The sequence below is a fragment of the Caulobacter sp. FV2ye17ST genome (assembly GCF_058680955.1).
In genome coordinates this window covers 2,967,092-3,022,414 of record NZ_CM178727.1, presented here as the reverse complement: position 1 = coordinate 3,022,414, position 55,323 = coordinate 2,967,092, and the positions used below count along the sequence as shown (strand labels likewise).

Below are 55,323 nucleotides of genomic sequence, written 5' to 3'. Positions count from 1 at the left end.
CTGCGCGGAGCATCTGGGCGCGATCCATCTTGCGCGCGGACCGTCGGGGTCTAGCTACCGGGGATGGAGGGCCATTGCCAACCCTATGCGCGAGATAGGGATATTTTCTGTGGTAGCGGTCACATTCGCATACCCAAATGCGAGCCCTGACAAGTAATAAATCTATTATATAGTGCCCGACTTGCGGGCGCCCGTCGCCGCGTTCGACAGCGCCTGGCGCGGTCATGAGCCTGTGCCGCGCGTGGCTCTGGACAGTGCGCGCGGGCGGGCCGAGCATTGGCGCGATGAGTTTGGAAGGGCAGGGCATGAGCGGACTGACGACGCATATCCTTGATCAGGCGGTCGGGCGGCCGGCGGCCGGGGTCCTGGTGCGTGTGTCGCGGCGCGAGGGCGCTGACTTGGTTCTGCAGACTGAAATCCGCACGGATGATGACGGCCGTGCGCGGTTGGTCGCCGGCGAAGACATCGCCATCGGCGGCTATCGCCTGGAGTTTTCCATCGGCGAGCATTTCAAGGCGACCGGCGCCGCGGTGACCGACCCTCCGTTTCTGGACGTCGTGGTCATCGACTTCGCTGTCTCGAACATCGAGCAGCACTGGCATGTGCCGCTGCTGGTCTCGCCGTACGGCTATTCCACCTATCGGGGCAGCTGATGCCCCCAGCGTTAAAACAACAAGCAACGATCCGCTTCCTCCTGGATGGTCGGGTGCAGGCGGTGCGCGATGTCGATCCGACCCGCACCCTGCTGGAGCACCTGCGCGGCGATCTGCGCCGCACCGGCACGAAGGAGGGTTGCGCCGAGGGCGACTGCGGATCCTGCACCGTGCTGGTGGGCGAGGCTGAGGGGGATGGTGTGACCTGGAGGGCGGTGAACAGCTGCATCCAGTTCCTGCCCATGCTGCACGGCAAGGCGCTGATGACGGTGGAAAGCCTGGCCCCAAGGCGAGACGGGGGCGATGGCGCGCTGCATCCCGTTCAGCAGGCCATGGTCGACCGACACGGGTCGCAATGCGGCTTCTGCACGCCGGGCATCGTGATGTCGCTCTACGCCAAGGCCGTGGCGGCCAAGGGAACCGATGCGCCGCCGGCCGAGGTCCTGGCGGGCAACCTGTGCCGCTGCACCGGCTATGGCCCGATCATCGAGGTGGCCAGGGCGGTCGAGGCCGAAGCCGCGCCCGACGTGGCGGCGGATTTGGCGGCGCTGACCGATGGCGCGATGCTCGACCTGTCGCACGAGGATCCCGTGCAGGGCGTGACCCGGCGCTGGCTGTCGCCGCGTTCGCTGGACCAGTTGGCCCAGGCCTTCGTCGAGCATCCTGACGCGGTGATCGTGGCCGGCGCAACGGATGTGGGTCTGTGGGTCACCAAGCTTCGCAGACCACTGGAGACCCTGATCGACATCGGCCAGGTCGCCGAACTGAAACGGATCGAGCTGCGCGAGAGTGGCGTCTTGATCGGCGCTGGCGTTCGCTATGTCGACGCCATGCAGACGCTGGGCGGGCTCTATCCGGAGCTTGGCGCGATGATGCGACGGCTGGGTTCGACCCAGGTTCGCAACAGCGGCACCATCGGCGGCAACATCGCCAACGGTTCGCCGATTGGCGACATGCCGCCGGCCCTGATCGCGGCCGGCGCGACCCTGGTGTTGAACCAGGGCGGTGAGCGGCGCCAAATGCCGCTGGAAGCCTTCTTCCTCGACTATGGCAAGCAGGACCGCCGGCCGGGCGAGTTCGTCGAGGCGGTGATCGTACCGGCGCCCAGGCCCGAGCTGGTTTTCAAGGTTTTCAAACTTTCGAAGCGGTTCGATCAGGACATCTCTGCGGTCTGCGGCGCCTTCGCCCTGATGATTGACGGTGGCGTCGTGACCTCGGCGCGGATCGCCTTTGGCGGCATGGCAGGCACCCCTAGGCGGGCGAGCGCTTGCGAGGCGGCCCTGATCGGCCAGCCTTGGATTGAAGCCACGATCGAAGCGGCCATGGCCGCCATTGATGCCGACTATGCTCCGCTCAGCGATATGCGGGCTTCGGCGGCCTATCGGTCGCTGACCGCCAGGAACATGCTGCGCAAGGTGTTCATCGAGACCACCTCGCCGGACCTCGTCACCCGGGTCGAACCGGAGAGCGCTCATGGCTGACTCCTCAGCGACCGCGCCCGTCGCGATCGACGCGTTCCAGGGTGTTCACGCCTCGCTGCCGCATGACAGCGCCGCCCGCCATGTCGCCGGGTCGGCTGTCTATATCGACGACATGCCTGAGCCTGCGGGGATGCTGCACGTCCATTTCGGGCTGAGCACGAAAGCCCACGCCCGCATCACCGCGATGGACCTGTCGGCCGTCCGCGCCGCGCCCGGCGTGGTGCTGGTGCTGACCGCCGAAGACATCCCCGGCGAGAACGACGTCAGCCCGGTGATCCATGACGACAAGCTGTTCGCCACCGACACCGTGACCTATGTCGGCCAGAGCCTGTTCGCGGTGGCCGCCACCTCCATCGCTGCCGCTCGCGCCGCCGCGACGAAGGCCGTTATCGCCTACGCCGAGCTGCCGGCCGCCATCGACATCGGCGCCGCTCGCGAGGCCGACCTGAAGATTGAGACCAGCCAGCGCATGGCGCGCGGCGACGCGGCCGCAGCGCTGGCGGCTTCGCCCCGACGGCTGCAGGGCCAGTTCGCCATCGGCGGCCAGGACCACTTCTATCTCGAGGGGCAGGTGGCCCTGGCGATCCCGGGCGAGGGCGGTGACGTCCATGTCTGGTCGTCCACCCAGCATCCCAGCGAGGTGCAGCATCTGGTGGCCCGCGTGCTGGATCGTCCGCACACCTCGGTGACCATCGAGGTGCGCCGGATGGGCGGCGGGTTCGGCGGCAAGGAGACGCAGGCCTCGTTGTTCGCCGCCGGCGCCGCCCTGGTGGCGGTCAAGACTGGCCGCGCCGCCAAGTGCCGGCCCGATCGCGACGAGGACATGGTCATGACCGGCAAGCGGCATGACTTCGAGGTCGGCTATGAGGTCGGCTTCGACGACGACGGGCGCCTGACCGGTATCGCCCTGGAACTGGCCTCGCGCTGCGGGGCCACCACCGATCTGTCGATGGCCATCAACGACCGGGCCATGTTCCACGCCGACAACTGCTATTTCCTGCCGGCGGTCGAGATCCTGTCGCATCGCTTCCGCACCCATACGGTGTCCAACACCGCCTTCCGCGGCTTTGGCGGTCCGCAGGGGATGATCGCCATCGAGCGGGTGATAGACGCCGTGGCCCAGGCCACGGGCCTCGACCCCCTGGAGGTGCGCCGGCGCAATCTCTACGGCGAGCCCGGCCGCGACCTGACGCCCTATCACCAGACCGTCGAGGACAATGTCGCGCCGCAGCTGCTGGCCGAGCTCGCCGCCTCCTGCGACTACGAGGCCCGGCAGCGCGAGATCGACGCGTTCAACGCGGCCAGCCCGATCCTGAAAAAGGGCCTGGCACTGACGCCGGTAAAGTTCGGCATCTCGTTCACGACCACGCACCTGAACCAGGCCGGCGCCCTGATCCACCTCTATGCCGACGGCTCGATCCTGCTGAACCATGGCGGCACCGAGATGGGGCAGGGGCTGTTCACCAAGGTCGCCCAGATCGTCGCCGAGGCCTTCCAGGTCGACGTCTCGCGGGTCAAGGCCACCGCGACCGTCACCGACAAGGTGCCCAACACCTCGGCCACGGCCGCCTCGTCGGGCACTGATCTGAACGGCATGGCGGCGCTGAATGCGGCCAACACCATCAAGGCCCGGCTGGTCGCGTTCGCCGCGAACAAGTGGGGTTGCGCCGAGGCCGACGTCGCCTTCACGCCGCAGGGTCTGAAGGCGGGCGAGACGCTGATCTCCTTCAACGACCTCTGCCGCCAGGCGCATCTGGGCCGGGTGTCGCTGTCCTCGACCGGCTTCTACGCCACGCCCAAGATCCACTATGATCGCGCCACCCACAGCGGCCGGCCGTTCTTCTACTTCGCCTATGGCGCGGCCTGCAGCGAGGTGATCATCGACACCCTGAGCGGCGAGATGAAGGTCACCCGCGCCGACATTCTGCACGATGTGGGCCGGTCGCTGAACCCGGCCATCGACCTGGGTCAGATCGAGGGTGGCTTCATCCAGGGCATGGGCTGGCTGACCACCGAGGAGCTGGTGTTCGACGACCAGGGCCGCCTGCGCACTCACGCCCCCTCGACCTACAAGATCCCGACCATCGGCGATCGTCCGGCCCATCTGGACGTGAAGCTGTGGGAGGCCGGCCGCAATGTCGAAGCCACCGTTCACCGCTCCAAGGCCGTAGGCGAGCCGCCGCTGATGCTGGCGATCTCGGTGTTCAGCGCCATCACCCGGGCCGTGGCCAGCGTGGCCGATCACAAGGTGATGCCGCGCCTGGACGCACCGGCGACGCCGGAGCGGATCCTGATGGCGGTTGAGGATGTGAAGGCGAGGACCCGTGATGTCTGAGCCCGCGTTTTCGACAACCCTCTCCCAGAGGGAGAGGGAGGGGCCCAATGCGAAGCGTTGGGAGGGTGAGGGGTTACGCCGTCTGCCGACGCGCCGCTCTGCCTTGTCCGGACGCGCTGTAACCCCTCACCCTCCCACGTCCTGCGGACGCGGGCCCCTCCCTCTCCCTCTGGGAGAGGGTTTATGAACTGGGCCCGTTCCGCCCTGGCCCGTATCGGCGAGAACCAGCCCGCCGCGCTGGTCACCGTCCTGGCCACCGAAGGCTCGGCCCCGCGCGAGGCCGGGACCAAGATGGTGGTCTGGGAGGGCGGCCAGTCGGGCACCATCGGCGGCGGCAATCTGGAGCATCAGGCGACCAACCAGGCGCGCAGGATGCTGAGCGGATCGCAGGCCAGCTTCGCCATCCAGGACTATCCCCTGGGTCCGCTGCTGGCCCAGTGCTGCGGCGGCCGAGTGCGGCTGCTGATCGAGCGGGTCGAGGCCGCCAGCCGCGACTGGCTGACCGACGCCGCGCGCCGGATGGACGCGGCCCAGCCGTTCGAGGTCCGCACCCGCTTCAACCCCGGCCTGCTGACCAAGACCGTCGCCCCGATCGCCGCCAGTTCGGAAGCCCCGCCGGTCACCCTGGCCGGAATCCAGGCCGCGGCGCGCGGCGCCCGACCGGCGCTGGGCGACGAGCTGGTCGAGCGCAACGACGCCCCGCGTCCGCCGCTTCTGGTCTTCGGCGCCGGCCATGTCGGACAGGCCGTCGCCCGCGCTTTCGCACCGCTGCCGTTCAAGCTGTCCTGGTTCGACAGCCGACCCGAGACCGCCGACATTCCCGACGTCACCGTGGCCGAGCCGGCCGAGATGGCCGCCGCGGCCATGGGGGCGGGCGGCGACGCCTATGGCCTGATCTTCACCCACGACCATGGCCTCGACTACGCCCTGGCCTCGGCCGGACTGGCCGGCGGCGGGTTCGCCTATCTCGGCCTGATCGGCTCGAAGACCAAGCGCGCCCGGTTCCTGAGCCGGATGCGCGACGACGGCTTCTCGGAAGCGGCGCTCACCCGCCTGACCTGTCCGATCGGTCTGCCGCATCTCAAGAGCAAGGCCCCCGAGGTGATCGCCGTCTCGGTGGCCGCCGACCTGTTGATGCGGCTGGAAGCGGCCCGAATTTCCAACGACGAGGATCTGGCCGTTGCAAGCCTATAGGGCGTCGATCCTCCACCTGCTGGAGGATCCGACGAAACACGCGGAGGCTGTCGCCTTCCACGAGGATGGCCTGCTGCTGGTCGAGGACGGTCATGTCGCGGCCTGCGGCGACTATGCCGACCTGCATGGGCTGCTGGGCGACACGCCGGTCGAGGACCTGACCGGCAAGCTGATCACCCCCGGTTTCATCGACACCCACATCCACTTCCCGCAGGTCGACATCATCGCCGCCCATGGCGCGCAGCTGCTCGACTGGCTGGAACAGCACACCTTCCCGGCCGAGGCGGCGTTCGCCGATCCGGACCATGCGGCTGAAGCGGCCGAGTTCTTTGTGAAGGAACTGCTGCGCAACGGCACCACGACGGCCCTGGTGTTCGGCTCGGTGCACAAGGGTTCGGTCGAGGCGCTGTTCCAGGCAGCCCTGGAGCGCGACATGCGGCTGATCGCCGGCAAGGCGCTGATGGACCGCAACGCGCCGCAGGGCCTGACCGACACGGTGGAGTCCAGCCGCGCCGACATGCAAAGCCTGATCGCTGACTGGCACGGCAAGGGACGCCTGGGCTACGCCGTCACACCGCGCTTCGCCATCAGCTGCAGCGACGAACAGCTGGCCATGGCGGGCGAGGTTCTGGCGGAACATCCCGGGATCTGGATGCAGACGCACCTCTCCGAAAACCAGCGCGAGATCGACGAGACGGCGGCGCTGTTCCCCGAAGCGACGGACTATCTGGACGTCTATGACCGCTTTGGCCTGCTGGGTCAGCGCTCGGTCTTCGCCCACTGCGTCCACCTGCAGGGCGAGGCGTTCGCGCGGCTGGCGGCCAAGGGCGGGGCGGTGGCGTTTTGCCCGACCTCGAACCTGTTCCTGGGCTCGGGCCTGTTCCCGCTGGAGACCGCCTGCGCCCATGGGGTCAAGGTCGGCATCGGCACCGACGTGGGGGCGGGGACGACCTTCTCGATCCTTCACACCCTGGGCGAGGCCTACAAGGTCGGCCAGCTGCGCGGGACGGCGCTGGATCCGTTCCATGCCCTGTATCTGGCGACCCTGGGCGGGGCGCGGGCCCTGGACCTGGGCGACCGGATCGGCAATCTGGCGCCCGGCAAGGAGGCCGACTTCCTGGTGCTGGACCTGGCCGCCACGCCGCTGCTGGCGCGGCGCCTGGGCGGTGACCGCAGCCTGGAGAACCGGCTGTTCGCCCTGACCGTGCTGGGCGATGACCGGGTGGTCGAGCGAACCTATCTGGCCGGCGTCGAGCAGCATCGGCGGTAGAGGGAAGGGCAGCCGACACGGCGCCGCACCCTCGCGCGGAAACCGCCGAGTTGCTGGAAAGGGTCGCGGAGCGCCCGGACGACGTCCGGATGAGTGAGTAGCAAATACCGTTTCGACGAAGACGAACGCTCCGCGTCATCGTTATCCATCAGCGTCCCGTCAGGTGGCCCTGTTCAGGCCTTACCGGGAGCCGGTTCTCCACGTTTCCGCGAGGAACCGGCGGTCGAGGCGGGCGAGCCAATCTAATGACTAATGTACACACCCGTCTGCCCTCATCCACGCCAACGGCGGGCGGGTCCCGCAACGCCGGGATCCCCGGACCGGTCGAGTATCCCCCTCGACCCCTGTCCCGCTCGATCACCCCCCGCCGCCGCATCGGTCGCTGGCCTTGCGCCCTCTCCTCGCGACGAGGTGAGAGCATTATGCGGCAGGTTTCGGCGCGTCGGATAAGTTTGCTGAACGCCCGTGCTGGTCCCCGTTCCTTCGACCCTCTCCCAGAGGGAGAGGAGGGACCCGCGCCGCAGGCGTGGGAGGTGAGGGGTTACACCGGTGGCCGTTGTCGCACTTGGGGTCGTGCCCTGTCCGGAAGGGCTTCGCAAACCCCTCATCCTCCCACGCCTGCGGCGCGGGCCCCTCCTTCTCCCTCTGGGAGAAGGTTTCAAATCCCCGCGCCTATCCGGGGATAGCGCGCAGTTTATCCCCGCAGCAGCCTGCAGGGGCCAGTGCTAAGCCCTCATCGTCTCCGCATACAGCTTCAACAACCCCGCCTCATCCACCGCCACGGTCACCGCCTGGATGGGCTGGTCGTCCCAGGCCGAGGGACCGAAGAGTTCGCCCTCGGCCTTCAGGCAGGTCTGGCCCAGGGCGATGCCCTCGGTCAGCACGCGCACCGAGCCGCGACGCACCGTGAACAGCGACGGATCGATCACGAACGCCACCGCCGCCGCGTCATGGACGCAGCAACCGCTGATGCCGTCGCGGCTTCCGTAGAAGGCGGCGTAGGGCTTGGAGATTTCGTTGAGGAACTGGCCGGCCGCGCCGGCCGAGGCCTCGAGCGCGTCCATATAGGCCGGCGACATCACCACCTGGGTGGTGACGTCCAGGCTGACGGCGGTCAGGGCCCAGGGGGCGGTGAAGACCTGGTCGGCGGCTTCCGGATCGTTCCAGATATTGGCCTCGGCCACCGGGGTCACATTGCCCGGTTTGCCGGCGAGGCCGAACGCGCCGCCCATGATCACCACGGCCTTGAGCAGGGTCGCGACCTCCGGGTCGGCCTGCAGGGCCAGGGCCAGATTGGTCAGCGGACCGACCGCGACCAGGGTCACCTCGCCCGGATGCTGGCGGGCGAGATCGATGATCGCCTGATGGGCGGGTTTGGCCTCGGGCTGGGCCGGAACCAGCCCGGTCAGTTCGACGTCGCCCAGGCCGTTCTCGCCATGCACGAAGGTGGGCGAGGGGTTGCGCGGCCGGGTGAGGGGCTTGTCGGTTCCCTTGAACACCGGCGCGGCCAGACCGAAGCGCTGCTTCAGATAGAGCGCGTTGCGGGTGGTGGTCTCGATGTCGGAATTGCCGAAGATCGTGGTGATGGCCAGCAGGTCCAGGGCCGGGCTGGCCGCGATGAACAGCAGGGCCATGGCGTCGTCGATGCCGGGGTCGGTGTCGAAAATGATCTTGTGCGTCATGGGCGGGCTCTAACGGATTTCTGCTGGTGAGGCGAGGCGCTGGTCGGCGCCGGCCTGCAGGATCGACACGTGGGCGGAGGCGACCTTCCAGCCGTCCGCCGTGCGAATCCAGGTCTGGCTCTGGCGGCCGGTCCTGTCGGACCCTTCGCGCCGGAACTCGACATGGGCGATGGCGAAGTCGTCGCCGAAGGTGGTGATCTCGGTGCGCAGGCGGGTGCGGGGCGGCGAGCCGCCGGCCCGACCGACGCGGAAGGCGGCGATCTGCTCAAAGCCATAAAGGTTCTCGGCCACGCCCAGCCGCACCGTATGCGGCGAGTCCCAGAACGCGCCGTCCAGGGCCTCGACATCATTGGCCATCAGGGCCGTCTCATAGGCGTCGACGGCCTCGGCGACCTGGGCCAGCACCACGGGGTTGTTGAGGATCACAACGGACCTCCCGGCGGGTGGGCGGCCACGACGCCCAGCCGTTGCAGCTTCAGGCCGGCGGCCAGGGCCAGATCCTCGCGCCAGGGTGGGGCGATGACCTGGACGCCGATGGGCAGTTGGCCCGGGCGGTTCACCGGCGCGGCCAGCACGGGCAGTCCGATATAGCTGATCGGCTGGGTGAAGGCGCCCAGGTTCTTGCGGACGGAAACCTGCTGGCCGCCCATCTCCATCGTCGCCTGGCCGATGCCGGGGGCGGGGCAGACCGACGACGGGGCCAGCAGGATATCGAAGCGTTCGAAGGCGCGGGCCACCTCGTCGCGGAAGAGCGTGCGGTAGCGCTGGGCGGCCTGGGCCACGCCTTCCGGGAGCAGGGCTCCGGCCAGCAGGCGGTCGCGGACGGCGGGATCGTAGTCCATGGCCGAGGTCTTCAGGTCGGCCAGGTGCAGATGGGCCGCCTCCACCGGCGTCAGGCAGAAGGCGGCGGCGCGGGCGGCCTGGGCGCCGGGCAGGATCACGCGGTCGCGGGCGCCGAGAGCCTGGGCCACGATGTCCAGCGCCGCCAGCACCTCGGGAAACGCGCCCTGCGCGAACCAGCCGCCCAGCACGCCCACGCGCAAGGGGCCGTCGGCCAGGGCGGCGATCCTGTCGGACACCGGCTCGGCGGCGCGAACGCAGATCGCGTCGCCCTCGACATCCGGCCCCTGCATCACGTCATAGGCCATGGCCAGGTCTTCGATCGAGCGGGCGAAGGCGCCGGCGTGGTCCAGGCTCTCGACGAAGGGAAACACGCCCTGGCGCGACAGCCGACCATAGGTGGGCTTCAGCCCAAACACCCCGCACAGGCTGGCCGGAATGCGGATCGAGCCATTGGTGTCCGAGCCCAGGGTCAGGGGCGCCAGGCCCGCCGCCACCGCCGCCGCCGAACCGCCCGACGAGCCGCCGGCGATGCGGGTCAGGTCGTGGGGATTGTGGGTCGGGCCGTCGTGGGCGTTCTCGGTGACGAAGCCATAGGCGAACTCGTCCATGTTCAGCGCGCCGACCAGGATGGCGCCGGCGGCCTCCAGGCGCTGGACCAGGGTCGCGTCGCGGGTGGGCGGCGTCGCGTCGCGCCGGATTTTCGAGCCGGCCAGGGTGGGCAGGCCCTCGATGTCGAACAGGTTCTTGACCGCGAAGGGCACGCCGGCCAGCGGGCCTACCGGTTGACCGGCGGCCAGCGCGGCGTCGACCCGGTCAGCCCGGGCGAGGGCGCGCTCGGTCAGCACGGCGGTGAAGGCGTTGATCGCGCCATTGCGGCGGCCGATGCGTGACAGGGTGGCCTGGGTGACGGCGCGGGCGGTCACGCGACCGGCCCGGACCTCGCCGGCGATCTCGACGACGCTGGGAAAGGTCATGGCTGGAAGTTCTGGGCCGGCTCTTCGGCGCGGCCGTCCAGGGCGGCGACGAACAGGGCGGTCTGGGTGCGCAGCAGGGCCAGGTTCTCGCGCACGGCGGCCAAGGTCGGCTCCGGCAGGGTCAGGCCGATCTCGGCCGCCCGCGCATCGGCATACTCGGCGACGTCGCCGTCCGTGAGGTCGAGAAAGGCCTTGAGCGCCGCATCGATCGCCATCGTGGGGCGGTCTCCATAAGTAAGAAAATTCTTCATATACCGGCGTCGTGGGGCCGCGCTAGTGCGGCCGCGCCTGGGCGGCCCGGCGCGCGGGGGCGCACGCCTGGGAGACAGTCTGCGCGCCAAACGCCCGCTGCAAGGGCGCCCTGAGGCAATCGACCCGGCCGAGGTCGCGTGGGCCTTGGGTCTTGCGCCGGATCGGCGTCGAGATGGCCGCTTGTAAGAGAAGGCTTACTTGATGCGCCACCACCTCGCCTCGACCCCCGAGACCATCCGCTTTGGCATGTTCGACGCGGCCTTCGATCCGGTGCTGACCATCGCGTCGGGCGACAGCGTCACCTTCGACTGCGTCTCGGGCGGGGTCGAGGTGATGCCGGGCCCGGACAGCGGCCTGACGATCCCGCCGGCCCTGCAGGTGATCCACGACAGCAAGCCCGAGCGGATCGGCCCCCATATCCTGACCGGCCCGGTGGCCATCGCCGGGGCCGAGCCCGGCGACACGCTGGAGGTGCGGATCGAGGCGGTCGAGCCCAACAACGACTGGGGCTATTGCGCCGTTCGCCCCCTGGCCGGGACCCTGCCGGAGGACTTTCCCGAGCGCTATGTCAGCCACATCGCCGTCGACCGCGCGGCGGGGACCTGCAAGCCCGACTGGGGGCCGACCCTGCCGCTGAGGCCCTTCTTCGGCACCATGGGCGTCGCGCCGCCGGCGAAATACGGCCGGCTCTCCAGCCGCGAACCGCGCGAGCATGGCGGCAACATGGACAACAAGGAGCTGGGCGCGGGCGCGACCCTGTTCCTGCCGGTGTGGGTTCCGGGCGCTAATTTCTCGGTCGGCGACGGCCATGGACGGCAGGGCGACGGCGAGGTCTGCGTCAATGCGCTGGAGATGGGCCTGACCGGGACCTTCACCTTCATCCTGCACAAGGCCGCCGATCTGGGCGCAGCGACCTGGCCCCGCGCCGAGACGCCGACCCACTACATCGTCATGGGCTTCAACGAGGATCTCGACCTGGCCATGAAGCAGGCCCTGCGCGGCATGATCGACTTCATCACCGCCCGCAGCGCCCTGACGCGGGTGCAGGCCTATCAGTTCTGCTCGCTGGCCGTGGACTTCCGGGTGACCCAGACGGTCAATGGCGAAAAGGGCGTGCACGGAATGCTGGAGAAAGGTGTTCTATTCTGAAACAGTTCTGTGGAATACTTTGGTATGTTAATTGAGTTGACCGATATTTACCCTTAATATTCCCTTTCCAAGTGAAACCGATTCTGATGGTGTCCAGCTCTGACTAAACCTTCCCGCGTGCCCGTTTTGGGCGAGTGGGGATGGGCAGATGTTGTTGAACGGTAGCGAAAAGGCCGACACCCTGACGGGCGGCGCCGATGCGGATACGCTCTACGGCTTTGGCGGCGCCGACAAGCTGACCGGCGGCGCGGGCGATGACGTCCTGGCCGGCATGGCGGGCAATGACACGCTGCTGGGCGGCGACGGCGAGGACTACATCCTCGGCGGTGCGGGCGCCGACACCATCGACGGCGGCGCGGGCGCCGACTGGGCCGCCTATGAGGACGCGGCCTCGGGCGTGAAGGTCGACCTGACCCTGACGGCTTCGCAGAACACTCTGGGCGGCGGCAGCGACAAGCTGATCTCCATCGAGAACATCTATGGCTCGGCTTTCAACGACACCCTGATCGGCGACGCCGGCGTCAACTATCTGGCCGGCGGCGACGGCAATGACAGCCTGTCGGGCGGCAAGGGCGAGGACAACCTGTTCGGCGGCGCGGGCGCCGATACGCTGCTGGGCGGCCAGAACGACGACTACATGCAGGGCGGCGCGGGCGCCGACCTGATCGACGGCGGCGCGGGCATGGACTGGTCGGCCTATGACGACGCGACGGCCGGCGTGACGGTCAATCTCACCCTGATCGGGGCGCAGAACACGGGCGGCGGCGGCGTCGATACGCTGGTCGGCGTCGAACATGTCTACGGGTCGGCGTTTGCTGACGTGCTGACGGGGGACGCCAACAACAACACGCTGATCGGCGATCTCGGCGACGACAGCCTGAGCGGCGGCATGGGTGACGACTTCCTGGTCGGCGGGGCCGGCAACGACGTCATCGATGGCGGCGAAGGTTTCGACACCATCGCGCTGGTGGGAGACCGCGACGGCTGGATCGATCTGTCCGTCACCATTCAGGGCACCAGCAACTACGGCCTCGACACGCTGATCTCCATCGAAGGCGTCATCGGCTCGGACGGCAAGGACATGTTGGCCGGCAACGCCGCCGAGAACTATCTGGCCGGCGGCGCCGGCAATGACTTCCTGGTCGCGGTCGGCGGCGGGGACGTGCTGAACGGCGGCGACGGTAACGACACGCTGCAGGCCAGCAAGGTCGGCTCGGGCGACTACATGTCGGGCGGCGCGGGCGCGGATATCTTCTTCACCCAGTTCGGAGCGGCGACCCTGGACGGCGGCGCGGGCGATGATCTGTTCTATGTCCTCCGGGCGCCTGGAATGGTCGATGTCATGCTGGTCGATGGCGGCGAGGGCGCGGACACCCTGAGCCTGAACGGCGGCTACATGCCCATCGGCGGCGCGACCGTGGATCTGTCGAATACGGGTCCTCAAGACATCGGCGCGGGCCAATGGCTGACGCTGATCGGCGTCGAGAACGTGACTGGGGGACCCGGCGCGGATCGTCTGGTCGGTGACCCCCAGGGCAATTCGCTCTCGGGCGGTCAGGAGATGGACACGCTGGTTGGCGGACGCGGTCGGGATGTGCTCACCGGCGACGCCGACAAGGACACCTTCGTCTTCGCGGTTGGCGATTCCACCGCCAGTGACGCGACCGGCGCGGGCGTCGACGTCATCACCGACTTTACGGCCTATGACGAGCTAAGGTTCTCTGACGCTCCGGCTGGCTTCAGCTATGTCGAGGGCAGCGCGGGCAGCTTCGCCTCCGCCCTGGCGACGGTGAATTCCATGCTGACCTATCCCAGCACCTTCCACGAATACATCGCCTTCCAGGTCGGCGCGGACGTCTATGTGTTCAGCGGCCACCCCGACGCGGGTGGGGCGGGGCTCGAGAACGTCATCCTGCTGGCGGGCGTCAATCTCGACACCGTCAGCTACGACAGCTTCCTGTAGTGAGGCCTTGCGCCGGACCGTCCCGGACGGTCCGGCGCAACTTAATTTTCGGGGCGATGTCCGCCGGCGGCGGTTTCGAACGTTCTTGGCTTATCGATCGATGAAAAAAGCGCGATCCTCGCAACGCGCCGCTAAGGGAAACGCCATGAAGAAGATCCTCGTCGCCACGGTCTTTATGGGCCTCGCCGCCTGTTCGCCCAAGCCTGCCGCCGAGAAGGCCGCGGCGCCGGCCCCGGCCGCCGCCAAGCCCGCGCCGGTCAATGTGCCGGCCGGCGCCTACACGCTCGACAAGAGCCACTCGACGGTGGTGTTCAAGGTCAGCCATCTGGGCTTTTCCAACTACACCGCCGCCTTCGCCGAGTTCGACGCCAAGCTGAACTTCGATCCGGCCAAGCCTGAGCTGACCACGCTGGAGGCGACGATCGATCCGCGCTCCCTGACGCTGCCGGCCCCGCCGGCCGGGTTCAGGGACGAGCTGGTCGGGCCGCAATGGCTGAACGCGGCGCAATATCCGGCCATCACCTTCAAGTCGACCAAGGTGGATGTGACCGGCGCCAACACGGCCAAGGTCACCGGTGACTTCACCCTGCATGGCGTCACCAAGCCGGTGGTGCTGGATGTGGTCTTCAACGGCGGCTATGCCGGCCATCCGATGGACCCGCAGGCCCGGGCCGGCTTCTCGGCCACCGGGACCTTCAAGCGTTCGGACTTCGGGATCGCCTATGGCGTGCCCGCGCCCGGCACGACCATGGGCGTCGGCGACGAGGTGGCGGTGGAGATCGAAACGGAGTTCAGCGGCCCGCCGCTGGTCCAGAAGCCCGCCTAGACCCCGCCGTCAGATAGCCTTCGAGCAGGGCCAGGGCGTGGGTCAGCCGCGCCTTGCGCCACTCGGCGGTGGTCATGTCGGTGTCCAGGGTGGCTGACAGCGAATAGCCGTTGGCCAGGTGGAACCGGCTCATCGCCGCGATGGTGACATAGATCTGCACCGGATCGAGATCGGGGCCGAACAGGCCCTGCGTCTGGCCGCTGTCGATCAGGCGCTCGATGGTTCGGCGCAGCGGGAAGGCGGTCTCGGTCACGACCCGCGACTGGGCGGCGAACTTGCCGTGCATCAGGTTCTCGTTGCGCAGCAGGCCCTCGAACTTCGGGTGCTTTTCGAAGTAGTCGAAGGTGAAGCGCTGCAGCTCCAGAAAGCCGTCCAGCGGCTTGTCGAAGTCGATCTTCAGCTCGGCCTCGCGCGCGCGAAGGTCCACATAGGCGGCCTCCAGAACGGCCAGGTACAGGCCCTTCTTGTCGCCGAAATAGTGGTAGAGCATGCGGATATTGCACTTGGCCGCCTTGACGATCCGCTCGATGCGGGCTCCGGCGAAGCCAGCCTGAGAGAACTCCTTCAGGGCCGCGGCCATGATCGCCTTGCGGGTGCGTTCGGCGTCGCGCTTGCGCGGCGGCGGGCCGCCGTCCGCGTCGGGGACCGGGGCTTCCAGAACGGTGGCGTCGGTCACGGGATCTTGGCCCCCTGCTTGATCCAGGCGCCCAGCTGGGCGCGTTCGTCGTCGGTCATGCCGGTCTCGTTGCCCAGCGGCATGCTGCTGGCGGCTACCGCACGTTCGTGAATTTTCGACGCATATTTCTGGATGTGTTCGGGCGTGTCGAAGGTCGCGCCCAGGGGCGGGGCGGGGAAGCCCTTGTGGGTTGGCGCGGCGGCGTGACAGGTCGTGCAGTGCTTCTGGACAATGGCCTCGGCGGTCGCGAACGGCACAGGCGACATCGCTTCGGCGTCGGCCTTGGGCTTGCCGCTGGCGATCACGCTGACGGCGAAGATCAGCATGGCCCCGTAGAACAGGAACTCGTGCCGGATCTGGCCCGAATGCTTGAGGATGAAGAAGTAGCGGATCGACACCCCGCCGGCGCTGATCAGGGCCAGCAGCAGCCAGGCCAGCGGATGGCCCGTCACGACTGGATAGTGGTTGCTGATCATGATGAAGATGACCGGCAGGGTCATGTGGGTGTTGTGCACCGAGCGCTGCTTGCCCATCGCCCCCAGGCGCGGATCGACCGGGCGGCCGGCCAGCATGTCGGCGACGATCCTGCGCTGGTTGGGGATGATGATCAGGAACACGTTGCCGACCATGCAGGTGCCGATGATTGCGCCCACGTGGATGAAGGCGCCCCGGTCGGTAAAGATCTGGGTCAGGACGTAGGTCGCCGCTGTCAGGCTCAGAAACCACACGATCCCGAACAGGCGTGGGCGGGCGCCCAGCGGCGAGCGGCACAGGGCCTCATAGACCAGCAGGCCGCCGAAGATGAAGGCCAGGCCCGTGGCGATGGCGCCGCCCTGGGTGAAGGCGTGCTTGGCGGTGTCGATCAGATAGATCGGCGCGCCCACGTAATAGAGCACGATCAGCAGGGCGAAGCCCGACAGCCAGGTGGTGTAGGCCTCCCATTTGAACCAGTGCAGGTGCTCGGGCATATGCGGCGGGGCCGTCATGTACTTCTGCGAGTGATAGAACCCGCCGCCGTGCACGGCCCACAGCTCGCCCTTGACGCCGTCCTTGGGCGGGACGGGATCGCGCAGATTGTTGTCCAGCCACACGAAATAGAACGACGCGCCGATCCAGGCGATGCCGGTGATCACATGCAGCCAGCGCAGGACCAGGCTGCCCCAGGTGGCGAAATCATAGTCCATCAGGCGCTCACCGCGTCGGTCAGGCGGAGCCGGGAGATGTGGCCGATTTGGCTGATCGCCTCGGCGATCTCCCGGGTCTCATCGTTGGAAAGCCGGGCCTGCATGGCCGCCAGGATCGAGGTCTTGTCGTTCAGGCGCACGGCGATGATGAACGGGAAACCGAAGCGCTCGGCATAGGCGGCGTTGAGCTGGTGGAAGCGCTCGAACTCTTCCGGCGTCAGCCTGTCGAGCCCGGCGCTGGCCTGCTCGGCGTTGCTCTCAGCGGTCAGGGCCTTGGCGATGGCGGCCTTGCCGGCCAGCTCGGGGTGGGCGCGGATCAGGGCCAACTTGTCGGCGGTGGTCGAGGCGTCGAGCACCCGCATCATCGCGCCGTGCAGGCCCTCGACAGTGTCGAACGGCCGCTCGTCCCAGGCGCGCTGCACTACCCAGGGCGACAGCTCGAAGGCGAAGCCCAGGGCGGTGGTGAAGCCGGTCTGGTTCATGCTGTTGAGCAGTTTCAGGGAGAGGGGAGGGGCCGAGCTCATGTCATAGCTCCTGCGGAACCGACAATAATCACCGTCATCCCGGGGCTTGTCCCCGGGACCCATCCGTCCGCCGCAAGGGCGGGGATCATTTTGCAATCATAGATCAGCTGAACCATGGGTCCCGGGGACAAGCCCCGGGATGACGGGGAAATATGGGAGGCGCTCATGTCACGCTCCCCCATACGGATGCGTCTCGATCCAGTGCCGGGCGATGTCGATGCGGCGGGCCACCCAGACCTTGTCGTGAGCCATCACGTGCTCAAGGAATCGCTTGAGACCCAGGATGCGGCCGGGCTTGCCCACCACGCGGCAGTGCAGGCCGACGCTCATCATCTTCGGCGCGGTCTCGCCCTCGGCGTAGAGGGCGTCGAAGGCGTCGCGCAGGTAGGTGAAGAAGTGCTCGCCGGTGTTGAAGCCCTGCGCCGCCGTGAAGCGCATGTCGTTGGCTTCCAGCGTGTAGGGCACGATCAGCTGCGGGCGGCCATGCTGGGCGTCGTAATAGGGCAGGTCGTCGGCATAGCTGTCGGCGTCGTAGAGAAAGCCGCCTTCCTGGGCGATCAGCCGCGCGGTGTTGGGGCTGGTGCGGCCCTGGTACCAGCCCAGCGGCCGCTCGCCCGTCAGGCGCGCCTGGATCTCGATGGCCTTCTGGATGTGCTCCAGTTCCTGCTCGGGCGTGAAGTGCTGGTAGTCGATCCAGCGATAGCCGTGGCTGGCGATCTCCCAGCCGGAGTCCATCATCGCCTCGACGGCGTCGGGATGGCGCTCCATCGCCTGGGCGACGCCGAACACGGTCAGGGGCAGGCCCAGCTCGTCGAACAGCCGGCGGATGCGCCAGAACCCGGCCCGCGAGCCGTATTCGTAGAGGCTCTCCATCGACATGTTGCGCATGCCCTCGATGGGCTGGGCGCCGACCATTTCCGACAGGAAGAACTCGGAGACGGGGTCGCCATGCAGGATCGAGCGCTCGGCGCCTTCCTCGTAGTTGAGGACGAACTGCACGGCGATCCGGGCGCCGTTGGGCCACTGGGCGTGGGGCGGGGTGGCGCCGTAGCCGATGAGGTCGCGGGGGTAGGTCATGACGTCCCAAGCTTTGAGCGCAGGTCTTCGATCAGCTCTCTCAAGCGTGAATTCACCTCCGGGCTGTCGGCAGAAACCCTGGAGGCGCCACCAAAGGTTGAGATGATCAAGTCATTCAATGATCCGGCGCCTCCGGTCACTTCGGCCATCAGCGATCGCAAAGCGGAGCGGTCACCAGATACAAGTCGCTCGAGATCTTTGCTCAGCCGGCTTGTGATGACCTCCTCTCCAACGCTCGTGAGTAGTTCGATGATGACGGCCACAAGGGCTTCAACTGCGGCGTCGGCGCTCATTCGAAAACCTTCGCCGCCGCATCGACCCCAGCGCCCGGCGTGGCTGTGAAGCCTTCCCACCGCAGCACCGCCTCCAGCGCCGCCAGCGTGGTCAGCACCGCGTGCTTGCGCGCATTGACCCCCATCGCCCCGATCCGCCAGATCTTGCCGGTCAGCGGCCCGAAGGCCGTGCCGATCTCGATCTCGAACTCGGTGCGCATGCGGGCCCGCACGCGGTCGCCGTCGACGCCGGCCGGGATCCATATGCCGGTGACGTTGGTCATCTTGTGGGCCTTGTCGCCATAGACCCGCAGGCCCATCGCCTCGACCCCGGCGACCACGGCGGCGCCGGCGGCCGTGTGGCGGGCGAAGCGGGCTTCCAGGCCTTCCTCCAGCGCCACGCGGGCGCATTCGCGGGCCGCATAGAGCATCGACGCCGCCTCGGTGTGGTGGTTCAGGCGCTTGTCGGACCAGTAGTCCATGATCATCGCCAGGTCGAAATAGTTGGAGGCGATGCGGCGGCCGGCGCCCGCGACGGCGCCCGCCGTGGCGATGCCGCGCTCGACATGCTTGCGGCCGGCGATGTGCTCGGCGGCGCGGTCGCTGATCGTGATCGGGGCCGAGCCCGAGGGACCGCCCAGGCACTTCTGCAGGCCGGCGGTGACGATGTCGGCCTGCCACTGATCGACCGGGCAGGGCATGCCCGAGAGGGTGGCGGTGGCGTCGACATAGAGCAGGGTGTCATGGCGGCGGCAGATCTCGCCGATGGCCTCGATCGGCTGGGCCATGGTGGTCGAGGTGTCGCCGTGCACGCAGGCCACCAGGCGCGGCTTGACGCGCTTGACGGCGTCCTCGACCGCCTGCGGGTCGATGACCTTGCCCCACTCGCCCTCGACCAGGGTGACCTTGGCGTCGCAGCGCTCGGCGATCTCGGACAGCAGCAGGCCAAACCGGCCGGCATTGACCACCACCACGTCGTCGCCCGGCGCCAGCACCGAGACGAGGGCCGCTTCGATCCCGGCCCGCGAGGTGCCGTCGATCAGGAAGGTCCAGCGGTTCTGGGTCTGGAAGACCTGGCGGTAGAGCGCCATGGTCTCGTTCATGTAGCCGGTGAATTCCGGGTCGAACTGGCCCAGCAGCTGCACCGACATGGCGCGCAGCACGCGGGGATGCACGTTGATCGGGCCGGGGCCCATCAGCAGGCGGGGCGGGTGGTCGAGTTCGCCGAAGGTCTGGCCAGGGGGCTGGATTGGGGTCTGGGTCATGCGCGTTCGCGTCGTTCTAGCTTGTCGATGAAATGGAGCATGGCCTGGCCCGCCAGGGCGCAATCGGCCTCTGTCACGGACTCGGCCGGGTTGTGGCTGATCCCGCCCTCGCAGCGGATGAACAGCATCGCGGTGGGGCACAGCGCGGCCATCACCATGGCGTCGTGGCCCGCGCCCGAGGGCAGGCGGCGGGTCGGCAGGCCTAGGTCGCCGACAGCCTCTTCCAGCAAGGCGGTGAGGCCGGGATCACAGGGGCTCTCGTCCAGCGCTTGCATCAGGTTGACGGTGGCCGTCAGGCCGCGCCGGGCGGCGATGGCGTGGATCTCGGCCGTGACAGCCTCGACCGCCGCGTCGCGCGTCGCTGAGGTCTCGGCGCGGATATCCATCGAATATTCGATGGCGCCGGGGATGACGTTGAAGGCGCCGGGCAGGGCGGTCATGCGGCCGACCGTGCCGACCAGATTGTCGGTACCGGCCCGGCAGATCTTTTCCAGGGCCAGGATGCACTCGGCGGCGGCGGGGCCGGGGTCCTTGCGCAGATGCATGGGCGTGGTGCCGGCGTGGCCGGCCATGCCGGTGATCCGCACCATCAGCCGCTTCTGGGCGGCGATGGCGGTGACGACGCCGAGGGCGAGGCCTTCGGCTTCGAGCACCGGGCCCTGTTCGATGTGGGCTTCCAGAAAGGCGATGACGTCGGACGGCTTGCGCGCCGCGTCGGTGATCCTGGTCGGGTCGAGTCCGAAGGCCGTGAAGGCCTGCGCCAGGGTCACGCCCTCGGCGTCGGTCATGCCCAGCACGGCGGCCGGATCCAGCGTGCCGGCGATGGCGCGGCTGCAGCTCATCGAGGCCGAGAAGCGCGAGCCTTCCTCGTCACCGAAGGCGATGACCTCGATGGCGAAGGGCAGGCGGCGGCCGGCGTCGCGCAGGGCCTCGACGATGTCGATCCCGAGCATGATCCCGAGCGGCCCATCATAGCGTCCGCCGTTGCGGACGCTGTCGATGTGCGAGCCGATCAGCAGGGCCGGGGCGCCGGGCGTCTCGCCCTCGTAGCGTCCGATCAGGCTGCCGGCGGCGTCGCGGCGGACGCTCATGCCGGCGGACGTCATCCACTGGGTCAGGGTCTGCAGCGCCGCGTCGTGTGCGGGAGTCAGGAAGCGCCGCGTCAGCTGGCCCTCGACCTCGCTATAGGGCGACACGCCCAGCAGGTCGCAGCGGGCCTTGGCCCTGCCGCCGATGTCGAACTTCCCCGTCACCCCGTCCTGGCTCCGATCGCGCCTATGCCGGCCGTGGCTCCGTTGGTAGCAGCCGGTGATCTCTCATCCCGCCGCCCAAGCCCGTGCGCGGACCGATCCGCGCGCCGTTGCCTCGACAAGCACCAGCCGCGATGGCGGGCGCCTGCGAATAAGTCATAAACCACTTACTTAGCGGGGGCGAGAGTCAAGCTGGGCAGGTTTGTGATCGGCGCTCCGGCTGCTAGGTCTGGGCGCAGCCTTGGAGCGAGTTGCAGGTGAACCGTTCGATCCCCGCGAGAATTCTGAGAGTGAACCACGGCGGCGAGCACGGCGCCATCAGGATCTATCGCGCCCAGATCGCCATGGCCAAGTTTCGGGCGCCGGACCTGCTGCCGTTCCTGCGCGGCACGCTGGCGCACGAGCAGGAGCATCTGGTTCGCTTTCGCGCCCTGATGCCGCAACGGGCGGCCAAGCCGTGCCGCCTGATGTGGATCTGGTCAGTCGGCGGCCTGCTGCTGGGCGGAGCAACCGGCCTGCTGGGTCGCAAGGCGATCCTGGTGTGCACCGAGGCCGTCGAGCGGACGGTGCATCGCCATCTCGACGAGCAGTTGGCCTGGCTCGGTGATCGTGACCCGCAGATGTCGGCCGTGATCAGCGAAATTCAGCGCCAGGAGCTGGGACACATGAACTTTGCCGAGCAGGCGATGGGCGCGGTTGGTCCCTTCACCCATGGTTTGCGGCGCGTCATCGCCCTGGCGACCGAAGGCCTGATCTGGCTGTCGACCCGGGGCGACTCGCTGCGCCTGGCCCGCGAGCTGCGCGCCGTCTAAGCCTTCACGAACTTGCCGACCGCGCGCACCGAGCCGGTGGCCACGCCGGTCGGCGCGCCGCCGGGGGGTTCGTCGGTGATGGCCAGGGTGGCGGTATAGGTTCCGCCGCCGCGCAGGCCGGCGGGCAGGGCGATCTGGATCGGGGCGTTCTTCGGGATCATGCCCAGCGAGATGGCCTTCTGCCCTTCGGGGATAATCCACAGTTCGGGCTCGCGACCCTCGGGCATCTCCATCGCCACGGGCGTCAGGATCAGCTTGTCGGTGGCATGGTCGAGGGTTGCGACCAGGGCCGGCTTGTTCGAGGCCGGGTCGTTGATCAGCGCCACCTCGGCGGCGGCCGGCGCGGCGGGCGCGATCGCCGGCGTCGGGACGGTGCGCGGGGTCAGCACCAGGGTCGCGACGCTGGCGGCCGCCAGGGCTAGGGCCCCGACCGACACACCGCGCCAGACGCTGACATTGTTCCACAGCGGCGGCTTGGCGCGCTCGCCCACCAGGCTGGCGATGCGCGGCCACAGGCCGGCCGAGGGTTCGACGGCCTCGATGTCGGCGGCCAGGGGCGTCAGGTGGTTCTCCCACCACTGCACCGCGCGGGCGAAGGCCGGTTCGGCGGCGATCCGGCGTCGGGCCTCGGCCCGCTCGTCGGCGTCGAGCACGCCCAGCACATATTCACCGGCCAGCGGCCGCTCTTCCTCGGCGGCGGGGATCTGAGCGTCGGTCATGCTTCGAGACACGCGCGAAGGCTGATCAGGCTGCGCCGGATCCAGCTTTTCATGGTGCCCAGCGGCACGTTCAGCATCTGGGCCAGGGCGTCATAGGTGACGCCCTCGAAGAAGGCCGTGCGCACCGCGCCGGCGTGTTTGGGATCCAGCTGGTCCAGGCAGCCGTTGAGGCGCAGTCGGTCCTCGTCGGTCTCGACCACGGTCGAGGCCAGGGGCGCGGCGTCGGGAATCGCTTCGGCTTCCTCCACGCCCGCCATCACCCGGCCCCCGCGCGAGCGCAGCTTGTCGATCGAGCGGTTGCGGGCCATCGACACCAGCCAGGTGATCGGGCTGGCCTTTTCGGGATCAAAGCGATCAGCCTTGTTCCAGACCGAGAGATACACATCCTGAAGCACGTCTTCCGCCTCCTCGCGGTCGTTCAAGATACGGAGGCAGACGCCAAACAGTTTCGCGGACGTGTGACGATACACGTATTTCAGGGCGTCGGAATCGCGGTTGGCCACTCGAGCGATCGCGCGCGAAAGCAAGGCGCGACTGGTATCCGCATCCATGTTCAGTCAATTCCCGCGACACACTGTCACGCAACGGTGGCATGCCGGCTTGAGTGAGGCAATGGCCGGTTCTCTTGGCGAGCGTCCGGCCGGGACTCGTTGGAGATTTTTCGATCCGGCCTACTTCATCGCCCGCATCACCGCGAAGCCCGCGCTGGCCGCGACCGTGGTCAGGAACGTGCCCCAGGCCATGTCGACCAAGGTGATGGTGGTCGACCAGACCTTCAGCGTCGCCTGATTGGTCAGGTCGTAGGTGGCGTAGGCGCAGAAGCCGAACACGACGGCGTTGAACAGCAGGCGCTTCCAGCTGTCCTCGCGCACGGCCGGCAGGATGGCCAGCAGCATGATCGCGGTCAGATAGATCAGGTAGAAGGCCGCCGCCGGGACCATGGCCGGCTTGTCGGCCATCAGTTCGCCGATGCGGGGGCGATAGAGGCGCGGCGCCATCAGGGTCAGCCAGATGATGTCCAGCACCAGCATGGCGCCGCCGGTGGCCAGGTAACCGAAGACATAGCGGATCATGCGGGGCTCGTGGTCTGGAGGACGGGGCGAAGGCGATAGTGGCTGACGCCCCATTCCTCGCCGCCACGATGGCCGAACAGGCCGGCCGTGGCCAGGAAGAACAGACGCCAGCGACGGCGCCAGACGGCGGCGTCGGGTCCGTAAACGCGTTTCAGCACAGGATCGATCCTGGCGCGATTGGCGTCAAAATTCTCCAGCCACTGCTCGGCGGTGCGGGCGTAGTGGGCGCCGCTCCAGCGCCAGTCCTGCTCGACCGCGAACAGGTCGGGAAACTGGGCCAGCAGATCGTGGCTGGGCATCACGCCGCCGGTGAAGAAATACTGGGCGATCCAGTCGGCCGGGTCGTTGACGTCGAACCGGTAGGGCGCGTTGCGGTGCGTGAAGATGTGCACGAACAGCAGGCCGTCGGGCTTGAGCCAGCCGTTGACCCGCGTCAGCAGGGCGCGCCAGTTGGACATGTGTTCGAACATCTCCACCGAGACCACGCGGTCGAAGCGCCGGTCGGTCTGGAAGTCGTTCATGTCGGCGGTGACGATGGTCAGGTTGTTCAGACCCAGTTCGGCGGCGCGGGCCTCGATATACTGGCGCTGCGAGGCCGAGTTCGAGACCGAGGTGATCTCGGAATTGGGAAAGCGCGCGGCCATCCACAGCGACAGCGAGCCCCAGCCGCACCCCAGCTCCAGAACGGCCTGGCCGTCCTGCAGGTCGGCATGGGCCTCGGTCTCGCGCAGGGCGGCAAGCTCGCCCTCGGCCAGGGTGGACGCCCCGGGCGGATAGAGGCCGCTGGAATATTTCAGGTTGGGACCCAGCACGACCTCGAAGAATTCGGCGGGCAGTTCATAGTGCTGGGCGTTGGCGGCGTCGGTGTGCTCGGCGATCGGGTGAGCGGCCATGTCGCGCGCGAAGTCGGCGGACGCGCCGTCGGGCGTTGCGGCCAGCCGACGGCGGGCGTCGCCGACCAGGAACTGGATGGCCGCGCGCGACATCACGTCGGGCAGGGGCGCGTCCTCGAAGGCGTGGATGGCGGCCTTGACCAGACTCATGGCGACTCCTGCTGACACCCCTGTCCGCCAGCCGGGCGGCTTCGACAGGGTGAGCTACGCGCGGGGCCGCCGGTTGGATGCGCTTTGGCGGGCGCGGGGCGCGTCCAAGGTCTCGCGCGTTACGTACCTTGGCCAGTCGCGTCGTCATGACGTGTTGAAGGGGATCCCCATTTGCCCGCGTCGCATTCGATCCAACGCCTGAACATCGCCGTGATCGGCGCGGGTATCGCCGGTCTCTCGGCCGCCTGGCTGCTCTCCAAGCACCATGACGTCACCCTGTATGAGGCCGATGATCGCCTGGGCGGGCATGCCAACACCATCGAGGTCGAGGGCGTGCCGGTCGACACCGGGTTCATCGTCTATAACGAGCCGAACTATCCCAACCTGGTGGCGCTGTTCCGGCATCTGGATGTGCCCACCGTCGACAGCGACATGTCGTTCGGCGTCTCGCTGGACAATGGCGCGCTGGAATACAGCAGTAACAACCTGCTGGCCCAGAAGCGCAATGTGCTGAACCTGCGCTTCCTGAAGATGCTGCTGGACGTCACCCGCTTCTACAAGACCGGCACGCGTGATGTGCTGGAGCTGGAGAAGGGCGGCCTGTGCCGGCTCGACGACTATCTGCGCCAGCAGGGTTTCGGCAAGGCCTTCGCCGAGGATCACCTGCTGCCTCAGGCCGCCGCCATCTGGTCGGCCTCGATGCAGGACATCCGCGAGTTTCCCGCCGCCGCCCTGCTGCGGTTCTTCGACAATCACGGTCTGATGCTGCCCATCGACAAGCGCCCGATCTGGCGCACCGTGGTCGGCGGCAGCCAGGCCTATGTCTCGCGTCTGGCCGCTGATTTCCAGGGCGAGATCCTGCTCGGCCGACCCGTGCGTCAGATCCTGCGCGGGCCCGACGGCGTGACCATCGAAGACATCACCGGCGAGGCGCGGCGCTATGATCAGGTGGTGATCGGCGCCCATGCCGATCAGGCGCTGCGCATGCTGCACGCCCCGACGCCGGAGGAGGTCGAGGTGCTGGGCGCCTTCCGCTACAGCCGAAACCGCGCCGTCCTGCATCGCGATCCGGGCCTGATGCCGCGCCGCAAGGCCGCCTGGGCCAGCTGGAACCATGTCGGCCGCCGGGCGGGCGGCGGCGAGGGCGGCGTGACCTACTGGATGAACAGGCTGCAGCCGCTGGCCAGCGCCGATCCATTCTTCCTGTCGCTCAATCCCGAACGCACGCCCAGGGCGCCGGAGGTCCTCCACGACCAGGTCTATGAGCATCCGCTGTTCGACGGCCCGGCCATGCTGGCCCAGCGCAGGCTGTGGTCGCTGCAGGGGCGCGACCGGGTCTGGTTCTGCGGCGCCTATTTCGGCTCGGGCTTCCACGAGGACGGCCTGCAGGCCGGCCTGGCCGTGGCCGAGCAACTGGGTGGCGGCCTGCGTCCCTGGCTGACGCCCAATCCTTCCGGCCGCATCTTCGTCGATGCGCCGGCCGCCGATGACCTGCGCGAGCTGGTGGCGTGACCCAGGCGTCGGCGATCTATGTCGGCGAGGTCGCGCACCAGAGATCGCGGCCCCGGCGTCATGGCCTGCGCTATCGCGTCTTCATGCTGCTGCTGGATCTCGACGAACTGGAAGCTCTGGACCGGCGGCTGAAATGGTTCTCGCTGGATCGCTTCAACCTGCTGTCCTTCCACTCCCGGGACCATGCCGAAAGCCCGGGGCAGGGGGTGAAGGCGATGGTGCAGGCCAGGCTGGACGCCCACGGCATCGACCTGCCGGACGCCAGAATCTCGCTGCTGTGCATGCCGCGCGTGCTGGGTCACGGCTTCAACCCGCTGAGCGTCTATTTCTGTCGTGACGAGACGGGCGAGTTGAAGGCCATCGTCCATGCGGTGCGCAACACCTTCGGCCAGCGTCACGACTATGTGCTGCCGGTGCGGGGCGAGCGCGGCGGCTGGGTGCGCCAGGCCAGCGACAAGATCTTCCATGTCTCGCCCTTCCTGCCGATGGATCTCCGCTATGTCTTCGAGATCGCCCCGCCGGGCGAGGCCGTGCATGTGGGGATCGACGTCTTCGACGACGAGGGCCTGAAGCTGGCGGCCAGTTTCGACGGCAAGCGCGTCGCGTTGACCGACAGGACCCTGAGCCGCGCCGTGCTGGGCCATCCGCTGCAGATGCTGGGCGTGCTCGCGGGCATCCACTGGGAAGCGCTGAAGATGGTTCTGAAAGGCTTTGGCTTGTTCGGCTCGCCGTCGCCCTCGGGCCTTTCCAGCCCGCAAGAAAAAGGCGGCGCTGGTTGAACCAGCGCCGCCGAAAGTTTCGATCTTCGGGGAGGAAGAGCGCCTAGTAAACCATCCGGAAGCCGACGAAGAACTGGCGGCCCGGGGCGGCGTACTGCGTGACGACGGGGTCGTCGGCATAGCCGAAGCGGTTGCTGGTTTCCTCGGTCAGGTTCAGGGCTTCGACGCTGAGCGACATGTTCTTGTTGAACTTGTAGCTGAACGAGGCGTCGACATTGGTCGTGGACTTGCTGCCCAGGAAGTCATTGACCAGCGGCGAGTCGCAGAAGCCGGGGTTACAGCTGCCCGAGGCGATCGGGTACTGGGTGTAGTACTCCGAGCGATAGGCGGTCGAGACGCGGGCGGTCCACTTCTCGGCGTCGTAATAGACCGTGAAGTTGAACGAGTCCGGCGAGGCGCCCGTGAACGGTCCCGGCGCGACCTTCTGGGCGCGGCCCGGGGTTGTGACGACGCCCGAAGCGTTCTTCACCTCCAGCTGGCCCGGATCGATGATGTACTGCAGCTCGGATTCCAGGTGGGTGTAGTTGGCCTGGACGCCCAGCTTGTCGAGGAAGCCCGGCAGGAAGGTCAGGTTCTGCTGATAGCCGATCTCGAAGCCGCGGATATAGCCGCCCGGCGCATCGCGATACTGGCGGATGTCGAAGGTCTGGCCATTGATATAGGCGGTGATGGCGGCGATCTGGGCCGGGGTGCCTGTGCGGGTGGCGCCGGTGATCAGGTCATTGATGGCGGCCTGGTCGAGGATGGTGCTCAACGCGCCCGAATTGACGACGGTCTGCGGGAAGCTGCGGACGTCCTTGTCGAACACCGCCACCGAGATCAGCGAACCCGACGAGAAGTACCACTCCAGGCTCAGGTCCAGATTGATGGCGCGGAACGGCTCCAGCTTGGGATTGCCGACGGTGATCGTGCCGCCCGTGGTGGCGCCGGCGGCGTTGGGCGCGCTGAAGGCGGTGATGCTGGGCGCCAGGTTGCCCAGCAGCGGACGCGCCATGACCTTGGCCGCGCCGAAACGCAGCAGCATGTTGTCGGCCACTTCGTACGAGGCGTTCAGCGAGGGCAGCAGGTCGGTGTACTTGTTCTCGCCGTAGATCGGGCGCGAGGTGTTGGTCAGGCCGTTGGACTCCACCTCGGTGATCGCGTAGCGCGTACCGAAATTGCCCCGCAGTTCGCGGTCGAACACGGTGGTGCGATAGTCGAACTGCACGAAGGCGCCGGTGTCGACCTCATCCACGCCAAAGGTGTTGGCCGGGTTGGACAGACGCGACGTGCGCCAGTCGCCCCACTTGTTGATGCAGTTGCAGTTGAAGTCGAACAGCGAGCCGAACTTGTCCAGGTCCGGGGCCAGGAAGGCGGTGGTGGTGCCGGCCGGCACGTCCAGGCCCTTGCCCCAGTTGATCAGGCGGCTGGTGGCGGCCACCGAGCTGCCGGCTTCCTTCAGCGACGGGATCAGGGTCTCGCCGTTCGAGCCGCCGGCCCGGCCTTCGCGGGTGGTGTAGAAGCTGTACTTGCGACGCGAGAAGCCGAACTTGACGGTCAGGTTGTCATCGGCGTCGTAAGAGAAGTCGACCCGGCCGCCTTCGTAGCGGTTGTCGGCGACGGTGCGGTAGATGCGCAGCGATGAATAGCCCTTCACCAGGTCCCAGTTGCCGGGGTTGGTGGCGTCGAAGCCGAAATTGACCATCGGCATCGCGCCGCCGCCACGTTCGTCATAGGTGAAGTAGTCGTTGCCGGTCGTGCCGTTGCCGCTGTCGAGCTTGAGGTAGTCGGCCAGCAGGCCGGTGCCCTTGTTGTACGAGCGCGACTGGCCCCACAGGGCGGTCATCTTCAGGCGGTCGCTGAACTCGTGCTCGAGGGTCAGCGAGCCCTGCTGGAAGAAGGTCGTGTAGTACTGCTGGTCGGCGGCCGAGCGCATGTCGACATTGCCCAGCTTCAGATAGGCGGCGTTGGCGCCGCTTTCGCTGAGGGCGGCGTCCATCAGCTTGACGCTGGGGCGGCCGATGAACTTGTCGCGCATCGCCAGGCCATCGGCGCTGGCCACGTAACCCACCGACAGCGGGTTGTTGTAGTATTCGTAGGGATCCAGATTGTTGGGGTTGAAGCTGTAGGTGTAGCCCGTGACCGGGCTCGTGCCGTTCAGCGACTGGCCGCAGTCAACCGCCTGCACGATGGCGCTGCCAGCGTTGAAGTTACAGCCGTTGTACAGGCCGCGCTTGGTGGCCGTCGCCGTATTGATGCCGGCAGTGTTGTAGTTGGCGGTGGTGTTGTTGCGGTTCAGGCCAACAGCGCTGATCTGGTAGTTGATCGAGTTGTTGTAGAAGCGCGAATAGACGCCGTCGAAGGTGACCTTGGTGCGGTCGGTCGGCTTCCACTGCAGCGAGCCGGTGATGCCCAGGCGCTCCTGCTCCAGCTCCTGCTGGTTGATGGTCGGCAGGGCGGGGATGCGAACCAGCGAACCCGGCGCGGTCGTGGTGGTGACGCCATTGACCCGCGTCAGGGTCGAGCCGATCGGGTTGTTGACCAGAGCGTAAGCGGTCGGGTTCGAACCGGTAAGGGCCGAGCACAGCGCCGCGTTGGTGATGTTGGCGCCCGGAACCACCGAGCCGTTGCACGACGTGCCGGTCGGGGCGGCGAAGCCCTGGCGCTGCACGATGCTGGCGCCATTGGTGGTCAGGGTGGTGCCGGCGAAGGTCGCGCCGCGATAGGCGTAGTCCGACTGGCCGGCCTGGCGGCCATAGCTGTCGATGGTGCTGTTGCGCTCGTTATAGGCCACCGAGAACAGGGCGCCGAACTGGCCCCACTTGGTGTCCCAGCGGTCGGAGACCAGGGCGGCGATGCGCGGATTGTGGCTTTCGCCGGCTTCGTAATAGGCGTCCTGCACCGAGAGGGCGACGCGGCGGTTCTTGAAGTCCAGCGGGCGGCCGGTGATCAGGTCGACGGTGGCGCCCAGCGAGCCTTCGTCGGTCTCGGCCGAGGCGGTCTTCTGGACGCGCAGCGAGCTGAACAGCTCCGAGGCGAAGACGCTGAAGTCGAAGCCGCGTGTGCGGTTGCCGCTGGTGCCGGAGTCGTTGGAGCCGGCGGTCGACAGGGCTTCCAGGCCGTTCAGGCGCACGCGGGTGAAGTCGGCGCCCAGACCGCGAACGGTGATGGTGCGGCCTTCGCCATTGTCGCGGTCGATCGAGACGCCGGGCAGGCGCTGCAGGGACTCGGCGAGGTTGGCGTCGGGGAAGTCGGCGATGTCTTCGGCGTTGATGGCGTCGACCATCACGTTCGACGAGCGCTTGAGGTTCAGCGCGCTTTGCAGCGCGGCGCGATAGCCGGTGACGACGACGGCTTCGATTTCTTCAGGCTCGGCGGCCGGCGCGGCCGGCGCGGCGGCCTGTGCGAAGGCGGTCGAGCTGATGGCCAGGGCCGAAGCGATGACCAGGGCGCCGACGGATGCCTGGCCGAGAAGCGCGCGCACGCGCGGATGTGCGGATTTAACCTGCATAGTTCCCTCCCGAACTTCACGAAAGGCGCGGCTCTTTTTGCCGGTCACGCCCCAGATAGTGCCTGGGAGCGCTAACGGTTACCGGTGTCATTTGCAACAGAAACCGGTGTCATGTCCGATAAGCATCGATTTGATGCAATGATCCTGACACATCCAGGACACACCCGCAGGCGGTGACTCAGGGGTGTGGACTTGCCGAAATGACGGCGCTCACCCGCCGGGGATCAGGCGTTGAGCCAGGCCTCGAGGTCAGCCAGGGCGCGCAGGCTCATCAGCCGCTTCTTGGCCCGGCCGCGCTCCTTCAGCGGGATTTTCACGCCGTCCTCGCCCGTCTTGGGAGCCTCCATGGGCGGCAGCAGGCCATAGTTGATGTTCATCGGCTGGAAGCTGGTCTTGCCAGCCTCGACATCGCCCGCGATGTGGCCGCCGGTGACATGGTCGACCAGGGCGCCCAGGGCGGTGGTGGCGGGCGGCGCCTCAAGCGTCTTGCCCAGCCGTTCGGCGGCGGCGAAGCGGCCGGCCAGCAGGCCGGTGGCGGCGCTTTCGACATAGCCCTCGACGCCGGTCATCTGGCCGGCGAAGCGCAGGCGCGGATCGACCTTCATGCGCAGGGACCGGTCCAGCAGGCGCGGGCTGTTGATGAAGGTGTTGCGGTGCAGGCCACCCAGCCGGGCGAACTGGGCGTCCTTCAGGCCCGGGATCATCCGGAACACCTCGGCCTGGGCGCCGTGCTTCAGCTTGGTCTGGAAGCCGACCATGTTCCACAGGGTGCCCAGGGCATTGTCCTGGCGCAGTTGGACGATGGCGTAGGACTTAACCAGCGGATCGCGCGGATTGGTTAGGCCGACGGGCTTCATCGGGCCGTGGCGCAGGGTCTCGCGGCCGCGCTCGGCCATCACCTCGATGGGCAGGCAGCCGTCGAAATAGGGGACGTGCTCCCACTCCTTGAACTCGGCCTTGGGGCCTTCGATCAGCGCGTCGACGAAGGCCTCGTACTCGGCCTTGTTCATGGGCAGGTTGATGTAGGCGGCGGCGTCGCCGCCGGGGCCTTCCTTGTCGTAGCGCGACTGGCGCCAGGCGACATCCATGTCGATCGACTCGACGTGGATGATCGGGGCGATGGCGTCGAAGAAGGACAGCTGGCCCTCACCCGACAGCGCCAGGATCGCGTCGGCCAGGGCCGGCGAGGTGAGGGGACCGGTCGCGACCACCACACTATCCCAGTCCGCGGGCGGCAGGCCGGCCACTTCCTCGCGCTGGATGGTCACCAGGGGATGGGCCTCCAGCCGGCGGGTGACCTCGGCCGAAAAGCCGTCGCGGTCGACGGCCAGGGCGCCGCCCGCGGGCACCTGGTGTTGGTCGGCGGCCGACATGATCAGCGAGTCCATCCGGCGCATCTCGGCGTGCAGCAGACCCACGGCGTTGAACTGCCAGTCGTCTGAGCGGAACGAGTTGGAGCAGACCATCTCGGCCAGCCCATCCGTATGGTGGGCGTCAGTGGCCCGCACAGGACGCATCTCGTGCAGCACGACGGGCACGCCGGCCTGGGCGATCTGCCAGGCGGCTTCGGAGCCGGCGAGGCCGCCGCCGATGACGTGGACGGGGGCGATGGAGGAAGTCTGAGTGCTCATGGCGTCCTCTTACCTCCGGCTGTCGCCGAACGAAACCTGAGTGTAGGCTCACGGCAAGTCCGGCGCGCCTCGCGCACGGCAGGGCATGGGGGAAGCCGATGGCCAAGATCTCGGTGACGGGTTCGGCGTTCGCGGGCTTTGGCGTGATCGCGCGCCATCCGGGAGCGGTCCTGACCTGGGGTGTTGTAATACTGGTCCTGTCTCTGGCGCCGATGCTGGCGCTGATCCCGCTGATGGGACCGGAGATGATCAAGACCTTCGCGGCCATGATGACGCCCAGGGACGGGCCGATTGACCAGGACACCATGCGTCAGATGATGCAGCTGCAGTCGGGCATGATGCTGGTGCAGATCGGCGGCTGGCTGTGGAGCACCTTCATCAAGGCCGTGATCTGCTCGGCGGTGTTCCGCGCTGTGCTGGAGCCCGGGCAGTCGCGCGGCGCCTTCCTGCGGCTGGGCGCGCAGGAGCTGTGGCTGACCCTGCTGTTCCTGGTGGTCAGCGTGCTGGCCTATATCGTCGCGGTGATTGCGGCCCTGGGCGTGATGCTGCCGGCCTTCATCGTCGGTCTGGCCAGCGGAGCGCAGGGCCAGGGCGCGACAGCGGGCATTGTCACGGCGGTCGGGCTGGGTCTGGTCGCAGTTGTGGTGCTGGTGTGGCTAGGCCTTCGCCTGTCGATGGCCGCGCCCATGACCTTCGCCGACGGTCAGTTTCGCCTGTTTGAGTCGTGGTCGCTGACGCGCGGTTCGGCCTGGCGGCTGCTGGGCGTGGCGGTGCTGAGCCTGCTGGTGGTGTTCGTCCTTGAGCTGGTCGTCGCCGGCGTGGTGCTGGGCGCGATGTTCGCGGCGGGCGGGCCGCCGGTCTGGCTCAACGATCCCCAGGCCGTGCAGGCGTTCCTGGCTCAGCCGCCGCTCGATCTGCTGCGGCGCGTCTGGCCGTGGCTAGCCGTGGTGGGACTGGTCTGGACCCTGATCGGGTCGTGCCTTGTCACCCTGGTCTGCGCACCGTGGGCGGCGGCCTATGGGGATCTGAGCCTGAAGCGGGACGCGTAACGCGGCGCGGGCGCCACGTCCGGCGGAAATTCGTTCGCAGACCGGCGCGACGCGTCGCAACCGGGCGCTGCGCGTCGTAAACAGGCCAGCCCGCGCGACTCGCGCGGCGCAGGGTCATGAGGGGCGTGCGATGACGGATGGATCGGTCGCGATCGGGGCGACCGTTCGGGCGGGGGTGACGGGCCTGGGTCCGTCGGTGCGCGCCTGCTGGGCCGCTCTGCTGACCGCCGTCGTGATCAGCGTCCTGACCCGCGTCCTGCCGCCCGCCGTGAGCGGTCTGGCGCTGCTGGCCGAGATCATCGCCATAGCCCTGGCCTGTGGGGCGCTCTATCGCCACGCCTTTGGCAGGTCCGCCGGCCTGGCCGGTTTGCGCTGGGGCCTGGATGAGTGGCGGTTGCTGGGCGTTCAGCTGCTGGTGGCGGTCTTCCTGTTCGTGGTGGCGGCGGTGCTGATCCTGGTGGTCGGGGCCATCGCCCTGGGCGTGGCGCGGGCCAATGCGCCGGGCTTTGACGCCACCTCGTCCCAGGCCTGGCGCGACGCCCTGGCCGGTTCGGGACCCGGAACCATCGTGGCCGGCGCCGCGCCGCTGCTGGGCCTGGCCCTGCTGCTGTGGCTGGCTGTGCGCCTGTCGCTGGCGGCGGCGGCCTCGGTGGACCAGTCGGGGGTGCGGGTGCTGAGCGCCTTTCCGCTGACGCGCGGGGTCGGCCTGCAGGTGCTGGTCGCCGGCGCCGTGCTCGCCGCGCCGTTCGCGGTCCTGCTGGCGGTCGGCGGCCTGTTTGGACGCTGGGCCGGGCCGGGCTTTGACGGTGTGCTGGCGGCGCTGGGCGCGATCTTCGGCTATGTCTATCTGGCCCCGGTCTGGACCGGGGCGCTTGTTCACGTTTATCGACGCCGCCATGGCCCGGCCGCGTCGCCCTCGCAGGAAGTCTAGATGACCGCGCTTTCGCCCGTCGACGCCGCCTTCGAAGGCCTGCGGACCATGCGCCGTCACCCGGTCGTGGTGCTGGCCTGGGCCGGCTTCTCGCTGGTGACGCTTCCGCTGCTGGGTCTGCTGGTCAAGATGGTGCTGGGCGAGCAGGACCGCGCCGATCTGGCGCTGCGCTCGTCGTCGGCCGACCCGCGCGAGATCCTCGACATCGTCTCTCGCCTGGGCGGGGTGATGGTGCTGCTGATCATGCTGGCCCTGGTGCTGGGCGCGATCCTGTCGGCGGCCATCATGCGCGCCGTGCTGCACCCCGAGCAGCGGCGCTGGGCCTATCTGCGGGTCGGCCGCGAGGACCTGCGACTGCTGGTCGTCTCGCTGATCCACTGGGCGGCCACCCTGATGGTGATGGTGATCCCCGGCGGCGTCGTGGCCCTGGGAACGGCGTTGCTGGGTGGCACGCCTGTGGCCGGCTGGTTCGGCTTCCTGGGCGCCCTGACCGTGATCGGCCTGTCGACCTGGGTGGCGGTGCGGCTGTCGCTGCTGGCGCCCCACGCCTTCATGGTCGGCCACATTGATCCGCGCGCCGCCTGGCTGCTGACCCACGGGCAGTTCTGGCGACTGCTGGCGATGCTGGTGATCGTCATCGTGATGTGCGTGCTGGTCTCGATCCTCGGCGCCACGGTCTCCAGCATCGTTGGCGCGGTTCTCGCCGGCGGGCTGGAAGATCCGATTGCCGGCGGGCCGGCCGCCAGCCACCCGCGCCTGATCCTGGCCCTGCTGGCCAATCTGCTGCTGGCCCCGGTGTTCCTGACCCTGCAGGCGGTGATCGTCACCTCGGCCCCCGCCGCCGCCCTGCGGCAGCTGACGGCGGGCGAGGCTTAGGCTTCAACTACCTTCCGCTCTCCCCGGCGAAAGCCGGGGTCCAGATCGAACCCGGAGTGGGGTTGCGCCTGGCTCCGTCAGAAGGCGCGTCATCCCCAGACGCTCAGGCTGAATCTGGGTCCCGGCCTTCGCCGGGAAGAGCGGAAAAATTCAGGCGGCCGCGCTGGGCCGCGATCCCACGCGTTCGCGCCAAGCCGCCAGATGCGGCGTCTCCTCCGGAACTTCCAGGCCGGTGAAGGCGGCGAAGTCGATCGTGGTCTGGGCCACGATGTCGGCGATCGAATAGGTCTCGCCGGCGATGAACGCGCGGCCGTCGGCCAGCTCGCGATCCAGCCATTTCAGCGCCCGGCCCACGATCTCGCGGTTGGACTCGCCGAACTCGACGTTCTGCTTGAGCAGGGACGCGGTCAGCGGATGGGCGTGGCGCCAGAACATGCCGACCGGGATCAGCAGCTGGAACTCGATCCGCCGCACCCACATGTCGATCCGGGCCTGCTCCAGCGCGGTGGTCCCGAACATCGGCGGCTGCGGATGCAGGGCCTCCAGATAGCGGCAGATCGCGATGCTCTCACTGATCGTCGTCCCGTCATCCAGCTCAAGCGTCGGGACCTGACCCAGGCTGTTGCGGGCCTTGTGCTCGGGCGACTTATGACCACCCTGGCGCATGCCGACGCGGATCTCCGGCAGGTCGACGCCCTTTTCGGCCAGGAAGATACGCACCCGGCGCGGATTGGGCGCGGGGTTGGCTTCGCCATAGAGCTTCATCGAGACCTCCCGGATTGGCGACGCTGACGGTCGCTTTCAAACAGATGTTAGAGTTGGTCAGGCGCAGCGAGCAAGCCGCATTCGTGCGCACGTCGATTTCGGCGTCCGCGCCCTGTCGAAACGCCGCAAACCTTGTTACGCGTAGCGCTTGTCTCGTTCCGTCCCCGAGGGCCGCATGTCCAAGTTCTCCGCCTCCGACGCCGCCTTCGTCGGCTTCCGGCTCGTGCGGGAGCATCCGCGGACCGTGGCGGTGTGGGCTGTGCTGATGACGGTGCTGTCGCTGCTGACCAGCACCCTGACCATCAAGATCGCCGGGCCGCAGCTGAACGCCTTCATGGCGATCAGCGGCGACAACAACGCCTCTCCCGAGGAGATGCTGACAGTCATGAGTGGGCTGGCGCCGCTGATGGGCGTGTCGCTGGTTTATAGCCTGGCGCTCTATTCGGTGATGCTGGCGGCGGTGAACCGCATGGTCCTGCAGCCGGGCGACAGCCGCTCGGCCTATCTGCGCTTTGGCGCGGACGAGCTGCGGCAGGCCGGAGCGCTGATCCTGGTGAACCTGATCTTTCTGGCGGTCTATGTCATGGCCATCCTGCTGTCGGCCATCCTGGTGGGGATCGGCGTGGCGGCGGGCGGCGGCGCCGTCGCGGCGCTGACGGGCCTGATCGGCTTTGTCGGCGTGGCTTGCCTGATGATCTATTTCGCCGTGCGTCTGTCGTTCGCCTCGACCATGACCTTCGACACCGGCCGCATCGCCATCCGGGCCTCTTGGGCGATGACCAAGGGTCATGTCGGCGCGATGCTGGGCGCCTATGTGCTGGCGGTGGTGATGGCGGTGATCGTCTATCTGCTGGTCATGACCATCGTGGCCGCCGTGGGCGTGATCGCCTCGGGCGGCATCAGCGGCCTGGGCGGCCTGTTCGAGCCGGACATGAGCTCGCTGGAGACCTTCTTCACGCCGATCGGCGTGGCGCGGGCGGTGTTCGCGGGCGTGATCTCGGTGCTGACGTCGCTGATCATCTTCTCGCCGGCGCCGGAGATCTACCGGATCCTGAAGGCGGGCGGGGCGGAGCCGGTGGCGCCGAGCGTCTAACCTTTCTCCGCTCTCCCCGGCGACCCGAAGGGCGGCGAAGCCAACGCCGGGGTCCAGATCGAACCCAGGGCGTGGGTGATTGTGGCTCTGCGCCAAGGCGCATCATCCCCAAACGCTCAGGCTGAATCTGGGCCCCGGCGTTGGCTTCGCCGCCCTTCGGGTCGCCGGGGAGAGCGGGTTTTTGGTGATCGCTTCAACGCGAAACGATCACTTCGTCTAAGCCCGCTTGCTCTTCTTCAGCTCCGCCACCCGCGCCTTGCGGCGCACCTCGTGGCGGTCCAGCACGTCCTTCAGATAGCGCCCGGTCCACGAGGCCTCGACCTTGGCCACGTCCTGGGGCGAGCCCACGGCGACGATCTCGCCGCCGCCGTCGCCGCCTTCGGGACCGAAGTCCAGCAGCCAGTCGGCGGTCTTCACCACGTCGAGGTTATGCTCGATGACGACCACGGTGTTGCCCTGGTCGACCAGCTCATGCAGCACTTCCAGCAGCTTCTTGGTGTCCTCGAAATGCAGCCCGGTGGTTGGCTCGTCGAGGATGTAGAGCGTGCGGCCGGTGGCGCGCTTGCTCAGCTCCTTGGACAGCTTCACCCGCTGGGCCTCGCCGCCCGACAGCGTCGTCGCCGACTGGCCGACCTTGATATAGGTCAGGCCCACCCGCTTCAGGGTCTCCATCTTGTCGCGGATCGGTGGCACGGCCTTGAAGAAGTCGGCGGACTCCTCGACGGTCATGTCCAGGATGTCGGCGATGGTCTTGCCCTTGAACAGGATGTCCAGGGTCTCGCGGTTGTAGCGCTTGCCCTTGCAGACGTCGCAGGTGACGTAAACGTCGGGCAGGAAGTGCATCTCGATCTTGATCAGGCCGTCGCCCTGGCAGGCCTCGCAACGGCCGCCCTTGACGTTGAAGCTGAACCGGCCGGGGCCATAGCCGCGCGCCTTGCTCTCCGGCAGCTGGGCGAACCAGTCGCGGATCGGGCCAAAGGCGCCGGTATAGGTGGCCGGGTTCGAGCGCGGGGTGCGGCCGATGGGCGACTGGTCGATGTCGATGACCTTGTCGAAGTTCTCCAGTCCCTCGATGCGCTCGTGCTGGGCCGGGGCGTCGCTGGCGTTGTTCAGGCGACGGGCGGCGGCCTTGTAGAGGGTCTCGATGGTGAAGGTCGACTTGCCGCCGCCGGACACGCCCGTGATGCAGGTGAAGGTTCCGACCGGGATCTCGCCGGTCACGCCCTTGAGGTTGTTGCCGGTGGCGCCGATGACGCGCAGCATCTTCTTCTTGTTGATCGGCCGGCGCTCTTCCGGGACCTCGATCTCGCGGGCGCCGGTCAGGTACATGCCGGTGATGCTGTTGGGGTTGGCCATGATGTCGGCCGGCTTGCCCTCGGCGACGATCTCGCCGCCGTGCACGCCGGCGGCCGGACCCATGTCGATCACATAGTCGGCGGTGAGGATGGCTTCCTCGTCGTGCTCGACGACCAGCACCGAATTGCCCAGATCCCGCAGGCCCTGCAGCGACTGCAGCAGCCGGGTGTTGTCGCGCTGGTGCAGGCCGATCGACGGCTCGTCCAGCACGTAGAGCACGCCGGTCAGACCCGAACCGATCTGGCTGGCCAGGCGGATACGCTGGCTCTCGCCGCCCGACAGGGTGCCCGAGCCGCGTGAGAGGTTCAGATAGTCCAGACCGACATCGACCAGGAACCGCAGGCGATCATTGATCTCCTTCAGGATCCGCCGGGCGATCTCCATCTGCTTGTCGCTGAACTGGGCCTCCAGGCCGGCGAACCAGTCCTTGGCCGGACGGATGGCCAGCATCGAGACCTGGGCGATGTCCATGCCGGCGATCTTGACCGCCAGGGCCTCGGGCTTCAGGCGCTTGCCGTGGCAGACCTCGCACGGCGTGTCGGACTGGTAGCGGCCCAGCTCCTCGCGAACCCAGCTGCTGTCGGTCTCGCGCCAGCGACGTTCGAGGTTCGGCAACACGCCCTCGAAGGGCTTGGCGACCTCGTATTTGCGGGCGTTGTCGTCATAGGTGAACTTGATCTTCTCACCCTTGGACCCGAACAGCACGATGTCGCGGGCGCTGGGGGCCAGCTTGTGCCAGGGCTCGTCCATCGAGAAGCCGTAGTGGCGGGCCAGGGCCTGCAGGGTCTGGGTGTAGAGCGGCGAGGGGCCCTTGGCCCAGGGCGCGACGGCGCCCTTGTGCAGGCTCTTGTCCTTGTCCGGAATGACCATGTCGGCGTCGAAGGCCAGCTTGGCCCCCAGGCCGTCACAGGCCGGACAGGCGCCCGCCGGATTGTTGAACGAGAACAGGCGCGGCTCGATCTCGGCGATCGTGAACCCGCTGACCGGGCAGGCGAAGCGTTCCGAGAACAGCAGCCGCTTGGGCTCCTTCTCGCCCTCGTCGATCGTCGCCCATTCGGCGACGGCCAGACCGTCGGCCAGGCGCAGGGCCTGCTCGATGGAGTCGGCCAGCCGCTGCTCCATGTCGGGCTTGGTGACGATGCGGTCCACGACCACGTCGATGTCGTGCTTGAACTTCTTGTCGAGGGCCGGGGCGTCCTCGATCGGATAGTATTCGCCGTCGATCTTCAGCCGCTGGAAGCCGGCCTTCTGCCACTCGGCGATCTCCTTCTTGTACTCGCCCTTGCGGTCGCGAACGACCGGGGCCAGCAGATAGAGACGCGTGCCCTCGGGCAGGACGGTGATCTTGTCGACCATCTGGCTGATGGTCTGGCTTTCGATAGGCAGGCCGGTCGCGGGCGAATAGGGAATGCCGACCCGCGCCCACAGCAGGCGCATGTAGTCGTGGATCTCGGTGACCGTGCCGACGGTCGAGCGCGGATTGCGGCTGGTGGTCTTCTGCTCGATCGAGATGGCCGGCGACAGGCCCTCGATCAGGTCGACGTCCGGCTTGCTCATCAGTTCCAGGAACTGACGCGCATAGGCCGACAGGCTCTCGACGTAGCGACGCTGGCCCTCGGCATAGATGGTGTCGAACGCCAGCGAGCTCTTGCCCGAGCCCGACAGGCCGGTCAGCACCACCAGTTCGCCGCGCGGGATGTCGACGCTGACGTTCTTCAGATTGTGCTCACGCGCGCCACGCACGCGGATGAAGTTCAGTTGTTCAGCCATGTTTTCCGGAACGCAGAGAGCCGCAGGGAGGGTGCAGCGCAGCGGCTATATGTAGGGTTCGATCCGGGAATTAACACAAGAACAAGATGCGAACAAATGTCGCGGCGCGGAAGCTGCGCCGCCTGCTGACAGTGGGTGTCAGCAGGGCCGTGGCGGCAGGGGTTTGGTTTCCGCGCCTTAACCGCCTTTGAAAGCTCCATCTTCAGCACTGTCTGGCTCAATGGCTGCAGAAACGGAGCGCATCATGAGCAAGGCCGCCAAGCCCGCGAAGACTGACAAGCAGGAACAGGGCAAGCAGGCGATCCGCGATGCCCAGGGCGTCAAGCCGCGCAACCCGGTCGTCGACTTCATGGTGTTCATCGGCGGCGTGGGCTCGCTGATCTATGTGTTCAACACCATCGCGCCGAACTAGGCGCGTCCCGGCCCAGCTTGCCGAACGCCGTTTGTCGGCGTAAATCGGCCGCCTTCGATTATTGATGGAGGCTCCCATGATCAGCGCGACGGAAGACCTGTTCGTCCTTCCCGTTCCCCTGACCGTGAGCCCCCATGTCAGCCTTCATCACGCTGGACTCCGTCGCCGCCGCCACGCCTGACGGCCGCCGCCTCTTCGAAAACCTGACCCTCTCGATCGGGACCGAGCGCATCGGCCTGGTCGGCCGCAACGGCGTGGGCAAGTCGAGCCTGCTGGCCATCCTGGCCGGCTTGAGACCGCCCGCCGCCGGGGCCGTGACCCGCGTCGGCAGTGTCGCCCTGCTGGACCAGACGCCCGACCTGTCGACCGATGACCGGCTCGTCGCCCTGCTGGGCGTCGCGGCCGCGTGGGACCGTCTGAGCCGGATCGAGGCGGGGGAGGGCGACGAAGCCGACCTGTCCGAAGCCGACTGGGACCTGCCCGGCCGCATCGCCCAGGCCCTGGGCGACGTGGGTCTGCCCGACCTTGACCCCCAGCGCCCGGCGCGGTCGCTGTCGGGTGGCCAGGCCACCCGCGCGGCCCTGGCCCGGCTGCTGATCGCCCGGCCTGATGTGCTGTTGCTGGACGAGCCGACCAACAATCTGGATGCGCCGGCCCGGGATCTGGTGGGGCGGGTGCTGGCGCGCTGGAAGGGCGGGGCGGTGGTGGTCAGCCACGACCGGTCGCTGCTGCGCGGCATGGATCGCATTGTCGAGCTGTCATCGCTGGGCGCGCGATCCTATGGCGGCGGCTACGATCAGTTCGTCGCGCGCAAGGCCGAGGAGGCGGCCGCCGCCGAACGCGACCTCGACCACGCAGAGCGCGAGACCCGGCGCGTGGCGCGTGAAGCCCAGGTCGCCCGCGAGCGCAAGGATCGCCGCGATGCGGCCGGTCGGAAGTTCGCCGCCAAGCGCTCGGAGCCCAAAATCCTGCTGGGGGCCATGGCCGAGCGCGCGGAACTCAGCGGCGCGCGCGAGGGCAAGCTGGCCCAGCGTCTGGCGGCCGACGCCGCCGAGGCCAGGGCTTCGGCTGAGGCCCGGGTCGAGCGGATGAAGACCCTGGCCTTTGACCTGCCGCCGACGCACCTGCCGCCGGGCAAGACGGTGCTGGATTTCGATGCGGTGTCGTTCGCCTGGCCGGACGGGGCGGCGGTGCTCTCGGGCCTGTCGTTCCAGATCATCGGGTCCGAGCGCGTCGCCGTGGTGGGGCCCAACGGCGCGGGCAAGACCACCTTGATCCGGCTGGCGACCGGCGATCTGGCGCCCACCTGCGGCGAGATCCGGCGCGGCGTGGCTGCCGCCCTGCTCGACCAGCGGGCGGCGTTGCTGGCCGACGACCAGACCATTCTGGAGAACTTTCGCCGGCTCAACCCGGCCGCCTCGGTCAATGACGCCCACGCGGCCCTGGCGCGGTTCCTGTTCCGCAACACCGCCGCCCACCAGCTGGCTGGAACGCTGAGCGGCGGCGAGCGCCTGCGCGCGGCCCTGGCCTGCGTGCTGTGCGCCGAAACGCCGTCGCAGCTGCTGATCCTGGATGAGCCCACCAACCATCTGGACCTGGCCTCGATCGAGGCCATCGAAGCGGCGCTGGCGGGCTATGACGGGGCGCTGCTGGTGGTCAGCCATGACGCTGATTTCCTCGACGCGATCGGCGCGGAGCGGCGGATCGACCTGGGCGCGTCCAGTTTTTGACAGGGCAGGCTCAGGAGAATTGCACGCCCGGCTGGTTGTTTTGCTGCGGTGCGGCGCCACATCAGGCACTGGCGCCGCCAAGCGGCGCCGTATCCATTGAGGACGGCCTTCATGCCCACGCTTTTCGACCCGTTGCGCCTTGGCGACCTGGACCTGCCCAACCGCGTGATCATGGCGCCGCTGACGCGCCTGCGCGCCGGCCCGACCCAGATCCCCAACGCGATGATGGCCGAGTATTACGCCCAGCGCGCCAGCGCCGGCCTGATCATCTCGGAAGGCGTGCCGGTCTCGCCCCAGGGCGTCGGCTATGCCGGCGTGCCCGGCATCTGGTCGCAGGCGCAGGTCGAGGGCTGGAAGCAAATCACCCGCGCCGTGCATGACAAGGGCGGCCGCATCTTCATGCAGATCTGGCATGTGGGCCGGATCTCCGATCCCTCGCTGCTGAACGGCGAGACGCCGGTCGGCCCCAGCCCCATCGCGGCCAAGGGCCATGTCAGCCTGCTGCGTCCCGAGCGTCCCTATGCGACGCCCCGTCCGCTGACCACCGAAGAGGTCAAGGGCGTGGTCGAGGACTTCCGGAAGGGCGCGCAGAACGCCAAGGACGCGGGTTTCGACGGCGTGGAGCTGCACGGCGCCAATGGCTATCTGCTCGACCAGTTCCTGCAGGACGGCTCCAACCAGCGCACGGACGACTACGGCGGTCCGATCGAGAACCGCGCCCGCCTGCTGCTGGAAGCCACCGACGCGGCGATCTCGGTGTTCGGCCCGGGCCGCGTGGGCGTCCATCTGGCCCCGCGCGCCGACTCTCATGCCATGGGCGATAGCGATCTGGCGGCCACGTTCGGCTATGTTGCCGCCGAGCTGGGCAAGCGCGGCATCGCCTTCATCTGCGCCCGCGAATACCAGGGCGATGACAGCCTGGGCGTGGCGCTGAAGGCGGCGTTCGGCGGCGTCTATATCGCCAACGAGAAGTTCACCGGCGAAACCGCCAATGCGGCGGTGCAGGCCGGCCAGTACGACGCCATCGCCTTCGGCAAGGCCTATATCGCCAACCCCGACCTGGTCGAGCGCCTGCGGATCGGGGCCGCGCTGAACGCGCCGGTTCCGTCGACCTTCTACGGCCCCGACGCGCGTGGCTACACCGACTATCCGGCCCTCGACGACGTCGTCGCCGAAGCGGTCGCGGGCTAGGTCCCAGCGCGGTCTATCCGCGCCACGAAGCAGCCATGGGCGGCATTGTGAGCGTGCAGATAGGCCGCGCCAGGAACGGCCAGCTGCCGCTCCATGGCGTCTTCAAGGGCATCGCCAGTCGCCACCTCTGCGGCCAGCAGCAGCCCGTCATCGCTGAAGGCGCGCAGGGCGATGGGGCGGCCGCGCATTGCCGAAGGGATGGTGTCGCGGCCGGTCCAGGTCTCGACGGCGGCCTCGCTGACATAGATGGCGTAGGCCGACCGATACGGCGTGTCGGCCGGCTGGTGCTGGTGATTCAGCAGCAGCACGGTCTCGCCCGGTTCGGCGTCGCGCAGGCCGATCCGGCAGGGAAAGCCGGGCTTTGCCGTGGCGACGCGGCGGATGACCCCGCGCGCGGCGAGGGCCTCGGTGTCGAGGGCGAACAGGGGGCGGAAGTCTTCGACCGGCAGGCCGGAAATCGTGAAGGACATGGGGCGTCTCCAGAGGGCTGAACCAATGGCGCCTTCATGCCCCGGCCGCCGCCGGAGGCTCCACCCGATGCTTGCGGTCTGTTAGGCTGACGTCACGCGAAGCGGGGGTGAGGCGTGGCGAAGAAATCCGTATCCGTCGAAGATTATCTGGCGACGCTGGATTCGCCGGTTCGGGCGGACGTCGACGTCCTGCGCGCCATCGTGCTGAGCGGGCATCCCGGCCTGACCGAGGAGATCAAGTGGAACGCGCCCAGCTTCGCCCATGACGGCCAGGATCGCGTCACCCTGGGTCTGGACGGGAAGGGCGGATACCGGATCGTGCTCCATCGCGGCGCCAAGCCGCTGGATACCGCCGGCTTCCATTTCGACGACGAGGCGAAGCTGGCCAAATGGCCGACCCCGGACCGGGGCGTCGTCGCCTTGAAGGATCTGGCGGAGATCAACGCCAGGGGCGCGGCGATCTCACAGCTGATCGCCCGCTGGGTCGAAGCGACCCGCTAGGCCTTCTTGTTCAGCGTGATGGCGGTGCCGCTGGAGACCGGATTGTTCATCCGCGCGCCGGCGCCATAGCCCGAGGCGGGCGCGCGCTGGTTGGCGATCTCTTCGGCCACGGCCTTGACCAGGCCTTCGGTCACCGTGCGGGCGGCGTTCAGGGCGCGCGCCTGGCGGGCCAGGACGGCGTCGAAGGCCTCGGTGGCGCGCACCAGGCGCTGGCGCAGGGCGGCGTCGGCGCTGGAGATCAGGGCGATGTTGGCGCGCACCCGCGCGGACTCATGCCGATAGAGATTGGCCAGCTTGGCCGTCTCCTCGACATATTGCGCCGCGTCCTGCGGACGGCGGGCTTCGAAGGCCGTGGCCTCCTTGGCGATCAGGTCGGTCAGGCGCTCGGTCAGGATGACCAGCTGGTCGACGCGGTCGTTTGAATCGTGTGCGGCGAGGGCCATGACTAGTCCTTCAACCCTTGAAGCTTGAGCATTTCACGCTGGACGGTGCTGGCCAGACCGACGCCGCCGGCCTTGGAGACTTCCTTGGCCATGGACTCGGTCAGCAGCGACTTGAACATTTCCTCGCCCTGGCCGCCGCCGAACGGTTCGGCGGTTTTCACGCCCGCGAACATCGACTGCATCATCACCGACAGGAACGACGCCTCGAACTTCTGGGACGTCTCCTTAATCTGGCCGCGCTTCAGCATTTCGGCGCCCGAGGCGGGGCCGGCCGAGGCCTGGAGTCCGGTGACCGGCGGTGTCGTGAGGGTCAGGGCGCTCATCACATCACCTCGATATCGGCTTGCAGGGCCCCGGCGGCCTTAACCGCCTGCAGGATCGAGATCATGTCGCGCGGGGTGACGCCCAGCGCGTTGAGACCGCCGACCAGGCTTTTCAGCGAAGCGCCGGCGTTGAGGGTGATCAGCTGCTTGCCCTTTTCCTCCTCGACCTTGACCGCCGACTGCGGGACGACCGTGGTCTGGCCCTGGCTGAAGGGGGCGGGCTGGCTGACGGCCGGGGTTTCCTGGACCGAGATGGTCAGGTTGCCCTGGGCGATGGCCACCTGGCTGATGCGGACGTCGTCGCCCATGACGATGACGCCGGCCACCTCGTCGATGATCACCTTGGCCGGGCCGTCGGGCTCGACCTGCAGGTTCTCGATGGCGGTGATGAAGCTGATCATGTCCATGCCGGCCGGCGGGCGCACGGCGACGATGGTGGGGTTCTGGGCCTGGGCGCTGCGGGGGAACTGGCCGTTGATCACGTCGGCGATGCGGCGCGAGGTGGTGAAGTCGGGGTTGCGCAGGGTCATGCGCAGCTCGCCCATATTGACCATCTGGAAGCCGGTTTCCCGCTCGATGATGCCGCCGGCGGCGATCCGGCCGGCCGTGGGCACGCCCTTGGAGACCGAGCTGCCCGAGGCGCCGCCGGCCGAGACCGCTCCGGTCTGAACGCTGCCCTGCGCCACGGCATAGGTCTGGCCGTCCGCGCCCTGCAGGCTGGTGACCAGCAGGGTGCCGCCCAGCAGGTTCTTGGCGTCGCCCAGGGTGGAGACCGAAACATCGACCCGCGCGCCCGGGGCCGAGAAGGCCGGCAGGTTGGCGGTGACCATGACGGCGGCGACGTTCTTGGTGTTCAGATTGCCGTCGCGCACATTGACGCCCTGACGCTCGAGCATGGCCTCCAGGCTCTGCTTGGTCATGGGCGCGTTGCGCAGGCTGTCGCCCGAGCCGTTCAGGCCCACCACGATGCCGTAGCCGATCAGCTGATTGTCGCGAACGCCCTCGAACGAGACGATGTCCTTGATCCGCGACTTGGCGAACGCCGGCGCGGCGACCAGGGCGCAGGCCGTGGCGACGAGGGCGAAAACGGTGCGTAGACGTAAACGCGACATGGCTATCCTACCGTGGGGAGACGTCCCCACCCCGCTCCATGCCAAAAGCGGGCCAATCTCAAAGGCTTGAGTCGTAAGGCTTTGTGCGTTTCGTCGCAGGCGCGACGGCGCCCTTCGGCAGATTCTGCCCGGCATTAACCATACTTCAAGCGGCCAGGCTGATTATGATCTAGCGGCGAGGAGAGTGACTCGCCTCACGGACTATGGAGCGGCTTACCGATGAAGGTTTCGAGCACGGGGAGCGTAGGCGCGAGCGGCGCATCGCGGGCCAAGGCCTCGGGCGGCGGCTCAAGCTTTTCCCTGCCTTCGGTCAATGGCGCCAGCGGCGCGGCCAGCGTCGCCCAGGCGGGTGGCGTGGCCGGCATAGGTTCGCTGGATGCGCTTCTGGCCCTGCAGGCCATGGGCGACCCGCTGGAGCGCCGCAAGCGCGCCGTGAAGCGCGCCGACGGCATTCTCGACATTCTGGGTGAGGTGAAGATCGCCCTGCTCGACGGCGATGTCTCGACCGCCACCCTGGACCGGCTGACCCGCGCGATCCGCGAGCAGCGCGATTCGACGGATGATCCCCGGCTCGAAGGCGTGCTCAACGAGATCGAGACCCGGGCGGCGGTCGAAAAAGCCAAGCTCGAACAGGCACGGGGTGCCTGATGATCCGGCAGACGATCACGGACGATGTCCAGGATCGCGCCTCCAGCGAATTCAAGATGTTGCGCGCCGCGGTTTCGCGCGTTTCTGCATATCGCGCAGGCCGGGTTTACAGCCGACGACGCGAGTTGAGCGCCCCTGAACGCGCCACTCACGCGAGGTTCATTGAACGCGGCTATTCTTTTGGTATAAGCACCCGGCCTGACCAAGGCGGAGTTCATTGGGGCGTGAGGCGTTAATGCAAACGGCCACTGTTCTAGTCGATAAGAGTAACTATCGCCCTTCCGAGGGCGAGGAGTTCATGAATGAGCGTCAGCTTGAGTACTTCAAGGGCAAGCTGAACGAGTGGAAGGATGAGATCCTTCGCGAATCCCGCGAAACGGTCGCTCACCTCCAGAAGGAAACCGAAAATCACGCCGATCTGGCCGATCGCGCGTCTTCGGAAACTGATCGGGCGCTTGAACTGCGCACCCGTGATCGCCAACGCAAGCTGATCTCCAAAATCGACCAGGCCCTGCGCCGCATCGAGGATGGGTCGTATGGCTACTGCGAGGAAACGGGCGAACCGATCGGCCTGGCCCGTCTGGATGCTCGCCCCACGGCGACACTCAGCCTGGAAGCCCAGGAACGTCACGAGCGCCGCGAACGCGTGCACCGCGACGACTGATCGCCTTCAGGGGCGACCACTGTGTTTCGAAGCGGCTCCGGGCGAAAGCCCGGGGCCGTTTCTCGTTTGCGCGCTCGCCTGGTCAGCCAGGAGTGGTTATGCGTCGATCGACCCAAGACGCCTTTCGCGAGGAACGCCGCCCATGGCCATCGACCCAGAGATCCACGACAACCGCGAAGCCCGCCGGTATGAGCTGACCGTCGAGGGTCATACCGCCGTGGTGATCTATAACGAGGTCGGCGGCGGGCTGCTGATCACCGAAACCATCGTGCCGGTCCCGGTCGAAGGCCAGGGCATCGCCAGCCGAATGGCCAAACACGTGCTGGCCGATATCCGCGCGCGCGGCCTGGTGATCCTGCCGACCTGCCCCTTCTTCGCGCGCTATCTTCAAAAGCATCCGGCGGAGTACGCCGACATCGTTCACCCCAGCTATCGCCTCGCCCTGGGGATCTGACGCGGCCTCACCACATCGTCTTGGCCGCGCGTTCGGGCCATTCGCGGTCATAGGTCTCGCCGCCGACCTCTCCGGCGGTCATCGCCGCCAGGATCGCGCCGGGCGAGGGCAGGGCTCTGGGATCGACGTGGCTCTCGGCCTTCCAAAGGCCGGACCGCACGATGGCGCGGGCGCACTGGAAATAGGCTTCCTCGACGGTGATCACCATCGCGGTGCGCGGCGCCTTGCCGTCGACGGCGAAGCTCTCCAGCAGCGCCGGATCGGCGCTGATCACCGCCCGCCCATTGACCCGGAAGGTCGTGCCAGAGCCGGGGATCAGGAACAGCAGGGCCACCCGAGGATCGCGGACCACGTTGCGCAGGGAGTCGATGCGGTTGTTGCCGCGCCGGTCTGGCAGGATCAGGGTTTGCGGATCGGCCACCCGCACAAAACCCGGCCTGTCGCCGCGCGGGCTGCAATCCAGGCCCTCGGGGCCGATGGTGGCCAGGGCCACGAACGGGGAGGCCTCGATCAGCGCCTGGTAATGCGGCGTGATCCGGGACGCCACCTTGACCAGCGAGGCCGCGACGGGGGCGATGTCATAGAGGGCTTCCAGCGCCTCCAGGCTGTCGATCACGCTCATCTGGCCCTCCGCAACGGCCCGTCGAGCCTAGTCACACAAGGGCGGGCGTGGAAGGCGTCAGGACGAAAAGGCCCGGGCGCAGGCCTCGGCCAGGCGGCGGGGCGATATCGGCTTGCCGACCACCGGCGGCTCGCGCCCCAGCAGCAGATCCGAATTGCCGGTGACATAGACCACGGGGATCGCGCCAAGCTGTTTGTGAATGGCCTCCACCGCTTCCACGCCCGTGCCGCCGATGATGCGGTAGTCGGCGGTGATCAGATCGGGGGGGCGGGCGATGGCCATGGCCAGCGCGTCCTGAGGGCTGTCGGCGATGTCGAAGCTGGTGAAGCCCTGCTCGGCCAGTAAGGCCTCTACCTCGAAGGCGATCAAAATCTCGTCCTCGATGATCAGGGCGTGTCGGGCCTTCATGTGCACGGTCATTCGCCGCTGCTTTCTTTATCGTCCCGCGATGATTCAACGCTCGCGCGAGGGCCTATGCCAGTCGCGTTTTCGTGATTTGGCCTCTCAAGACCCGTTCTGCGTACGGTTTTGGACATCGAGGCCGCAGAATCTCTCGATTCTGGGAAAAAGTGGACGCCTGAAGCGCCGGAAAGACCGTCAACCCGTTGGGCAGGCCGGTTTCGGGCGCGGTTCGCGGCGGCCGGGCCGGTGGGCGGATGGGTCCATGGTCGTCGGCGGGCTTTCGCGTCTGGGGAGGCGACGCGGCGGGGCGATCCGCGCTATGCAGGCAAAAAACCAGGGCGTGACAGTCGAAAGCGGATGCCGGTTTCGGCGCCTGTCACGCTCCAGGCCTAGTCCATTGCAGGAGCGCTCCACCCATGTCGCAAGACGCCCCCCTGATCCTGACCGAGAAACGCGGTCACATCGCCATCCTCACCCTCAACCGTCCCGACGCCATGAACGCCCTGGGCGCGCCGGGCGACGGCGACCAGGTGGCGGCCGCCTGCGAGGCGATCAATGACGACCAGGACATCCGCTGCGTGATCCTGACGGGCGCGGGCCGGGCCTTCTCGGCCGGCGGCGACGTCAAGGCGATGAAGGCCCGCGAGGGCGCCTTCGGCGGCAACGGCGTCAAGGTCCGCGACGGCTATCGCAAGAACATCCACCGCATCGTCCGGGCCATCTACGGCCTGGAGGTTCCCTCGATCGCAGCCGTCAACGGCGCGGCCATCGGCCTGGGCTGCGACGTGGCCTGCATGACCGACATCCGCATCGGGGCCGACACCGCCAAGTTCGGCGTCACCTTCCTGAAGCTGGGCCTGATCCCCGGCGACGGCGGCGCCTGGCTGATGCCGCGCACCATCGGCATGAGCCGCGCGGCCGAGCTGCTGTTCACCGGCGACGTCATCGACGCGGCCAAGGCCGCCGAATGGGGCCTGATCAGCAAGGCGGTTCCCGCGGACACCCTGATGGACGAGGCCATGGCCCTGGCCACCCGCATCGCCGCCCAGCCGCCGCACGCCCTGCGCATGGCCAAGAGCCTGCTCAAGCACGGCACGACCGCCAGCTATGACACCCTGATGGAAATGAGCGCGACCGCCCAGGCCATCGCCCACCACACCGAGGACCACATGGAAGGCGTCGACGCGATCCTCGAAAAGCGCGCTCCGGTCTTCAAGGGCGCCTGAGGTCATGGGCAAGGAAGCGCGGGGCGTCTGGGGCCACCTGTCGGACGGGGACTGCGAGGGAAAGCTCCTGTGGGAGTTTCCCAAGCTGATCTTCCGTGGGGCCCATCGCGGCATCTTTCAGGGCCACGCCCTGCGCTACATCAAGGTCGAGGGCAACGACCTCGTCCTGAACGACGGCACCCGGTTCGAGATGGAGCCGGGCGAGGCCGACAGGTGGCTGCATGCCATCCTCAATCCGCCGGGGCGGCTGGACAAGCTGGGCGTCAAGCCGGGCCAGACCGTCGTGGTCCTGGGTCTGGAAGACGAAGAGTTCCTCGAGGAGCTGTCGACCCGTGTCGAACCGGTCGAGGCCGAGGAGAACATCGATCTGCTGTTCCTGGGCGTCGAGGATCTGGCTGATTTCGATCAGCTGGAAGACCTGATCGGCGGGCTGGGCCCCAAGGGCGCGATCTGGATCGTGGCCCAGAAGGGCAAGGGCGCGCCGCTGAAGGACACCGAGATCCTGGCCGCCGCGCGCGGGCAGGGCCTGGTCGACACCAAGGTCTGCAGCTTCTCCAAGACCCACAGCGCCCTGCGGTTCGTCAAGCGCAAGGCGGGGCCGCCGGCGGCGTCGAAGCCGGTCGAGGATGACGAGGCGGACTTCGACGACGAGGTCTGAGGTCTCGCCAATCCCCGTCGAATACGGCAGGAAGCGGCCATGAACCGCTTCGCCATTCTCGCCCTCGTCCTGGCCGGGATCTCCTGGGGCCTGGGCTTTCCGTTGGGCAAGCTGATCCTGCACGAGACGGACGCCGCCCACATGGTGCTGTTGCGGTTCGCCTCGGCGGCGGTGGTGGCGGCGCCCTTCGCGCTGATGACCGCAGAGGCGCGGGCCCTGTTCCGCTCGCCGGTGGTGCTGCTGGCCGGGGCGCTCTACGGCGTGGCCTTCATGGTGCAGTTCGAGGGGCTGGCGCATGTCAGCGTCACCCTGGCGGCCCTGCTGGTCGGCGCCATGCCGGCCCTGATCGCCATCAGCGCCCGGTTCTTTGGCGAGACGGTCAGCCGGGCCTCCTGGGCGGGCGTGATCGCCGCCACCCTGGGCGCGGCCCTGATCGCCGGCAAGCCCGATGGTGCGGGCTCGCCGCTGGGCGTGGCCCTATCGCTGGGCTCGCTGTTCATCTTCCTGGCCTGGCTGATCGTGATGCGCCGCGCGCCCAAGGTCTCGGCGCCGATGGCCATTCCGGCAGCGACGGTGATCGTGGCGGCTTTCACCGTCCTGCCCATCGCCCTGCTGATGCACGGCCCGCCGAAGCTGGACCTCAGCCCCGTCGCCTGGGGCAGCATCATCGGCCAGGGCGTGGTGGCGACCCTGCTGGCCACGGCCGCCTGGCAGTACGGCTCGGCCCGGGTCGGCGCCGCCAGCGCCGGGGTGTTCATCAATATCGAACCGCTGATGGGCGCCGCCATCGGGGTGATGCTGTTTGGCGACCACCTGACCGTGGCGCTGTGCGCCGGCGGTCTGCTGATCGTCGCCGGCAGCTTCGCGGTGGTGATGGGGGAGGGGAAGGCGGCCGAGGTTGAAGCTGTCTAGGCCACACTCAAAATCCGCTCTCCCCGGCGAAAGCCGGGGTCCAGATTCAGCCTGAGCGTTTGGGGATGACGCGCCTCTTGCCCCCGCCCTTTCGACACTGCTCTGGGCTCGATCTGGGCCCCGGCTTTCGCCGGGGAGAGCGGGAAAGGGGGAGGCGCTAAGCCGCTTCCTTCGCCTTCTTCTTCTCGAACTTCATTGCCCCGTCGTCCACCTTGCCCAGCTTCAGCGCCATCAGGTCGAGCGCGTAGTTCTGGTAGGCCTTCCAGGGCTTCTTGACGCCCTGCTTGGGGAACTTGGCCATGGCCCGCTGGACGTAGCCCGACGAGAAGTCCAGCCAGGGCTCGACCTCCATGCCGGCCTCGTCCAGGCGCGGCACGCAATAGGCCAGGCCGTTGCGGTCCATGTGGTTGATCAGCTTGCAGACATACTCGCTGGTCAGGTCCGCCTTCAGCGTCCACGAGGCGTTGGTGTAGCCGAAGGCCGAGGCCAGGTTGGGCACGTCGCTGAACATCATGCCCTTGTAGCTCATCGCCTTGGACAGATCGGCCACCTTGCCGTCGACCACCAACTCCATGCCGCTGAGCAGCTGCATCTGCAGGCCCGTGGCGGTGACCACGATGTCGGCGTCCAGAGTCTTGCCGGACTTCAGTTTCAGGCCGGTGGGGGTGAAGGTCTCGATATGGTCGGTGACCACCGAGGCCGTGCCGGCCTTGAGGGCGTCGAACAGGTCGGCGTCGGGCACCAGGCACAGGCGCTGGTCCCAGGGATTGTAGCTGGGGGTGAAGTGGGTCTCGACGTCATAGTCGGGCCCGAGGTGCCCGCGCACCAGATCGATCAGCTGGGCCTTGGTCTTTTCCGGCTTCTTGCGGGCGATGTTGAAGAACAGCATCTGCATCAGCACGTTCTTCCAGCGCGTGATGCCATAGGCGGTCATGGCCGGCAGCTTCGCCCGCAGCCAGTTGGCGATGCCGTCCTCGGCCGGGCGCGACACCACATAGGTGGGTGAACGCTGCAGCATGGTGACGTGGCTGGCGGTCTTGGCCATTTCCGGCACCAGGGTGACGGCGGTGGCGCCGCTGCCGATCACCACCACGGTCTTGCCGGCATAGTCGACATCAGCGGGCCAGTGCTGGGGGTGCACGATGCGGCCGCCGAAGCTGTCGACGCCGGCGAAGTCGGGCGTGTAGCCGGCCGCGTAGTCGTAATAGCCCGCGCACATGTAGAGGAAATTGCAGCTGAAGCTGACGCGCTTGCCCGCGTGCTCGGCCTCGACCGTCCAGGTGGCGGTCTCGGAGGACCAGCTGGCGCGTTTGACGTGGTGGCCGTAGCGGATCTTGCTGTCGATGCCGTACTCGGCGGCGGTCTCGCGCACATAGTTCAGGATCGACGGACCGTCGGCGATGGCCTTGGCCTGCCGCCACGGCTTGAAGGAATAGCCCAGGGTGTACATGTCGCTGTCGGAGCGGATGCCGGGATAGCGGAACAGGTCCCAGGTGCCGCCGATCGCCTCGCGCCCTTCCAGGATCGCATAGGTCTTGCCCGGGCAGTTGGCCTGCAGGTGATAGCCCGCGCCGATGCCGGACAGGCCCGCGCCCACAATCAGAACGTCGAAGTGCTCGGTCGCCATGCCGTATCCCGCCCCCTGATCGATGGTCCGGCTGTTCCGGACGCCTTGGTATCTGATCAGTGTTCACCAACAAACGACCGTTTCGACGTAGCGTCAACCGCGTCGCGTCGACGCGACGTCGGTTTTCATTGCGCACGGTCCTCTCTCGCGCGTATTGCGGGGCATGTCCCTGCGCGATTTCGGCGTGCTGATCCTGATCTGTCTGGTCTGGGCCGGCAACAACATCATCTCCAAGATCGTGGTCGCCCACTGGGGCGTGCCGCCGCTGGCCTATGCCTCGGTGCGGTTCGCGCTGGTGGCGCTGGTCACCCTGCCGTGGCTGCTCCCGGCGCCGCGACCGGTCTGGCGGCTGATCCTGGTGGCCCTGCTGATGGGCGCTGGCAATTTCGCGCTGCTGTTCATGGGCTTCAAGACCGCCTCGCCGTCGGCGGCCTCGGTGATCATCCAGCTGGGCGTGCCGTTCACGACGATCCTGTCGGTCATCATCCTGGGCGAGCGCATCCGCTGGAAACGCGGTCTGGGCATCGCCCTGACCCTGTCGGGCGCGGTGGTGGTGATGTGGAGCCCGCACGGCCTGGAGCTGTCGGCCGGTCTGTGGTTGATCGCGGCGGCGGCCTTCACCGGCTCGCTGGGCGCGGTGATGATGAAGCAGATGGAAGGCGTTCGGCCCCTGCAGTTTCAGGCCTGGGTCGGCTTTTCCTCGTTCCTGCCCCTGGCCCTGATCAGCGCCCTGACCGAGCCCGGCTCCGTTCCCGCGGCGATCAACGCCGGCTGGCCGTTCGTGGCGGCGGTGGTGTTCTCGGCCCTGGTGGTCTCGGTGGTCGGCCACACGGCCTATTACGGCCTGATCCAGAAGTACGAGGCCAATCTGATCGCGCCCTTGACGCTGATGACGCCGCTGATGACCATCGCTCTGGGCGTCCTGATCACCCATGATCATTTCGACCTGCGCATGGGTGTCGGCGCGGCCCTGGCTTTGCTAGGCGTTCTGGTCATCGCCCTGCGCAAGAACCAGGTGATGCCCCTGCTGATGTCTATCCGGAACCGCGTCCAATGACCCTGCCGCTGATCGAGGCGCCGTCGCCCAATTTCGACGCCCGCAAGGCGGTGCCCGACTGCGTCATTCTGCACTACACGGGCATGGAAACCGGCGAGGCCGCGATCGAGCGCCTGCGTGATCCGGAAGCCAAGGTCTCGGCTCACTATGTGGTCGAGGAAGACGGCCGCATCTTCCGCCTGGTGGCCGAGGAGCGCCGCGCCTGGCACGCCGGGGCCGCGTTCTGGAAGGGCGTCAAGGACATCAACTCGGCCTCGATCGGCATCGAGATCGTCAATCCCGGCCACGAGTTCGGCTATCGCGCCTTTCCCGACGCGCAAGTTTCCTCGGTGATCAACCTGCTGGCCGACGTGCGCTCGCGCTGGATGATCTCCGATAGCCGCATCCTGGGCCATTCCGACATCGCCCCGGCCCGCAAGGTCGATCCGGGCGAGCTGTTCCCGTGGAAGCGCCTGGCCGAGAGCGGCCACGGCCTGTGGATCGAGCCGCCACCGTCGCCTGGCGCGCCGCTGGGCGAGGGCGAGGAGGGCACGGGCGTCTTCGCCCTGCAGGCCGGCCTGACCCGTCTGGGCTATGACTGCGCCCCGACCGGCAAGTACGACGCCTGGACCACCACCGTGGTCAGCGCCTTCCAGCGCCATTGGCTGCAGACCCGCTTCGACGGCATCGCCGACGGCGAGACCCGGGCGCGGCTGGTCGGCCTGCTGCGGGCGGGCGACTGATGAAGCCTTCGACGATCTACGTCGTGGGAATGATGGTTTGCGCGGGGGCTCTTCTATTGCCTCCGGCGATTGGTTGGCGGTACGCCAGTATCTCGATGCCTGTTTCGGTGTTCGCGGCTTTCGCAGTGATGTGGTTTTCACGCTGCCGAGCGTGCGGTTTGCCAGTCTGGTTGCGCGACCAGGGCCCCAAGGCAGGGTTGTTTCGGTACTGGTTCGTAAGTTGGCCGCCCCGCAACTGTTCACGCTGCAACGCTGAAGTTTGATGCACCCCGCCAAATCCTTTCATGTCGAAGATCGCGAAACGCTGCTCGCCTTCCTGCGCGAGCATCCGTTCGTGACCCTGGCCGCCAGCGTCGGCGGCCGTCCGATGATCGCCCAGG

53 protein-coding genes and 1 pseudogene (1 of these 54 running past the window's edge) are annotated in these 55,323 nt (G+C 67.8%); 28 read left to right on the top strand and 26 right to left on the bottom strand.

Features of this window, described 5'->3' with window-relative positions:
• The first annotated feature begins 305 nt into the window (after positions 1-305).
• The 5 genes from uraH (at position 306) to guaD (ending at position 6,933) form a co-directional block, all read left to right on the top strand.
• Positions 306-653, top strand: coding sequence for a hydroxyisourate hydrolase (uraH, locus tag ACW17V_RS14460; RefSeq protein WP_492108804.1), 348 nt, complete (start codon positions 306-308; stop codon positions 651-653).
• The gene (gene xdhA, locus ACW17V_RS14455; RefSeq protein ID WP_492105781.1) at positions 653-2,134 is read left to right on the top strand and encodes a xanthine dehydrogenase small subunit; all 1,482 of its coding nucleotides are present in this window, start codon (positions 653-655) and stop codon (positions 2,132-2,134) included. Before uraH ends, xdhA begins: the two co-directional genes overlap by 1 nt.
• Positions 2,127-4,469: a xanthine dehydrogenase molybdopterin binding subunit gene (gene xdhB / locus ACW17V_RS14450; RefSeq protein ID WP_492105780.1), complete on the top strand. Its 2,343-nt coding sequence runs from the start codon at positions 2,127-2,129 to the stop codon at positions 4,467-4,469. The genes xdhA and xdhB overlap by 8 nt, the downstream gene beginning before the upstream one ends.
• Before the next feature lie 183 nt (positions 4,470-4,652).
• On the top strand, positions 4,653-5,663 hold the full coding sequence (xdhC, locus tag ACW17V_RS14445; RefSeq protein ID WP_492105779.1) for a xanthine dehydrogenase accessory protein XdhC: 1,011 nt from the start codon (positions 4,653-4,655) through the stop codon (positions 5,661-5,663).
• Complete coding sequence (gene guaD, locus ACW17V_RS14440) at positions 5,650-6,933, top strand: guanine deaminase (RefSeq protein ID WP_492105778.1); 1,284 nt, start codon at positions 5,650-5,652, stop codon at positions 6,931-6,933. Before xdhC ends, guaD begins: the two co-directional genes overlap by 14 nt.
• Before the next feature lie 725 nt (positions 6,934-7,658).
• Here guaD and ACW17V_RS14435 read toward each other — a convergent pair.
• Genes ACW17V_RS14435 through ACW17V_RS14420 form a run of 4 tightly spaced genes read right to left on the bottom strand, consistent with a single transcriptional unit; the run spans position 7,659 to position 10,647 of the window.
• The gene (locus ACW17V_RS14435; RefSeq protein WP_492105777.1) at positions 7,659-8,615 is read right to left on the bottom strand and encodes a nucleoside hydrolase; all 957 of its coding nucleotides are present in this window, start codon (positions 8,613-8,615) and stop codon (positions 7,659-7,661) included.
• A 9-nt stretch (positions 8,616-8,624) separates the two neighbouring features.
• Complete coding sequence (gene hpxZ, locus ACW17V_RS14430; protein ID WP_492105776.1) at positions 8,625-9,041, bottom strand: oxalurate catabolism protein HpxZ; 417 nt, start codon at positions 9,039-9,041, stop codon at positions 8,625-8,627.
• Positions 9,038-10,432, bottom strand: a complete 1,395-nt coding sequence (locus tag ACW17V_RS14425; RefSeq protein WP_492105775.1) for an AtzE family amidohydrolase — start codon at positions 10,430-10,432, stop codon at positions 9,038-9,040. Before ACW17V_RS14425 ends, hpxZ begins: the two co-directional genes overlap by 4 nt.
• Complete coding sequence (locus tag ACW17V_RS14420) at positions 10,429-10,647, bottom strand: hypothetical protein (protein ID WP_492105774.1); 219 nt, start codon at positions 10,645-10,647, stop codon at positions 10,429-10,431. Before ACW17V_RS14420 ends, ACW17V_RS14425 begins: the two co-directional genes overlap by 4 nt.
• Positions 10,648-10,882: 235 nt before the next feature.
• Between ACW17V_RS14420 and ACW17V_RS14415 the strand changes: the two genes are divergently transcribed.
• The 3 genes from ACW17V_RS14415 (at position 10,883) to ACW17V_RS14405 (ending at position 14,622) form a co-directional block, all read left to right on the top strand.
• A complete protein-coding gene (locus ACW17V_RS14415) occupies positions 10,883-11,833 on the top strand; it encodes an acetamidase/formamidase family protein (protein ID WP_492105773.1) in 951 nt (316 codons plus the stop codon).
• Between the two features lie 148 nt (positions 11,834-11,981).
• A complete protein-coding gene (locus ACW17V_RS14410) occupies positions 11,982-13,796 on the top strand; it encodes a calcium-binding protein (RefSeq protein WP_492105772.1) in 1,815 nt (604 codons plus the stop codon).
• A gap of 145 nt (positions 13,797-13,941) precedes the next feature.
• Positions 13,942-14,622 (top strand): YceI family protein, encoded by a 681-nt coding sequence (locus ACW17V_RS14405; protein ID WP_492105771.1) that lies wholly within the window; start codon positions 13,942-13,944, stop codon positions 14,620-14,622.
• On the opposite strand, the gene ACW17V_RS14400 is transcribed toward ACW17V_RS14405, so the two are convergent.
• From ACW17V_RS14400 to ACW17V_RS14370, 7 genes are all read right to left on the bottom strand, one after another.
• Positions 14,588-15,298, bottom strand: a complete 711-nt coding sequence (locus ACW17V_RS14400; protein ID WP_419317867.1) for a TetR/AcrR family transcriptional regulator — start codon at positions 15,296-15,298, stop codon at positions 14,588-14,590. The genes ACW17V_RS14405 and ACW17V_RS14400 overlap by 35 nt on opposite strands.
• The gene (locus ACW17V_RS14395) at positions 15,295-16,482 is read right to left on the bottom strand and encodes a urate hydroxylase PuuD (RefSeq protein ID WP_492105770.1); all 1,188 of its coding nucleotides are present in this window, start codon (positions 16,480-16,482) and stop codon (positions 15,295-15,297) included. The genes ACW17V_RS14400 and ACW17V_RS14395 overlap by 4 nt, the downstream gene beginning before the upstream one ends.
• Positions 16,482-17,006 (bottom strand): 2-oxo-4-hydroxy-4-carboxy-5-ureidoimidazoline decarboxylase, encoded by a 525-nt coding sequence (gene uraD, locus ACW17V_RS14390; RefSeq protein WP_492105769.1) that lies wholly within the window; start codon positions 17,004-17,006, stop codon positions 16,482-16,484. Before uraD ends, ACW17V_RS14395 begins: the two co-directional genes overlap by 1 nt.
• 168 nt (positions 17,007-17,174) lie before the next feature.
• Complete coding sequence (gene puuE / locus ACW17V_RS14385; RefSeq protein ID WP_492105768.1) at positions 17,175-18,083, bottom strand: allantoinase PuuE; 909 nt, start codon at positions 18,081-18,083, stop codon at positions 17,175-17,177.
• On the bottom strand, positions 18,080-18,376 hold the full coding sequence (locus ACW17V_RS14380) for a hypothetical protein (RefSeq protein ID WP_492105767.1): 297 nt from the start codon (positions 18,374-18,376) through the stop codon (positions 18,080-18,082). Before ACW17V_RS14380 ends, puuE begins: the two co-directional genes overlap by 4 nt.
• Positions 18,373-19,620: a pyridoxal-phosphate-dependent aminotransferase family protein gene (locus ACW17V_RS14375; RefSeq protein ID WP_492105766.1), complete on the bottom strand. Its 1,248-nt coding sequence runs from the start codon at positions 19,618-19,620 to the stop codon at positions 18,373-18,375. The genes ACW17V_RS14380 and ACW17V_RS14375 overlap by 4 nt, the downstream gene beginning before the upstream one ends.
• On the bottom strand, positions 19,617-20,873 hold the full coding sequence (locus ACW17V_RS14370) for an allantoate amidohydrolase (RefSeq protein WP_492105765.1): 1,257 nt from the start codon (positions 20,871-20,873) through the stop codon (positions 19,617-19,619). Before ACW17V_RS14370 ends, ACW17V_RS14375 begins: the two co-directional genes overlap by 4 nt.
• 254 nt (positions 20,874-21,127) lie before the next feature.
• Here ACW17V_RS14370 and ACW17V_RS14365 point away from each other — a divergent pair, with 254 nt between their 5' ends.
• Positions 21,128-21,682: a demethoxyubiquinone hydroxylase family protein gene (locus ACW17V_RS14365; protein WP_492105764.1), complete on the top strand. Its 555-nt coding sequence runs from the start codon at positions 21,128-21,130 to the stop codon at positions 21,680-21,682.
• Here ACW17V_RS14365 and ACW17V_RS14360 read toward each other — a convergent pair.
• The 4 genes from ACW17V_RS14360 to ACW17V_RS14345 form a co-directional block, all read right to left on the bottom strand.
• Positions 21,679-22,401 (bottom strand): anti-sigma factor, encoded by a 723-nt coding sequence (locus ACW17V_RS14360; protein ID WP_492105763.1) that lies wholly within the window; start codon positions 22,399-22,401, stop codon positions 21,679-21,681. The genes ACW17V_RS14365 and ACW17V_RS14360 overlap by 4 nt on opposite strands.
• Positions 22,398-22,952, bottom strand: a complete 555-nt coding sequence (locus tag ACW17V_RS14355; protein ID WP_492105762.1) for a sigma-70 family RNA polymerase sigma factor — start codon at positions 22,950-22,952, stop codon at positions 22,398-22,400. Before ACW17V_RS14355 ends, ACW17V_RS14360 begins: the two co-directional genes overlap by 4 nt.
• Positions 22,953-23,072: 120 nt before the next feature.
• The gene (locus ACW17V_RS14350; RefSeq protein ID WP_492105761.1) at positions 23,073-23,474 is read right to left on the bottom strand and encodes a DUF2177 family protein; all 402 of its coding nucleotides are present in this window, start codon (positions 23,472-23,474) and stop codon (positions 23,073-23,075) included.
• A complete protein-coding gene (locus ACW17V_RS14345) occupies positions 23,471-24,517 on the bottom strand; it encodes an SAM-dependent methyltransferase (RefSeq protein ID WP_492105760.1) in 1,047 nt (348 codons plus the stop codon). Before ACW17V_RS14345 ends, ACW17V_RS14350 begins: the two co-directional genes overlap by 4 nt.
• Before the next feature lie 189 nt (positions 24,518-24,706).
• Between ACW17V_RS14345 and ACW17V_RS14340 the strand changes: the two genes are divergently transcribed.
• Both ACW17V_RS14340 and ACW17V_RS14335 read left to right on the top strand, forming a co-directional pair.
• Positions 24,707-26,029, top strand: a complete 1,323-nt coding sequence (locus tag ACW17V_RS14340) for an NAD(P)/FAD-dependent oxidoreductase (protein ID WP_492108803.1) — start codon at positions 24,707-24,709, stop codon at positions 26,027-26,029.
• Positions 26,026-26,808, top strand: coding sequence for a DUF1365 domain-containing protein (locus ACW17V_RS14335; protein WP_492105759.1), 783 nt, complete (start codon positions 26,026-26,028; stop codon positions 26,806-26,808). The genes ACW17V_RS14340 and ACW17V_RS14335 overlap by 4 nt, the downstream gene beginning before the upstream one ends.
• A gap of 43 nt (positions 26,809-26,851) precedes the next feature.
• Here the strand turns inward: ACW17V_RS14335 and ACW17V_RS14330 are convergent, their stop codons facing one another.
• Together ACW17V_RS14330 and trmFO are read right to left on the bottom strand one after the other, a co-directional pair.
• On the bottom strand, positions 26,852-30,298 hold the full coding sequence (locus ACW17V_RS14330) for a TonB-dependent receptor (protein ID WP_492105758.1): 3,447 nt from the start codon (positions 30,296-30,298) through the stop codon (positions 26,852-26,854).
• Between the two features lie 224 nt (positions 30,299-30,522).
• Positions 30,523-31,929 carry a methylenetetrahydrofolate--tRNA-(uracil(54)-C(5))-methyltransferase (FADH(2)-oxidizing) TrmFO gene (trmFO, locus tag ACW17V_RS14325; protein WP_492105757.1) on the bottom strand — a complete coding sequence of 469 codons (1,407 nt, stop codon included), beginning with the start codon at positions 31,927-31,929 and terminating at the stop codon, positions 30,523-30,525.
• Positions 31,930-32,027: 98 nt separating this feature from the next.
• On the opposite strand from trmFO, the gene ACW17V_RS14320 reads away from it, so the two are divergent.
• The 3 genes from ACW17V_RS14320 to ACW17V_RS14310 all read left to right on the top strand — a co-directional run bounded on the left by ACW17V_RS14320 (position 32,028) and on the right by ACW17V_RS14310 (position 34,785).
• Positions 32,028-32,978, top strand: coding sequence for a hypothetical protein (locus ACW17V_RS14320; RefSeq protein ID WP_492105756.1), 951 nt, complete (start codon positions 32,028-32,030; stop codon positions 32,976-32,978).
• A 130-nt stretch (positions 32,979-33,108) separates the two neighbouring features.
• A complete protein-coding gene (locus tag ACW17V_RS14315) occupies positions 33,109-33,909 on the top strand; it encodes a hypothetical protein (protein WP_492105755.1) in 801 nt (266 codons plus the stop codon).
• Positions 33,910-34,785: a hypothetical protein gene (locus ACW17V_RS14310; RefSeq protein ID WP_492105754.1), complete on the top strand. Its 876-nt coding sequence runs from the start codon at positions 33,910-33,912 to the stop codon at positions 34,783-34,785.
• Positions 34,786-34,935: 150 nt separating this feature from the next.
• Here the strand turns inward: ACW17V_RS14310 and ACW17V_RS14305 are convergent, their stop codons facing one another.
• Positions 34,936-35,550, bottom strand: a complete 615-nt coding sequence (locus ACW17V_RS14305) for a glutathione S-transferase family protein (protein WP_492105753.1) — start codon at positions 35,548-35,550, stop codon at positions 34,936-34,938.
• 175 nt (positions 35,551-35,725) lie between these two features.
• Between ACW17V_RS14305 and ACW17V_RS14300 the strand changes: the two genes are divergently transcribed.
• Complete coding sequence (locus tag ACW17V_RS14300; protein WP_492105752.1) at positions 35,726-36,643, top strand: hypothetical protein; 918 nt, start codon at positions 35,726-35,728, stop codon at positions 36,641-36,643.
• Between the two features lie 216 nt (positions 36,644-36,859).
• Here the strand turns inward: ACW17V_RS14300 and uvrA are convergent, their stop codons facing one another.
• A complete protein-coding gene (uvrA, locus tag ACW17V_RS14295; RefSeq protein WP_492105751.1) occupies positions 36,860-39,769 on the bottom strand; it encodes an excinuclease ABC subunit UvrA in 2,910 nt (969 codons plus the stop codon).
• Between the two features lie 244 nt (positions 39,770-40,013).
• Here uvrA and ACW17V_RS14290 point away from each other — a divergent pair, with 244 nt between their 5' ends.
• The 3 genes from ACW17V_RS14290 (at position 40,014) to ACW17V_RS14280 (ending at position 43,102) form a co-directional block, all read left to right on the top strand.
• Positions 40,014-40,181: a hypothetical protein gene (locus ACW17V_RS14290; protein WP_492105750.1), complete on the top strand. Its 168-nt coding sequence runs from the start codon at positions 40,014-40,016 to the stop codon at positions 40,179-40,181.
• A gap of 134 nt (positions 40,182-40,315) precedes the next feature.
• Positions 40,316-41,911 carry an ABC-F family ATP-binding cassette domain-containing protein gene (locus ACW17V_RS14285; RefSeq protein WP_492105749.1) on the top strand — a complete coding sequence of 532 codons (1,596 nt, stop codon included), beginning with the start codon at positions 40,316-40,318 and terminating at the stop codon, positions 41,909-41,911.
• Positions 41,912-42,022: 111 nt separating this feature from the next.
• Positions 42,023-43,102, top strand: a complete 1,080-nt coding sequence (locus tag ACW17V_RS14280) for an alkene reductase (protein ID WP_492105748.1) — start codon at positions 42,023-42,025, stop codon at positions 43,100-43,102.
• Here the strand turns inward: ACW17V_RS14280 and ACW17V_RS14275 are convergent.
• Positions 43,099-43,572 (bottom strand): DUF1203 domain-containing protein, encoded by a 474-nt coding sequence (locus ACW17V_RS14275; RefSeq protein WP_492105747.1) that lies wholly within the window; start codon positions 43,570-43,572, stop codon positions 43,099-43,101. The genes ACW17V_RS14280 and ACW17V_RS14275 overlap by 4 nt on opposite strands.
• Before the next feature lie 114 nt (positions 43,573-43,686).
• Between ACW17V_RS14275 and ACW17V_RS14270 the strand changes: the two genes are divergently transcribed.
• On the top strand, positions 43,687-44,073 hold the full coding sequence (locus ACW17V_RS14270) for a DUF1801 domain-containing protein (protein ID WP_492105746.1): 387 nt from the start codon (positions 43,687-43,689) through the stop codon (positions 44,071-44,073).
• On the opposite strand, the gene ACW17V_RS14265 is transcribed toward ACW17V_RS14270, so the two are convergent.
• From ACW17V_RS14265 to ACW17V_RS14255, 3 genes are read right to left on the bottom strand one after another with little or no spacing between them, the layout of a single operon-like run.
• Complete coding sequence (locus ACW17V_RS14265) at positions 44,070-44,516, bottom strand: flagellar basal body protein (protein ID WP_492105745.1); 447 nt, start codon at positions 44,514-44,516, stop codon at positions 44,070-44,072. The two genes, ACW17V_RS14270 and ACW17V_RS14265, sit on opposite strands and share 4 nt — an antisense overlap.
• A gap of 2 nt (positions 44,517-44,518) precedes the next feature.
• A complete protein-coding gene (locus tag ACW17V_RS14260) occupies positions 44,519-44,839 on the bottom strand; it encodes a rod-binding protein (protein WP_492105744.1) in 321 nt (106 codons plus the stop codon).
• The gene (locus ACW17V_RS14255) at positions 44,839-45,951 is read right to left on the bottom strand and encodes a flagellar basal body P-ring protein FlgI (protein WP_492105743.1); all 1,113 of its coding nucleotides are present in this window, start codon (positions 45,949-45,951) and stop codon (positions 44,839-44,841) included. Before ACW17V_RS14255 ends, ACW17V_RS14260 begins: the two co-directional genes overlap by 1 nt.
• Before the next feature lie 219 nt (positions 45,952-46,170).
• Here ACW17V_RS14255 and fliX point away from each other — a divergent pair, with 219 nt between their 5' ends.
• The 3 genes from fliX to ACW17V_RS14240 all read left to right on the top strand — a co-directional run bounded on the left by fliX (position 46,171) and on the right by ACW17V_RS14240 (position 47,717).
• On the top strand, positions 46,171-46,599 hold the full coding sequence (gene fliX, locus ACW17V_RS14250) for a flagellar assembly regulator FliX (protein WP_492105742.1): 429 nt from the start codon (positions 46,171-46,173) through the stop codon (positions 46,597-46,599).
• 235 nt (positions 46,600-46,834) lie between these two features.
• Positions 46,835-47,263, top strand: a complete 429-nt coding sequence (gene dksA / locus ACW17V_RS14245; RefSeq protein ID WP_492108802.1) for an RNA polymerase-binding protein DksA — start codon at positions 46,835-46,837, stop codon at positions 47,261-47,263.
• Between the two features lie 142 nt (positions 47,264-47,405).
• The gene (locus ACW17V_RS14240; protein ID WP_492105741.1) at positions 47,406-47,717 is read left to right on the top strand and encodes a GNAT family N-acetyltransferase; all 312 of its coding nucleotides are present in this window, start codon (positions 47,406-47,408) and stop codon (positions 47,715-47,717) included.
• Between the two features lie 7 nt (positions 47,718-47,724).
• Here ACW17V_RS14240 and ACW17V_RS14235 read toward each other — a convergent pair whose 3' ends face one another.
• Together ACW17V_RS14235 and ACW17V_RS14230 are read right to left on the bottom strand one after the other, a co-directional pair.
• Positions 47,725-48,339 (bottom strand): pyridoxamine 5'-phosphate oxidase family protein, encoded by a 615-nt coding sequence (locus ACW17V_RS14235; RefSeq protein ID WP_492105740.1) that lies wholly within the window; start codon positions 48,337-48,339, stop codon positions 47,725-47,727.
• 57 nt (positions 48,340-48,396) lie between these two features.
• Positions 48,397-48,759, bottom strand: a complete 363-nt coding sequence (locus ACW17V_RS14230) for a response regulator (RefSeq protein WP_492105739.1) — start codon at positions 48,757-48,759, stop codon at positions 48,397-48,399.
• A gap of 398 nt (positions 48,760-49,157) precedes the next feature.
• Here ACW17V_RS14230 and ACW17V_RS14225 point away from each other — a divergent pair, with 398 nt between their 5' ends.
• From ACW17V_RS14225 to ACW17V_RS14215, 3 genes are read left to right on the top strand one after another with little or no spacing between them, the layout of a single operon-like run.
• Positions 49,158-49,967 (top strand): crotonase/enoyl-CoA hydratase family protein, encoded by an 810-nt coding sequence (locus ACW17V_RS14225; protein ID WP_492105738.1) that lies wholly within the window; start codon positions 49,158-49,160, stop codon positions 49,965-49,967.
• A gap of 4 nt (positions 49,968-49,971) precedes the next feature.
• Positions 49,972-50,625 (top strand): DUF3052 domain-containing protein, encoded by a 654-nt coding sequence (locus tag ACW17V_RS14220; RefSeq protein WP_492105737.1) that lies wholly within the window; start codon positions 49,972-49,974, stop codon positions 50,623-50,625.
• A gap of 39 nt (positions 50,626-50,664) precedes the next feature.
• On the top strand, positions 50,665-51,537 hold the full coding sequence (locus tag ACW17V_RS14215) for a DMT family transporter (RefSeq protein WP_492105736.1): 873 nt from the start codon (positions 50,665-50,667) through the stop codon (positions 51,535-51,537).
• A 128-nt stretch (positions 51,538-51,665) separates the two neighbouring features.
• Here ACW17V_RS14215 and ACW17V_RS14210 read toward each other — a convergent pair.
• A pseudogene (locus ACW17V_RS14210) lies at positions 51,666-53,164 on the bottom strand (flavin-containing monooxygenase); the annotation flags it as partial.
• Between the two features lie 163 nt (positions 53,165-53,327).
• Between ACW17V_RS14210 and ACW17V_RS14205 the strand changes: the two are divergent.
• From ACW17V_RS14205 to ACW17V_RS14195, 3 genes are all read left to right on the top strand, one after another.
• The gene (locus ACW17V_RS14205; RefSeq protein ID WP_492105735.1) at positions 53,328-54,221 is read left to right on the top strand and encodes a DMT family transporter; all 894 of its coding nucleotides are present in this window, start codon (positions 53,328-53,330) and stop codon (positions 54,219-54,221) included.
• The gene (locus ACW17V_RS14200) at positions 54,218-54,943 is read left to right on the top strand and encodes an N-acetylmuramoyl-L-alanine amidase (RefSeq protein WP_492105734.1); all 726 of its coding nucleotides are present in this window, start codon (positions 54,218-54,220) and stop codon (positions 54,941-54,943) included. Before ACW17V_RS14205 ends, ACW17V_RS14200 begins: the two co-directional genes overlap by 4 nt.
• A gap of 262 nt (positions 54,944-55,205) precedes the next feature.
• Positions 55,206-55,323 carry the 5' portion of an FMN-binding negative transcriptional regulator gene (locus ACW17V_RS14195; RefSeq protein ID WP_492105733.1) on the top strand. It continues 497 nt past the right edge of the window, so 118 of the gene's 615 nt are visible here — the first part of the coding sequence; its start codon is at positions 55,206-55,208; the stop codon falls past the right edge of the window.

Bases quoted from the DNA above. Each gene is read 5' to 3' on its own strand.
- ACW17V_RS14420 (WP_492105774.1), bottom strand. From the start codon at position 10,647: ATGGCGATCGATGCGGCGCTCAAGGCCTTTCTCGACCTCACGGACGGC.
- ACW17V_RS14205 (WP_492105735.1), top strand. From the start codon at position 53,328: ATGTCCCTGCGCGATTTCGGCGTGCTGATCCTGATCTGTCTGGTCTGG.
- ACW17V_RS14355 (WP_492105762.1), bottom strand. From the start codon at position 22,952: ATGGATGCGGATACCAGTCGCGCCTTGCTTTCGCGCGCGATCGCTCGA.
- fliX (WP_492105742.1), top strand. From the start codon at position 46,171: ATGAAGGTTTCGAGCACGGGGAGCGTAGGCGCGAGCGGCGCATCGCGG.
- puuE (WP_492105768.1), bottom strand. From the start codon at position 18,083: ATGACCTACCCCCGCGACCTCATCGGCTACGGCGCCACCCCGCCCCAC.
- uvrA (WP_492105751.1), bottom strand. From the start codon at position 39,769: ATGGCTGAACAACTGAACTTCATCCGCGTGCGTGGCGCGCGTGAGCAC.
- xdhB (WP_492105780.1), top strand. From the start codon at position 2,127: ATGGCTGACTCCTCAGCGACCGCGCCCGTCGCGATCGACGCGTTCCAG.
- ACW17V_RS14330 (WP_492105758.1), bottom strand. From the start codon at position 30,298: ATGCAGGTTAAATCCGCACATCCGCGCGTGCGCGCGCTTCTCGGCCAG.
- ACW17V_RS14315 (WP_492105755.1), top strand. From the start codon at position 33,109: ATGACGGATGGATCGGTCGCGATCGGGGCGACCGTTCGGGCGGGGGTG.
- ACW17V_RS14345 (WP_492105760.1), bottom strand. From the start codon at position 24,517: ATGAGTCTGGTCAAGGCCGCCATCCACGCCTTCGAGGACGCGCCCCTG.
- ACW17V_RS14240 (WP_492105741.1), top strand. From the start codon at position 47,406: ATGGCCATCGACCCAGAGATCCACGACAACCGCGAAGCCCGCCGGTAT.
- ACW17V_RS14405 (WP_492105771.1), top strand. From the start codon at position 13,942: ATGAAGAAGATCCTCGTCGCCACGGTCTTTATGGGCCTCGCCGCCTGT.
- ACW17V_RS14305 (WP_492105753.1), bottom strand. From the start codon at position 35,550: ATGAAGCTCTATGGCGAAGCCAACCCCGCGCCCAATCCGCGCCGGGTG.
- ACW17V_RS14225 (WP_492105738.1), top strand. From the start codon at position 49,158: ATGTCGCAAGACGCCCCCCTGATCCTGACCGAGAAACGCGGTCACATC.
- ACW17V_RS14230 (WP_492105739.1), bottom strand. From the start codon at position 48,759: ATGACCGTGCACATGAAGGCCCGACACGCCCTGATCATCGAGGACGAG.
- ACW17V_RS14380 (WP_492105767.1), bottom strand. From the start codon at position 18,376: ATGAGCGCCGACGCCGCAGTTGAAGCCCTTGTGGCCGTCATCATCGAA.
- dksA (WP_492108802.1), top strand. From the start codon at position 46,835: ATGCAAACGGCCACTGTTCTAGTCGATAAGAGTAACTATCGCCCTTCC.
- ACW17V_RS14310 (WP_492105754.1), top strand. From the start codon at position 33,910: ATGACCGCGCTTTCGCCCGTCGACGCCGCCTTCGAAGGCCTGCGGACC.
- ACW17V_RS14280 (WP_492105748.1), top strand. From the start codon at position 42,023: ATGCCCACGCTTTTCGACCCGTTGCGCCTTGGCGACCTGGACCTGCCC.
- uraH (WP_492108804.1), top strand. From the start codon at position 306: ATGAGCGGACTGACGACGCATATCCTTGATCAGGCGGTCGGGCGGCCG.
- ACW17V_RS14290 (WP_492105750.1), top strand. From the start codon at position 40,014: ATGAGCAAGGCCGCCAAGCCCGCGAAGACTGACAAGCAGGAACAGGGC.
- ACW17V_RS14350 (WP_492105761.1), bottom strand. From the start codon at position 23,474: ATGATCCGCTATGTCTTCGGTTACCTGGCCACCGGCGGCGCCATGCTG.
- ACW17V_RS14260 (WP_492105744.1), bottom strand. From the start codon at position 44,839: ATGAGCGCCCTGACCCTCACGACACCGCCGGTCACCGGACTCCAGGCC.
- ACW17V_RS14360 (WP_492105763.1), bottom strand. From the start codon at position 22,401: ATGACCGACGCTCAGATCCCCGCCGCCGAGGAAGAGCGGCCGCTGGCC.
- ACW17V_RS14255 (WP_492105743.1), bottom strand. From the start codon at position 45,951: ATGTCGCGTTTACGTCTACGCACCGTTTTCGCCCTCGTCGCCACGGCC.
- ACW17V_RS14265 (WP_492105745.1), bottom strand. From the start codon at position 44,516: ATGGCCCTCGCCGCACACGATTCAAACGACCGCGTCGACCAGCTGGTC.
- ACW17V_RS14300 (WP_492105752.1), top strand. From the start codon at position 35,726: ATGTCCAAGTTCTCCGCCTCCGACGCCGCCTTCGTCGGCTTCCGGCTC.
- uraD (WP_492105769.1), bottom strand. From the start codon at position 17,006: ATGAGCTCGGCCCCTCCCCTCTCCCTGAAACTGCTCAACAGCATGAAC.
- xdhC (WP_492105779.1), top strand. From the start codon at position 4,653: ATGAACTGGGCCCGTTCCGCCCTGGCCCGTATCGGCGAGAACCAGCCC.
- ACW17V_RS14375 (WP_492105766.1), bottom strand. From the start codon at position 19,620: ATGACCCAGACCCCAATCCAGCCCCCTGGCCAGACCTTCGGCGAACTC.
- ACW17V_RS14435 (WP_492105777.1), bottom strand. From the start codon at position 8,615: ATGACGCACAAGATCATTTTCGACACCGACCCCGGCATCGACGACGCC.
- ACW17V_RS14200 (WP_492105734.1), top strand. From the start codon at position 54,218: ATGACCCTGCCGCTGATCGAGGCGCCGTCGCCCAATTTCGACGCCCGC.
- ACW17V_RS14235 (WP_492105740.1), bottom strand. From the start codon at position 48,339: ATGAGCGTGATCGACAGCCTGGAGGCGCTGGAAGCCCTCTATGACATC.
- trmFO (WP_492105757.1), bottom strand. From the start codon at position 31,929: ATGAGCACTCAGACTTCCTCCATCGCCCCCGTCCACGTCATCGGCGGC.
- ACW17V_RS14320 (WP_492105756.1), top strand. From the start codon at position 32,028: ATGGCCAAGATCTCGGTGACGGGTTCGGCGTTCGCGGGCTTTGGCGTG.
- ACW17V_RS14410 (WP_492105772.1), top strand. From the start codon at position 11,982: ATGTTGTTGAACGGTAGCGAAAAGGCCGACACCCTGACGGGCGGCGCC.
- ACW17V_RS14425 (WP_492105775.1), bottom strand. From the start codon at position 10,432: ATGACCTTTCCCAGCGTCGTCGAGATCGCCGGCGAGGTCCGGGCCGGT.
- ACW17V_RS14285 (WP_492105749.1), top strand. From the start codon at position 40,316: ATGTCAGCCTTCATCACGCTGGACTCCGTCGCCGCCGCCACGCCTGAC.
- xdhA (WP_492105781.1), top strand. From the start codon at position 653: ATGCCCCCAGCGTTAAAACAACAAGCAACGATCCGCTTCCTCCTGGAT.
- ACW17V_RS14215 (WP_492105736.1), top strand. From the start codon at position 50,665: ATGAACCGCTTCGCCATTCTCGCCCTCGTCCTGGCCGGGATCTCCTGG.
- ACW17V_RS14220 (WP_492105737.1), top strand. From the start codon at position 49,972: ATGGGCAAGGAAGCGCGGGGCGTCTGGGGCCACCTGTCGGACGGGGAC.
- ACW17V_RS14395 (WP_492105770.1), bottom strand. From the start codon at position 16,482: ATGGACTATGATTTCGCCACCTGGGGCAGCCTGGTCCTGCGCTGGCTG.
- ACW17V_RS14275 (WP_492105747.1), bottom strand. From the start codon at position 43,572: ATGTCCTTCACGATTTCCGGCCTGCCGGTCGAAGACTTCCGCCCCCTG.